The organism is Jhaorihella thermophila (assembly GCF_900108275.1).
In the GTDB taxonomy this organism is placed as follows: Bacteria; Pseudomonadota; Alphaproteobacteria; order Rhodobacterales; family Rhodobacteraceae; genus Jhaorihella; species Jhaorihella thermophila.
In genome coordinates, this window is the sequence record NZ_FNVD01000007.1 from 168,544 (window position 1) to 211,993 (window position 43,450).

General features: G+C 66.7%; 42 protein-coding genes and 2 tRNA genes (1 of these 44 cut by a window edge). 20 read left to right on the top strand and 24 right to left on the bottom strand.

All coding sequences use genetic code 11. The annotated features are described in order from the left end of the window. The 4 genes in view from C4S70_RS10385 to C4S70_RS10400 are tightly spaced (at most 8 nt apart) and all read left to right on the top strand, a layout consistent with a single transcriptional unit that may run on beyond the window. On the top strand, positions 1-733 hold the 3' portion of the coding sequence (locus C4S70_RS10385) for a competence/damage-inducible protein A (RefSeq protein WP_104008029.1). 5 nt of this gene lie to the left of the window's left edge; only the last 733 of its 738 coding nucleotides appear in the window; its start codon lies beyond the left edge, outside the window; it ends in the stop codon at positions 731-733. After that, positions 730-1,458, top strand: a complete 729-nt coding sequence (locus C4S70_RS10390) for a GNAT family N-acetyltransferase (RefSeq protein ID WP_235003791.1) — start codon at positions 730-732, stop codon at positions 1,456-1,458. The genes C4S70_RS10385 and C4S70_RS10390 overlap by 4 nt, the downstream gene beginning before the upstream one ends. Positions 1,459-1,461: 3 nt before the next feature. Next, the gene (locus C4S70_RS10395; protein ID WP_104008030.1) at positions 1,462-2,034 is read left to right on the top strand and encodes a peroxidase-related enzyme; all 573 of its coding nucleotides are present in this window, start codon (positions 1,462-1,464) and stop codon (positions 2,032-2,034) included. Positions 2,035-2,042: 8 nt separating this feature from the next. After that, complete coding sequence (locus C4S70_RS10400) at positions 2,043-2,552, top strand: hypothetical protein (protein ID WP_146064196.1); 510 nt, start codon at positions 2,043-2,045, stop codon at positions 2,550-2,552. A gap of 271 nt (positions 2,553-2,823) precedes the next feature. Here the strand turns inward: C4S70_RS10400 and C4S70_RS10405 are convergent, their stop codons facing one another. The 3 genes from C4S70_RS10405 to C4S70_RS10415 form a co-directional block, all read right to left on the bottom strand. Beyond that, on the bottom strand, positions 2,824-3,729 hold the full coding sequence (locus tag C4S70_RS10405; protein ID WP_104008032.1) for a LysR family transcriptional regulator: 906 nt from the start codon (positions 3,727-3,729) through the stop codon (positions 2,824-2,826). Between the two features lie 131 nt (positions 3,730-3,860). Continuing rightward, positions 3,861-4,772 carry an AEC family transporter gene (locus tag C4S70_RS10410; protein WP_200822750.1) on the bottom strand — a complete coding sequence of 304 codons (912 nt, stop codon included), beginning with the start codon at positions 4,770-4,772 and terminating at the stop codon, positions 3,861-3,863. Between the two features lie 80 nt (positions 4,773-4,852). Next, positions 4,853-6,880 (bottom strand): NADPH-dependent 2,4-dienoyl-CoA reductase, encoded by a 2,028-nt coding sequence (locus C4S70_RS10415; RefSeq protein ID WP_104008033.1) that lies wholly within the window; start codon positions 6,878-6,880, stop codon positions 4,853-4,855. Positions 6,881-7,205: 325 nt separating this feature from the next. Here C4S70_RS10415 and C4S70_RS10420 point away from each other — a divergent pair, with 325 nt between their 5' ends. The 4 genes from C4S70_RS10420 (at position 7,206) to C4S70_RS10435 (ending at position 9,865) form a co-directional block, all read left to right on the top strand. After that, positions 7,206-7,700 (top strand): RNA pyrophosphohydrolase, encoded by a 495-nt coding sequence (locus C4S70_RS10420; RefSeq protein ID WP_104008034.1) that lies wholly within the window; start codon positions 7,206-7,208, stop codon positions 7,698-7,700. A 79-nt stretch (positions 7,701-7,779) separates the two neighbouring features. Then, on the top strand, positions 7,780-8,457 hold the full coding sequence (locus tag C4S70_RS10425) for a phosphatidylserine decarboxylase (RefSeq protein ID WP_104008035.1): 678 nt from the start codon (positions 7,780-7,782) through the stop codon (positions 8,455-8,457). A 3-nt stretch (positions 8,458-8,460) separates the two neighbouring features. Further along, positions 8,461-9,216, top strand: a complete 756-nt coding sequence (gene pssA, locus C4S70_RS10430) for a CDP-diacylglycerol--serine O-phosphatidyltransferase (protein WP_104008036.1) — start codon at positions 8,461-8,463, stop codon at positions 9,214-9,216. 31 nt (positions 9,217-9,247) lie between these two features. After that, complete coding sequence (locus tag C4S70_RS10435) at positions 9,248-9,865, top strand: class I SAM-dependent methyltransferase (RefSeq protein WP_104008037.1); 618 nt, start codon at positions 9,248-9,250, stop codon at positions 9,863-9,865. Positions 9,866-10,038: 173 nt separating this feature from the next. Here C4S70_RS10435 and C4S70_RS10440 read toward each other — a convergent pair whose 3' ends face one another. The 3 genes from C4S70_RS10440 to nth are packed head-to-tail and all read right to left on the bottom strand — an operon-like array spanning position 10,039 to position 12,268. Further along, on the bottom strand, positions 10,039-10,638 hold the full coding sequence (locus C4S70_RS10440; RefSeq protein WP_104008038.1) for a GNAT family N-acetyltransferase: 600 nt from the start codon (positions 10,636-10,638) through the stop codon (positions 10,039-10,041). Beyond that, positions 10,638-11,627, bottom strand: a complete 990-nt coding sequence (locus C4S70_RS10445) for an adenosine kinase (protein ID WP_104008039.1) — start codon at positions 11,625-11,627, stop codon at positions 10,638-10,640. The genes C4S70_RS10440 and C4S70_RS10445 overlap by 1 nt, the downstream gene beginning before the upstream one ends. After that, on the bottom strand, positions 11,624-12,268 hold the full coding sequence (nth, locus tag C4S70_RS10450) for an endonuclease III (protein ID WP_104008040.1): 645 nt from the start codon (positions 12,266-12,268) through the stop codon (positions 11,624-11,626). Before nth ends, C4S70_RS10445 begins: the two co-directional genes overlap by 4 nt. Before the next feature lie 116 nt (positions 12,269-12,384). Between nth and C4S70_RS10455 the strand changes: the two genes are divergently transcribed. The 3 genes from C4S70_RS10455 (at position 12,385) to C4S70_RS10465 (ending at position 14,633) form a co-directional block, all read left to right on the top strand. Continuing rightward, positions 12,385-13,224, top strand: coding sequence for a methylated-DNA--[protein]-cysteine S-methyltransferase (locus C4S70_RS10455; RefSeq protein WP_104008090.1), 840 nt, complete (start codon positions 12,385-12,387; stop codon positions 13,222-13,224). Between the two features lie 130 nt (positions 13,225-13,354). Further along, positions 13,355-14,020: an OmpA family protein gene (locus C4S70_RS10460; RefSeq protein WP_104008041.1), complete on the top strand. Its 666-nt coding sequence runs from the start codon at positions 13,355-13,357 to the stop codon at positions 14,018-14,020. A gap of 34 nt (positions 14,021-14,054) precedes the next feature. After that, a complete protein-coding gene (locus C4S70_RS10465; protein ID WP_104008042.1) occupies positions 14,055-14,633 on the top strand; it encodes an NADPH-dependent FMN reductase in 579 nt (192 codons plus the stop codon). Between the two features lie 140 nt (positions 14,634-14,773). Here C4S70_RS10465 and smpB read toward each other — a convergent pair whose 3' ends face one another. Continuing rightward, positions 14,774-15,250 (bottom strand): SsrA-binding protein SmpB, encoded by a 477-nt coding sequence (gene smpB / locus C4S70_RS10470; protein WP_104008043.1) that lies wholly within the window; start codon positions 15,248-15,250, stop codon positions 14,774-14,776. Positions 15,251-15,328: 78 nt separating this feature from the next. Next, entirely contained in the window at positions 15,329-16,147 is an 819-nt protein-coding gene (locus tag C4S70_RS10475) for a sulfotransferase family protein (RefSeq protein ID WP_104008044.1), read from the bottom strand. A 146-nt stretch (positions 16,148-16,293) separates the two neighbouring features. On the opposite strand from C4S70_RS10475, the gene C4S70_RS10480 reads away from it, so the two are divergent. After that, positions 16,294-17,871, top strand: a complete 1,578-nt coding sequence (locus C4S70_RS10480; RefSeq protein ID WP_104008045.1) for a DUF5928 domain-containing protein — start codon at positions 16,294-16,296, stop codon at positions 17,869-17,871. A gap of 13 nt (positions 17,872-17,884) precedes the next feature. On the opposite strand, the gene C4S70_RS10485 is transcribed toward C4S70_RS10480, so the two are convergent. The 5 genes from C4S70_RS10485 to C4S70_RS10505 form a co-directional block, all read right to left on the bottom strand. Further along, positions 17,885-18,532, bottom strand: coding sequence for a DUF1523 family protein (locus tag C4S70_RS10485; RefSeq protein WP_104008046.1), 648 nt, complete (start codon positions 18,530-18,532; stop codon positions 17,885-17,887). 9 nt (positions 18,533-18,541) lie between these two features. Further along, positions 18,542-18,805, bottom strand: coding sequence for a hypothetical protein (locus C4S70_RS10490; protein ID WP_104008047.1), 264 nt, complete (start codon positions 18,803-18,805; stop codon positions 18,542-18,544). Between the two features lie 63 nt (positions 18,806-18,868). Next, the gene (locus C4S70_RS10495; RefSeq protein ID WP_104008048.1) at positions 18,869-19,693 is read right to left on the bottom strand and encodes a 4-(cytidine 5'-diphospho)-2-C-methyl-D-erythritol kinase; all 825 of its coding nucleotides are present in this window, start codon (positions 19,691-19,693) and stop codon (positions 18,869-18,871) included. Then, entirely contained in the window at positions 19,680-21,503 is a 1,824-nt protein-coding gene (locus tag C4S70_RS10500) for a tetratricopeptide repeat protein (RefSeq protein WP_104008049.1), read from the bottom strand. The genes C4S70_RS10495 and C4S70_RS10500 overlap by 14 nt, the downstream gene beginning before the upstream one ends. 15 nt (positions 21,504-21,518) lie before the next feature. After that, a complete protein-coding gene (locus tag C4S70_RS10505; protein WP_104008050.1) occupies positions 21,519-23,171 on the bottom strand; it encodes an electron transfer flavoprotein-ubiquinone oxidoreductase in 1,653 nt (550 codons plus the stop codon). A gap of 265 nt (positions 23,172-23,436) precedes the next feature. Between C4S70_RS10505 and C4S70_RS10510 the strand changes: the two genes are divergently transcribed. Then, complete coding sequence (locus C4S70_RS10510; RefSeq protein ID WP_104008051.1) at positions 23,437-24,345, top strand: pirin family protein; 909 nt, start codon at positions 23,437-23,439, stop codon at positions 24,343-24,345. 196 nt (positions 24,346-24,541) lie between these two features. Here C4S70_RS10510 and C4S70_RS10515 read toward each other — a convergent pair whose 3' ends face one another. Both C4S70_RS10515 and C4S70_RS10520 read right to left on the bottom strand, forming a co-directional pair. Next, complete coding sequence (locus C4S70_RS10515; protein WP_104008052.1) at positions 24,542-25,828, bottom strand: homoserine dehydrogenase; 1,287 nt, start codon at positions 25,826-25,828, stop codon at positions 24,542-24,544. A gap of 78 nt (positions 25,829-25,906) precedes the next feature. Further along, positions 25,907-26,206: a hypothetical protein gene (locus tag C4S70_RS10520; RefSeq protein WP_235003792.1), complete on the bottom strand. Its 300-nt coding sequence runs from the start codon at positions 26,204-26,206 to the stop codon at positions 25,907-25,909. Between the two features lie 77 nt (positions 26,207-26,283). Here C4S70_RS10520 and C4S70_RS10525 point away from each other — a divergent pair, with 77 nt between their 5' ends. Further along, complete coding sequence (locus C4S70_RS10525) at positions 26,284-26,871, top strand: TetR/AcrR family transcriptional regulator (RefSeq protein ID WP_104008053.1); 588 nt, start codon at positions 26,284-26,286, stop codon at positions 26,869-26,871. A 63-nt stretch (positions 26,872-26,934) separates the two neighbouring features. On the opposite strand, the gene C4S70_RS10530 is transcribed toward C4S70_RS10525, so the two are convergent. From C4S70_RS10530 to C4S70_RS10570, 9 genes are all read right to left on the bottom strand, one after another. Then, entirely contained in the window at positions 26,935-28,245 is a 1,311-nt protein-coding gene (locus tag C4S70_RS10530; RefSeq protein ID WP_104008054.1) for a peptidoglycan-binding domain-containing protein, read from the bottom strand. Between the two features lie 3 nt (positions 28,246-28,248). Then, on the bottom strand, positions 28,249-29,949 hold the full coding sequence (locus tag C4S70_RS10535; protein ID WP_104008055.1) for a formylglycine-generating enzyme family protein: 1,701 nt from the start codon (positions 29,947-29,949) through the stop codon (positions 28,249-28,251). Beyond that, positions 29,946-30,854 (bottom strand): ABC transporter permease family protein, encoded by a 909-nt coding sequence (locus tag C4S70_RS10540; protein ID WP_235003793.1) that lies wholly within the window; start codon positions 30,852-30,854, stop codon positions 29,946-29,948. Before C4S70_RS10540 ends, C4S70_RS10535 begins: the two co-directional genes overlap by 4 nt. Positions 30,855-30,856: 2 nt before the next feature. Beyond that, a complete protein-coding gene (locus tag C4S70_RS19110) occupies positions 30,857-31,873 on the bottom strand; it encodes an ABC transporter ATP-binding protein (protein ID WP_235003794.1) in 1,017 nt (338 codons plus the stop codon). A gap of 6 nt (positions 31,874-31,879) precedes the next feature. Continuing rightward, a complete protein-coding gene (locus C4S70_RS10550) occupies positions 31,880-33,721 on the bottom strand; it encodes a vWA domain-containing protein (RefSeq protein WP_235003795.1) in 1,842 nt (613 codons plus the stop codon). A 1,092-nt stretch (positions 33,722-34,813) separates the two neighbouring features. Then, on the bottom strand, positions 34,814-36,121 hold the full coding sequence (locus C4S70_RS10555) for a virulence factor SrfC family protein (RefSeq protein ID WP_235003796.1): 1,308 nt from the start codon (positions 36,119-36,121) through the stop codon (positions 34,814-34,816). Beyond that, positions 36,070-36,306 carry a hypothetical protein gene (locus C4S70_RS10560; RefSeq protein WP_104008057.1) on the bottom strand — a complete coding sequence of 79 codons (237 nt, stop codon included), beginning with the start codon at positions 36,304-36,306 and terminating at the stop codon, positions 36,070-36,072. Before C4S70_RS10560 ends, C4S70_RS10555 begins: the two co-directional genes overlap by 52 nt. Positions 36,307-36,310: 4 nt before the next feature. Then, positions 36,311-36,733, bottom strand: a complete 423-nt coding sequence (locus C4S70_RS10565; RefSeq protein ID WP_146064197.1) for a hypothetical protein — start codon at positions 36,731-36,733, stop codon at positions 36,311-36,313. Continuing rightward, entirely contained in the window at positions 36,681-36,977 is a 297-nt protein-coding gene (locus C4S70_RS10570) for a hypothetical protein (protein WP_104008059.1), read from the bottom strand. Before C4S70_RS10570 ends, C4S70_RS10565 begins: the two co-directional genes overlap by 53 nt. A gap of 258 nt (positions 36,978-37,235) precedes the next feature. On the opposite strand from C4S70_RS10570, the gene glpX reads away from it, so the two are divergent. The 6 genes from glpX to C4S70_RS10600 all read left to right on the top strand — a co-directional run bounded on the left by glpX (position 37,236) and on the right by C4S70_RS10600 (position 42,913). Further along, positions 37,236-38,207: a class II fructose-bisphosphatase gene (gene glpX, locus C4S70_RS10575; protein ID WP_104008060.1), complete on the top strand. Its 972-nt coding sequence runs from the start codon at positions 37,236-37,238 to the stop codon at positions 38,205-38,207. A 4-nt stretch (positions 38,208-38,211) separates the two neighbouring features. Further along, positions 38,212-39,984 (top strand): single-stranded-DNA-specific exonuclease RecJ, encoded by a 1,773-nt coding sequence (gene recJ / locus C4S70_RS10580; protein WP_104008061.1) that lies wholly within the window; start codon positions 38,212-38,214, stop codon positions 39,982-39,984. A gap of 102 nt (positions 39,985-40,086) precedes the next feature. After that, positions 40,087-40,161, top strand: a tRNA-Glu gene (locus C4S70_RS10585). Between the two features lie 308 nt (positions 40,162-40,469). Then, the gene (locus C4S70_RS10590; RefSeq protein WP_235003797.1) at positions 40,470-41,315 is read left to right on the top strand and encodes an LOG family protein; all 846 of its coding nucleotides are present in this window, start codon (positions 40,470-40,472) and stop codon (positions 41,313-41,315) included. After that, a complete protein-coding gene (locus C4S70_RS10595; protein WP_104008063.1) occupies positions 41,312-42,682 on the top strand; it encodes an MBL fold metallo-hydrolase RNA specificity domain-containing protein in 1,371 nt (456 codons plus the stop codon). The genes C4S70_RS10590 and C4S70_RS10595 overlap by 4 nt, the downstream gene beginning before the upstream one ends. 141 nt (positions 42,683-42,823) lie before the next feature. Next, a tRNA-Ser gene (locus tag C4S70_RS10600) sits at positions 42,824-42,913 on the top strand. Positions 42,914-43,450: the final 537 nt, after the last annotated feature.

Consider the following 43,450-nt stretch of genomic DNA (forward strand, 5'->3'; position numbering starts at 1 on the left):
CAGTTCGACGGCGGCCAATCCAACTGCGGCAATGCTGGTGATCGGGGACGAAATCCTGTCGGGCCGCACCCGCGACGCCAACATGCACCACCTCGCGGGCGAGCTGACCCGGCATGGGATCGACCTGAAAGAGGCGCGCTTCGTGGCCGATGACCACGACGCGATCATTGCCGCAGTGCGTGCCCTTTCAAAGGCTTACGACCATGTCTTCACCAGCGGCGGGATCGGCCCCACCCATGACGACATCACCGCCGAGGCGGTCGCCGCCGCCTTTGATACCCCGATCGGCGTGCGCGACGACGCCCGCGCGATTCTCGAGGCGCATTACCGGCAGACAGGGATGGAGCTGAACGAGGCCCGCCTGCGCATGGCACGGATCCCCGAAGGGGCAGAGTTGATCGAGAACCCCGTTTCCGCCGCGCCGGGCTTTACCTTGGGCAATGTTCATGTGATGGCCGGGGTGCCGGCGATTTTCATCAGCATGCTCGCCGGGCTGCTGCCGCGAATTTCGGGAGGCGCGCCGCTTGTCTCGCAGAGCCTGCGGGTAATGCGCGGCGAAGGCGAGATCGCCGGGCCGCTCGCACGGCTGGCGGCGGATTTTCCGGATCTTTCGATCGGCAGCTACCCGTTCCAGAAGGATGGCGCATTCGGCACCAATATCGTGATCCGCGGGCAGGACGGCGCGCGGGTGGACGCCGCCATGCTGCGGCTGGCAGAAGAGATGAAGGCGTGACATTCGACGACCGGACCCTGACCGCGCTGATCGACGGAACCTGGCCCGCGGCCGGCTATCGCGATCTTGGCCCCTTCACCCTGCGCGAGGGGCGCGGCGGCGGCAGCCGGGTGTCGGCGGCCACAGCCAATGGCCCGGCGACCGAGGCCGAGATCGGCGCAGCCGAGGCCGCCATGCGGGACTGGGGGCAGACCCCGATCTTCATGATCCGGCCCGGCGACGCGGCGCTTGACGCGCAGCTTGCGGCGCGCGGATACGAGGTTTTCGATCCGGTGAACGCCTGGGCCTGCCCGGTGGAACGGCTCATGGACCGGCAGATCCCCCGCGTGATGATCTTTTCCGTCTGGGAGCCGCTGGCGATCCAGCGCGAGATCTGGGCCCAGGGCGGGATCGGCCCGGCCCGGCTGGCCGTGATGCACCGGGCGCGGGGGCCGAAGACCGCGCTTCTGGCCCGGTTCCGCGACAAGCCCGGCGGCGCGGCCTTCGTTGCCGTCCATGACGGCGTGGTGATGTTGCACGCGCTGGAAATCCTGCCGCACCAGCGCAAACAGGGGCTGGGGCAGTGGATGATGCGCGGCGCCGCCTTCTGGGCCGCCGAACAGGGGGCGCACACGCTGGCGGTGGTCTGCACCAAGGCCAATACCGGCGCCAATGCGCTCTATCGCTCGCTCGGGATGGATACCGTGGGGGCCTATCACTATCGCCGTCCGAGACAGGAGACCTGACCCATGACCGACCACCGACCGCCAACCGCGCTGAACCTGCCGATGGTGGACCCGCTGCCCGAGGCCACGCGGAAATATTTCGACATCTGCCAGGACAAGCTCGGCATGGTGCCGAACGTGCTGAAGGCCTATGCCTTTGATATCGACAAGCTGAATGCCTTCACGGCGATGTACAACGACCTGATGCTGGGCGACAGCGGGCTGTCCAAGCTGGAACGCGAGATGATCGCGGTGGTGGTGTCGTCGATCAACAAGTGTTTTTACTGCCTTGTCGCCCATGGCGCGGCGGTGCGGCAGCTGTCGGGCGATCCGATGCTGGGCGAGATGATGGTGATGAACTGGCGCGTGGCGGATCTGGATCCCCGACAGCGGGCGATGCTCGAATTCACCGAGAAGCTGACCAAGGCCAGCGCCACCATCGAGGAAGCCGACCGTCAGGCGCTGCGCGACGTGGGCTTTTCCGACCGCGACATCTGGGACATCGCAAGCGTGGCGGGGTTCTTCAACATGACCAACCGCGTGGCCAGCGCCACGGCCATGTGGCCCAACGAAGAGTATCACGCACAGGCCAGATGACGGGTCGGATGACAGGTGGGACGACGCAGGCAGTTGCCCTTTGCGCCCTGCTAGCCGCCGCGCCTCTGGGTGCGGTGGAACTGCCTCTGCCGGAGGGCGCTGCGCCCGTCTTTTCGGAAAACCGCGCGCTCGACAGCTATGGCCTGCCCGTGGCCCCGTTCGATGGCGGAGCCGTTCCCGTGCTGACGTTCGAGGGGCGCGTGACGCGCCGGGCCTGGCGTCTTGATGCCGGCGCGGGCAGTCTCGAGGTTCTGGCACCCATTCGGGCGGCTCTGATGGCGGACGGCTATGACATCGTTCTGGACTGCGCCGACCGCGACTGCGGCGGGTTCCAGTTCCGGTTCGGCATCGAGGTGCTGCCCGCCCCGGACATGTACGTGAACCTGCGAGATTTCAGGTTCCTGTCCGCCATCCGCGGTGACGGCGAAGCGACGGGCGTGCTGGTCAGCGCCAGCCCGACGGCGATCTACGTTCAGCAGGTGGACGTGACGGCCGAGGCGGCGTCCGGGCACCCGTGATGCAGGGCGTCGCAGCCGGTGCGGGGTTGGATGGTTCGGCAGCTCGGAACCGATGGTTTCGGATCGGCTGTGCCGATCCGACTGATGCGGGGGGCTCTGCCCCCCGCACCCCCCGGAGTATTTGGGGGCAAGATGAAGATTGAAGGGCGCGGTGTCCGGGTCAGCCATCCGGGGCGATGCTCTGCCAAAAAAAGCCCCGCGTGGGCGGCGCGGGGCAGTCGGGTTGCCAAGGGAAGCAACGAGTCGATCATTCAACCGGCAAACGGGCGTGCTACCAGTCCTTCGGCCCCTTGTCAGCGAAGGTCTGGGCAAGAAAGTCGATGAAAGCGCGCACCTTGGGCTGGGTGAACCGCCCCGGCGGATAGACCGCGTAGATGCCCTGCGTTTCCACCGGCAGCGAGGGCATTGCGTCCTCGACGAGGCCTTCGGCCATCGCCTTGTGGTAGATGTAGCTGGGCAGATAGGCGATCCCCAGCCCCGAGATGGCCGCGTTCAGCAACGACTGGCCATCGTTCACCGTGAGCCAGCCGGTGGTGCGCACCTGGCGCTTTTCGCCCGACGGCGCCGTGAGTTTCCAGACCGCGCTGCTGGACTGGTTGGCATAGTGCAGCAGCTTGTGCTCGTTCAGATCGTCGATCCTTTGCGGGCGGCCGTATTTCTGGAGATAGCCGGGGCTGGCCACCAGGCGTTTTTCGGTTTCGGTCAGCTTGCGGGCGCGCAGCGAGCTGTCCTCGAGTTCGCCGATCCGCAGGGCCATGTCGAAGCCTTCGGAGATGAGTTCGACATAGCGGTTGTTCAGAACCATGTTGATCGTGATGTCGGGAAATTCCGAGAGGAACTCCCCCAGCACCGGCGACAGGTGCATGACCCCGAAATCGGTCGCCACGCTGATGCGCAAGAGCCCCGAGGGCGCCGACTGCATCGCCGTGACCAGCGCGTCGGCCTCGCCCGCGTCGTTCAGCACCCGGCGGGCGCGATCGTAATAGGCCAGCCCGATCTCGGTCGGGCTGACGCGGCGCGTGGTGCGGTTCAGAAGCCGCGCGCCCAGCCGCGCCTCGAGGTTAGAGACGTGTTTGGAGACGGCCGATTTGGAGATGCCCATCTTCTTGGCCGCGTCCGTGAAGCCACCCTGATCCACCACATTGGCGAAGGCTTCCATTTCGGTCAGACGGTCCATGCTCGTAACCCCAGTTGCGATTGCTCTGTCGGCGTTTATCCGCCGCAAAAGGGGCAGGATCGGGGCACCCTTGGGATAATATCGCGGATTTGTCGGGGATCGTTTATGGCAGAGAAACGAACCATCGGCGGTCAGAATCCCAGTTCGGTTGCGAGAATCCACAATGGCAGCGTTGCGGCGCTGAGCAGCGTGGATTGTGCGATCAGGGTCGCCACCAGTTCCCGATCCGCGCCGAAGGCCGAGGCCAGCACATGGGCGGCCGAGGCCGTGGGCAGAGCGGCGAACAGAACCAGCACCGAAGCCAGCGCCGGATCCACCCCAAAGCCAAGGCTTGCGGCGAAGGTCAGCGCGGGCAGGGCCACCAGCTTGGTCGCGCAGATATAGGCGTCGAAGCGGGTGAGCCGCGCCAGCGCCCCCCAGTTCATCGTCGCCCCGATCGAGATCAGCGCCACCGGGATCGCTGCCTGAGCCAGCATCTTCAGCGGCGCCATCACCGGATCGGGCAGGTGAAGGCCGGACAACCCTACGGCGACGCCCGCGAGGCTGGCCAGCAGAAAGGGGTTCAGAACCACCTTGAGAACGGTCTGGCGCAGGCCGAGACTGCCACCCCGCGACAGCGCCGTGATGGCAAAGAGGTTTGCCACCGGAACCGCCATGCCGACCGCCACCGACAGGATGCCCGGATTGCCCCGGCTGAGCGTGCCCAGCGCGACGAAGCCCACCGCCGTGTTGAACCGCCACGCGGTCTGCCACGCGCCGGCAAAGTCCAGAAACCGGGCAGGCCCAAATCGCCGCGCGCCCCAGCCGATCGCCAGCCCCGCCAGCAGGATCGTCCAGACCGCCGGGCCGATCCGCGCGATGTCCGCCACCGCGATCGGGCGGGACGAGGCGGCGACGAACAACAGCGCCGGGAACAGGATCTCGAAGTTGAGCCGATCCAGACCCTGCCAGGCGTTCCCCGACAACCGATTCCGCACTGCCCCGCCCAGGGCGACCATCAGAAAGCTGGGCAGAAGCCCCAGAAGAATCGTGATAAATACCATTTTCGTCCCCCGGGCATGAGGCTAAGCATGGCCGGGGAACGTGGCAAGACCCCAGCGGCGGCCTTGCCCCCAATGGTTGATTACAGGGCGGCGGCCAGCCGCGTGCCCTGATTGATCGCGCGCTTGGCGTCCAGTTCCGCGGCCACGTCCGCGCCGCCGATCACGTGCGGTTTGATCCCGCGCGATTCCAGCTCATCGGCCAGCGAGCGTTCCGATTCCTGTCCCGCGCACAGCACGATTGTATCGGCCCCGATGACGGTGGGGTTCTCGCGCGTCTCGCCGAACGAGATGTGCAGTCCGTCGTCGTCGATGCGTTCGTAATTGACCCCGCCCAACATCTTGACGCCTTTCATCCGCAGTTCGGTCCGGTGGATCCAGCCGGTGGTCTTGCCCAGCCGCTTGCCCAGCGCCTCGGCCTTGCGCTGCAAGAGCGTGACCTCATGCGCGGGCTGGCCCGGCTGCGGTCCCTCCGGCGCCAGGCCGCCCCGGTTTTCGGCCGGGTCGGTAACGCCCCATTCGCGCATCCATTCCGGCAGGTCCAGCGTGGGCGAGTGGCCCTCGTTCACCAGATATTCGGAGACGTCGAAGCCGATGCCGCCCGCCCCGATCACCGCCACCCGGCGGCCGACCGGCTTTTTCTCGCGCAGAACGTCGATATAGGTCAGGACATTGGGCCGGTCCTCGCCCGGGATCTTCGGGTCGCGCGGGTTGACGCCGGTGGCAATCACCACCTCGTCGAACCCGGTCAGGTCGTCGGCGCCGACCTCGCGGCCCAGTTCGAGCTGGACGCCCAGATCGTCCAGCATGGTGCGATACCAATCCACCAGGCCCCAGAACTCTTCCTTGCCGGGCACCTGCTTGGCCATGTTCAGCTGGCCGCCGATCTCATGGGCCTTGTCGAACAGCGTGACCTTGTGCCCCCGCTCGGCCGCGGTCAGCGCCGCCGAGAGCCCTGCCGGGCCCGCGCCGACCACGGCGACGGTCTTGGGCTGCGTTGCCTTTTCGATCACCAGTTCGGTCTCGTTGCAGGCGCGCGGGTTCACCAGACAGGTGGTCAGCTTGCCGCTGAAGGTATGATCCAGACAGGCCTGGTTGCAGGCGATGCAGGGGGCGATCCGGTCGGCCTGCCCCGCCGCGGCCTTGGCCACGAAATGCGCGTCCGCCAGCATCGGCCGGGCCATCGACACCATGTCGGCGCAGCCTTCGGCCAGCACCTGTTCGGCAACTTCCGGCGTGTTGATCCGGTTCGAGGTGACGAGCGGGATGCCCACCTTGCCCATCAGCTTTTTCGTCACCCAGGCAAAGGCCCGGCGCGGCACGCTTGTGGCGATGGTGGGAATGCGCGCCTCGTGCCAGCCGATGCCGGTGTTGATGATGGTGGCGCCGGCCGTTTCGATCGCCTGCGCCAGCTGCACCACCTCATCGAATGTGGACCCGTTCGGCACGAGGTCGATCATCGAAAGGCGGTAGATGATGATGAAATCCTCGCCCACGGCCTCGCGCACCCGCCGGACGATCTCGATCGGCAGGCGCATCCGGTTTTCGTAGGGCCCGCCCCAGCGGTCCGTTCGCTTGTTGGTGTGGGTCACCAGGAACTGGTTGATGAAGTAGCCCTCGGAGCCCATGATCTCGACCCCGTCATAGCCGGCCTGCTGCGCCAGAACGGCGGCATTGACGATGTCGCTGATCTGTTTCTCGATCCCTTCTTCGTCCAATTCCTTAGGGGTAAAGGGCGAAATGGGCGACTTGATCGCCGAGGGCGCGACGCATTCGGGCGAATAGGCATATCGCCCGGCATGCAGGATCTGCATGGCGATCTTGCCGCCCGCGTCATGCACCCGCTGCGTGATCACCGAATGGTTGGCCACGTCTTGGTCGTTCATCATCCCCGCCGCCCCGGGCAGAACGCCGCCTTCGCGGTTGGGGGCGATGCCGCCGGTGACCATCAGCGCCACCCCGCCGCGGGCGCGTTCGGCGTAGAATTCGGCCACGCGGTTCCAGTCGCCGGTTTCCTCGAGCCCGGTATGCATCGACCCCATCAGCACGCGGTTCTTCAGCGTGGTAAAGCCCAGATCCAGCGGGGCCAGAAGATGCGGATAGTCGGTCATGAGAAAACTCCCCTCTCTTTCGCCGCAGAGGATTGCCGCGCGGCGCGGGCATTGTCACGTCAAACGCCGCGTCATGGCGAATGGACGGGACCGGTCGCCAGGGAGGCTGTTTCCTTGGAGCGTGGAAGGGGTGGGTTCGGATCGCTTTCGCGATCCGACGGTGGCGAGGGGGCGCTGCCCCCTCGCGCTCCCCCGGAGTATTTTCGGCAAGATGAAGACAAGGAGTCGATCCGACCGGGCCTTTTCCGCCGGCCTCGGCCGCGCGGGCAGTTCCCTTGGGGGGCGTCATCCTCTAGACAGGCGTCGCAACTGCAAGGAGGCTGCCATGACACCCGAGGAAATCGCCGCCCTGCCCTATCGACGCAATGTCGGCATCATGCTCGTCAATCGCGACGGGAATGTTTTCGTCGGCCAGCGCCGCGACAGGTTCGAGGAGGCCTGGCAGATGCCCCAAGGCGGGATCGATGACGGCGAAAACCCCCGCACCGCCGCCCTGCGGGAGTTGGAGGAGGAGATCGGGGTCCGCCCGGATCTGGTGGAGGTCGTCGCCGAAACTTCCGACTGGCTGCCCTACGACCTGCCCCATGACATCGTGCCGCAGATCTGGAAGGGGCGCTATCGCGGACAGGAGCAGAAATGGTTCCTGATGCGATTTCTCGGCTCTGACGATCAGATCGACATCGAGACGGAACATCCGGAGTTCAGCCGCTGGCGCTGGTCGGCCCCGGACCAGTTGCTTGACCGGATCGTGGCGTTCAAGCGTGAAGTCTATGCCCGGGTGCTGAAAGAATTCGCGCCCTATCTGCATGAGCGAGGATGAGTGGCGCCCCGGGCGGGTTGGATTCCCCCCCGGTTCGGCGTAAAGCCCTGTTTCATCCAAGATCGGAGATCCGTTCGCCATGAACATGCTGTCCACCTTCATCAAGCCGATGCATCCCGAGGGCCGCAAATTCGTTGCGATCTTTGCCGCCGTCACGCTGGTTCTGTTTCTGATCTGGGACGTGCTGGGCTGGATCGGCGTGGGGCTGACGATCTGGTGCTACTACTTCTTTCGCGACCCCGAGCGGGTCACGCCCTCGCGCGAAGGCGTCATGGTCAGCCCCGCCGACGGGATCGTGTCGCTGATCGAACCCGCCGTGCCCCCCGCCGAACTGGGGATGGAGGACGAGCCGCTCACCCGCGTCAGCGTGTTCATGTCGGTCTTCAACTGCCATGTGAACCGCGTGCCTATCTCGGGCGAGATCACTGCCGTCGCCTATCGGCCGGGCAAGTTCCTGAACGCCTCGCTCGACAAGGCCAGCGAGGACAACGAGCGCAACTCGCTGCGGATCCGGATGAAGGACGGGCGCGAGATCGCCGTGGTGCAGATCGCGGGGCTCGTGGCGCGGCGGATCGTCTGTTTCGTGACGCCGGGGCTGTGGATGCAGACGGGCGAGCGGTTCGGCCTGATCCGTTTCGGCTCTCGTGTCGATGTTTACCTGCCCGATGGGGTCGAGCCGCTGGTAGAGGTGGGCCAGACCATGATCGCGGGCGAAACCGTCATCGCGCGGCTTGACAACCCCGAACAGAAGGGCTGAGCCATGGCGCGGCGTCCGGAACGCACCCGGTCGGAATTCTCGCTGGTGCACCTGCTGCCCAACATGATGACGATCGCGGCGATCTGCGCCGGCCTGACCGCAATCCGCGCGGGCGTCAACGGCGGCTTCGGTTCGGCGGTGCTGTTCATTCTCGCCGCCGGCGTTCTGGACGGTCTGGACGGGCGCGTCGCCCGTCTGCTGCGCAGCGATTCCAAGATGGGCGCGGAACTTGATTCGCTCGGGGACTTTCTGAACTTCGGGGTGGCGCCGGCGCTGATCATCTATTTCTGGGCGCTTCAGGACATGAGCCGCTTCGGCTGGATTTCGGTGCTGGTCTTTGCGGTTTGCTGCGTGCTGCGTCTGGCGCGGTTCAACGTGGCCGCAAAATCAGAAACCCCGGACGAAAACCCCGGCTATTTCGTGGGCGTCCCCGCACCCGCCGGCGCGATGCTGGTGTTGCTGCCGATCTATCTGTTCTTCGCCTCGGACCGGGCGATCATGATGCCGGACCTCATGATCGCGCTCTACATGGTTCTGGTCGGCCTTCTGATGATCAGCCGTATCCCGACCTGGTCGTTCAAGACGGTCCGGATTTCACGCGAGAACGTCAAGTTCCTGCTGGTCGGTTTCGCCTTTGTGGGTGCGGCGATCCTGACTTACGCCTGGGTCACCATGGTCGTGATCTGCGTCGTCTACGCCCTTTTGATCCTGTGGTCGGCGCTGACCCTGCGCCGACGACGGCACGATTCCTCTCCTTGACCTTTTCCTCATTCCCACACGGCCTGAATTAATGGAACTCAAAAACGTTCAAAGCAGTTACGCCCGCTGGGCGCCAATCTACGACAAGACTTTCGGCGCGGCGACCAATGCCGGGCGGCGGCGGGCCACCCGGTTCGTTAACGACCACGGCGGCGACGTGCTGGAGGTGGGCGTCGGCACCGGCCTGTCGCTTCCGCTCTACGGCCCGAACGTGAAAGTGACGGGCATCGATTTCAGCCAGGAGATGCTGCAGAAGGCCAAGCGCCGCGTGGCCGAGATGAACCTGCAGAACGTCACCGCCCTGCGCCGGATGGACGCGCGAGAGATGGACTTTCCTGATGAAAGCTTCGACATCGTGGTGGCGATGCATGTCCTGTCGGTCGTGCCCGAACCGGAACGCGTCATGTCCCGGATCGCGCGGGTCTGCCGCCCAGGCGGGCGCGTTGTCGTCACCAACCATTTCGCCCGCGACAAGGGCGTGATGGCGATGCTGGAACGCGCCCTGGCCCCGCTGGAGAGCCTGATCGGCTGGCACTCGGATTTCGAGATCGACACCGTCCTGCAAGAACCCTCGCTCAAAGTCGAGACGCGCGAACAGCTGCCCCCGCTGGGGATGATGACCTTCCTCGTCCTGCGCAAGGACCGCTGATCCGCGCCGCCCGCCAAACTGCACGCGGCGCACCCCAGCTTCATCTTGCCTCAAATACTCCGGGGGAGCGCGAGGGGGCAGCGCCCCCTCGCCCCGGTCGGATCGCGCAGGCGATCCGAAACCTTCGGTCACGCCCAAGACAGCACATGACACGGCAAGTGTCGCCGGCGGCCTCAGGGCCGGAAGATCGGCACATGCGGGCCGGCCGTTTCGGGGAAACCGTCGGTCAGCCGCGGATCGTCCGCGATCTCCACCTGCTGGCGCACCGGCATGAACCCGCTGCGGCGGTAAAAGGACAGCGCGCCGGGATGGTCAAGCGTGCAGGTATGCACATGAAACCGCCCGATCGGCCGCGCCCAGGCCCGCGTGATCGCCTCGTTCATCAGAAACCGCCCCGCCCCGGTGCCTATCAGCGCCGGAGTCACGCCCAGAAAGGCCAGCTCGCACTCGCCGGGCTCGCGAAAGTCCAGTTCCAGCAGACCCTCGGCCCGGTCGCCGCGAAACAGGCCATATACCTCCACATCCGGGTCGCGGATGATCTCGGCAAGCGCCTCCTGCGGCATCCGCAGGCGCGAAAACCACAGCCAGTCCAGCGCGCCGACCCGGGTAAAGAGATCGCGATACCAGTCAGGTTCGGGATCGCGCACGCGGCGCAACTCCAGCCCGTCGGGCGCGGGCACCGGGCGCAGGGGGGCGGGTTCGCGCATCTCCAGATGCGTGACGATCGCGGCCACCTTTCCGGGGGGGATATCGTGGAACCCGTCGCCCAGCATCACACCAGCCCCTCGGCACGCAACAATTCCAGCACGTTCGCGTCGGGGCGCGGGCCGACATGGCCGATCACCTCGTGCGCGCAGACGACACCCATGCGCGCGCAGGTCTCCACGTCGCGCCCGGTGGCCATGCCAAACAGGAACCCCGCGGCGAACTGGTCGCCCGCCCCGGTCGTGTCCACCGGGTCGATCCGCTGCACCGGCACGTCGGTGCGCACCGTGCCCTCCATCACGCTGACCCCTTCGCCCGAGCGCGTGCAGACCACCAGCGGGCACAGCGCCGCCGTCAGCACCAGCGCGTCGTCGATGTGGTCGCTCTGAAACAGCGACTGGATCTCTTCCTCGTTGCCGATCACGAAATCCATCTCGTGTTCGATCAGCGACAGGAAATCGGTCCGATGCCGGTCCACGCAGAACGGATCGCTGAGCGAGATCCCCACGCGCCCCCCGCCCTTGCGGCAGTCGCGCGCGGCCTCCAGAAACGCCGCCTTGCCCTTGTCCTTGTCGAACAGATAGCCTTCGAGAAACATGATCCCGGCCCGGCCCGCCACGTCCGACGGCACGTCCTGTGAACTCAGCTCGGCCGAGATGCCCAGATAGGTGTTCATCGACCGCTCGCCATCGGGCGATACGAAGATCATCGAGCGCGAGGTCGGCAGCTCTCCGTTCGGCACCGGGGGATTGACGAAATCCACCCCGTCCTCGTTCATCGCGTCGGCGTAGAAATGACCCAGCTCGTCATCGGCCACCCGCCCGATGAAGGCGGTCTGAAGCCCCAACGCGCCGGCCCCGGCAATGGTGTTGGCGACCGACCCGCCCGGCGCCTGCACCCGGTCGCGCATGGCCGCAAACAGAGCCTCCGACCGGTCGCGGTCCACCAGCTGCATGATGCCCTTCTCGATCCCGTTCTCGGCCAGAAAGGCATCGTCGCCATGGGAAATCACATCGACCACGGCGTTGCCGATGCCGACGAGCTGATAGGTCTTCATAGGTTCTTGTCCTCGTATGGGCAGAGATCGCGGATCAGGCAGTTGGCGCAGGCCGGCTTGCGCGCGCGGCAGACATAGCGGCCGTGCAGGATCAGCCAGTGATGGGCGTGCAACAGGAAGTCCACCGGCACATTGTCCTCGATGGCGCGTTCGACGGCATTGACGTCCTTTCCCACCGCGATGCCGGTGCGGTTGCCGACGCGAAAGATATGCGTGTCCACCGCCTGCGCCGGAAAGTGCCACCACATATTCAGCACCACATTCGCCGTCTTGCGCCCCACGCCTGGCAGCGCCTGCAGGGCGGCGCGGGAATTGGGCACCTCGCCGCCATAGTCATCGACGAGGATGCGGGCCATCCTGATGATGTTCTTCGCCTTGTTGCGGTAAAGGCCGATCGTCTTGATGTGCTCGATCAGCCCCTCTTCGCCCAGATCCAGCATCTGCTGCGGGGTACGGACGCGGGCAAACAGCGGCCGCGTGGCTTTGTTCACCCCCGCATCCGTGGCCTGTGCGCTGAGCGTCACCGCCACCAGAAGGGTGTAGGCATTGACATGCTCCAGCTCGCCCTTGGGTTCGGGGTCGGCCGCGTGGAACCGGGTAAAGATCTTGCGGATCGTGTGGTAATCGAGTTGCTGTGCCATCGCCCGCCTTGATGCCGCAGCCCAGTCGCCGCCGCAACCGCCAAAAGCGCAGCTTTCGGGTCGCGGAGGCGGAGGCGGGTCGCTAGATTCGCGGTATGGATACACCGGAGAACGCGATGACCATGGCCGAGACCGAAGAGGGCTATCACTACAACGTGGTGCGGCGCGCCATCGACCTGATCGACGCGGGCGGCGAAACCCTGTCGCTCGAAGATCTGGCGGCGCGGATGAACATGAGCCCGGCGCATTTCCAGCGGGTTTTTTCGCGCTGGGTGGGCGTCAGCCCGAAACGCTATCAGCAATATCTGACCCTGGGCCATGCCAAGCGGCTGCTGCATGAGCGGTTCACGACGCTGGAGGCCGCGCACAACCTCGGGCTGTCTGGCACGGGCAGGCTGCACGACCTGTTCCTGCGCTGGGAGGCGATGAGCCCCGGCGAATATGCCCGTCAGGGCGAGGGGCTGAAGATCCGCTGGGGCTGGTTCGACAGCCCGTTCGGGCCCGCGCTGGCCATGGGCACGGCACGGGGTTTGTGCGGGCTGGCCTTTGCCGCCGAAACCGGGGCCGAGGCTGCGATGCAGGACATGATGGCGCGCTGGCCCAGGGCGCGGTTCGTGGAAGACCCCGAGGCGCTCCATGGCTGGGTCACGGCGGCCTTCGAACGAAAGGGCGAGACTGCGCTGCACATGATCGGCGCGCCCTTCCAAATCAAGGTATGGGAGGCGCTTTTGCAGATCCCATCGGGTCATGTGACCACCTATTCGGAAATCGCCCAGGCCGTGGGCAACCCTCGCGCGGTGCGGGCGGTGGGCACGGCGGTCGGGCGCAATCCGGTCAGCTGGCTGATCCCCTGCCACCGGGCGCTGCGCAAATCCGGGGCCTTGGGCGGCTATCACTGGGGGCTGCCGGTCAAGCGGGCGATGCTGGCCTGGGAGGCGGCACGCGCCGAAGGCTGACCGCCATCGGCGGCGAATTGCCGGCTGATGCCTGTTCCGCCTTGCCCGGCGCGGCGGCAGGGGCGATATAATCGCGTGCAATCAATCCGGTGACCGGACAAGAACGGGCAGAGCAGAAAGGTTCCCCGACATGAAGACGATCAAGATTTCGGCCGCACTGGCGCTGAGCGCCGCGCTGGGGCTGAGTGCCTGCAACGATCCCGCGCAGCTGGCGGTGAACACCGATCCGCAGAAGAACACCAAACAGGGCGCCATCGCCGGCGGCATCATCGGCGCGGGGCTGGGCGCGATCTCGGGCGCATCGAACAAGACCACTGCGGTTCTGGGCGGCGCGGCGGCGGGCGCGATCCTGGGCGGCGCGATCGGGGCGTCGCTGGACCAGCAGGCGGCCGAACTGCGCCAGCAGCTGGCCAGCGAGGGCATCACCGTCACCAATACGGGCGACCGGTTGGTCGTGTCGCTGCCGCAGGACATCACCTTTGCCACCGACAGTTTCACGGTGCGCGACAACCTGCGCCCCGACCTTGCGCGCCTGTCGCAGCATCTGAACAAATACCCCAAGTCCACCGTGCAGGTGATCGGCCACACCGACAGCGACGGCGATGCGGCCTACAACCAGCAACTGTCCGAGCGCCGGGCCGCGGCGGTTGCGGCGGAACTGGAGCAGAACGGCGTTTCGGTCTATCGGATCGTCACCATCGGCCGGGGCGAAGAGCAGCCGATTGCATCGAACCTGACCGAGGAAGGCAAGGCGCGAAACCGGCGGGTTGAGATCGTCATCATACCGCAGAAGTGACGGCCGGGGCATAATACGGCGAAAGGGGGAAGGCATGAGCGATCCGGTTCTTCTGGGCATCTGCGGCGCGCTGCGGCGGGAATCGACCAACCGAAAGCTGTTGCGCGAGGCGGCGCGGCTGTTCGGCCCCTGCGACTATGTCGAGGCCGATCTGCGCCTGCCGCTGTTCGATGCCGACCTTCAGGAGGCCGAGGGCATACCGGTCGAGGTTCAGCGGCTGGCCGATCAGGTGGCGGCGGCGGACGCGGTGGTGATTTCGACGCCGGAATACAACAAGGCGCCGCCCGGCGTGCTGAAGAATGCGCTGGACTGGATCAGCCGAACCGAGGGCAAGCCCTGGCAGAACAAGCCGGTGGCGGTAATGTCGGCGGCAGCCGGGCGCGCAGGCGGCGAGCGGGCGCAGTCGCTCCTGCGGCTTTACATGGTGCCGTTCCAGACCCGAATCCTGCAGGGGCCGGAGTTGCATGTGGCCGACAGCGCGGCGCAGTTCGATGCGGCGGGGCGGCTCGTCAGCGAGCGTTATGCGCGGGTGCTGGGGCAGCTGATGGCGAAACTGCGCGCCGAGATTGAGTGCTGCGGCCGAGGACGGGGCGAGACAGGTTCGGATCGCTGACGCGATCCGACCGACGCGGGGGCTCCGCCCCCGCACCCCTGGGGTATTTGCAACCAGAAAGAAGCAGGAGCCGGAAAAGCGCCGAAGCCAGCGAGTCCGGATGCGGTTGCGGCGGGCTGTGGCAGCGGGGCTTGCGCCGGTCAGCCGTGGTCCTTGAGCAGGCGCTGTTTCTGACGCGTCCAGTCGCGTTTGGCCTGTGTTTCGCGCTTGTCGTGAATCTTCTTGCCGCGGGCGATGCCGAGCTTGAGCTTGGCCAGGCCCTTGTGGTTGAAGTAGAGCACGAGCGGCACCAGCGTCATGCCCTTGCGCCGGGTCGCGTTCCAGAGATCGGCCAGTTCCTTGCGGCTGACCAGAAGTTTGCGCCGGCGGCGTTCCGCGTGGCCGAAGGTTTTCGCCTGTTCGTAGGGGGGGATGTAGCTGTTGACCAGCCACAGTTCCCCGTCTTCGACCGCCGCGTAGCTTTCGGCGATGTTGGCGCCGTTTTCGCGCAGGGATTTCACCTCGGACCCTTCAAGCACGATGCCGCATTCGATATCGTCTTCGATCGCGTAATCGAAGCGGGCGCGCCGGTTCTCGGCGATCACCTTGTAGTTGGGGTCGGGTTTCTTCCTGGCCATGGCGCAGAGGTTTAGGCGCAGCCCGCGGGCGGTGCAAGCGGGATCGGCGCGGCAAGGTCCGGGGCGGACCGGGGTGCATCAGTCGCCCAGCTTGGCATGCACCTCGTCCAGATCGATTTCGCCCACCGGCATCTTGTTGGCGGGGTTTTCGAAGTCGTATTTGAACAGTTCGAAATCGCGCTTGTAGATTTCGTAGACGAGATGCATCGACAGATCGTCGAAATAATCCTCCACCGGGTGGGCGCGTTTCGGTCCATGCCCTTCGGATTCGTTGAAACGCGGAATCTCGTCCAGGTTTACCGGGTGCGGCGTTTCTGTATTGTCCAGAACCTTTTGCATGCCCTCGTTGAATTTTTCGGTCCAGAAGATGTGGTCATAGCGCCCGCCGTTCACGATGAAGGTCGAGATGTGACCCGACATGGCCGACCAGTGAATGTCAGGATCCATCGGCCGACGCCAGCGGATCGTGTCTCGCGCAAAGAGCAGAAACCGGCGGAAGCTGCGGATCTGGTCGAATTCCTGCTTGCCGTCGTCGCCGCCGACCTCGATCCCGTATTCGTAGATCAGCTTGGGCACCAGATTGCCGCGATAGCGTTTGCCGTTGCGCTGGATGCCGCAGATCTTGTCGAAGAAGGACGACAGGACCCGGGTGTAGGGGTTGCGCACGCAGGTGAAGGCATAGGATTTGTGCGCCCGGACATTTTCCGTGATCGGACCCTGGCTGGATTCGAACGCCCATTTGTGCAGGCCGTCCTGCGCGTCATGAATGTCGCCGTCGAAGAACCGGCCGTGATCGGAGTAATACATGATCTGGCCGATGGTCGAGCAGGCGCATTTCGGCACCACGCGATAGACCATGCTTTCGCTTTCCGTCATCCAGGTGCCGGGGAAACCCATGTCGCTCGCCTCCTGTTCCCGCTTCTTGTCTGTCTGGTCTCACAACGGGCTCTGTTTCAGAAAACCAGACAATAGCTGTTTATTCAATCACCGTTCATCAGTATCAAGGCAGACAAGGGGCAGGAAGAAGAGAACATCGTTCCACAATGGCAAGAATTGCGTATATCCTGCTGTGCCACAAGGACCCGGATGCGATCGTCAAGCAGGCCCAGCGGCTGACTGTGGCGGGTGATTATATTGCGATCCATTTCGACGGCCGCGCGCCGCAGGAGGCCTATGACCGGATCCGCTCGGCGCTTGCCGACAACCCCAACGTCACCTTCGCCCGCAAACGGGTGAAATGCGGCTGGGGGGAATGGTCGCTGGTGGCCGCCACGCTGAGGGCGGTCGAGGCGGCGGTCGAAGAATTTCCGCGCGCCACGCATTTCTACATGCTGTCGGGCGACTGCATGGCGATCAAGACCGCCGAATACGCGCACAGGTTTCTTGACGAGCATGACAAGGACTTCATCGAAAGCTTCGATTTTTTCGAAAGCGACTGGATCAAGACCGGGATCAAGGAAGAGCGGCTGATCTACCGGCATTTCTTCAACGAACGGAAGAACAAGACGCTGTTCTACTGGTCGCTGGATATGCAGCGGCGGCTGGGGCTGAGCCGCGAGATCCCCGCCGACATCCAGGTCCAGATCGGCAGCCAGTGGTGGTGCCTGCGGCGGCCGACGGTCGAGAGGATCCTCGACTTCATCCGGCAGCGGCGCGACGTGGTGCGGTTCTTTCGCACGACGTGGATCCCCGACGAAACCTTCTTTCAGACGCTGGTGCGCCACCTTGTGCCGGAGCACGAGATCGAGACGCGCACGCTGACCTTTCTGATGTTCACCGACTACGGGATGCCGGTGACCTTCTACAACGACCACTACGACCTGCTGCTGAACCAGGACTATCTGTTCGCGCGAAAGATCAGCCCCGAGGCCACGCAGCTCAAGGCGCGGCTGGGGCGGCTTTACGCGGCGCGGGGGATCGAGTTCCAGATCTCGAACGAAGGCCGCAGCCTCTACAAGTTCCTCGCCGGGCGCGGGCGAATCGGCCGGCGCTTTGGCATGCGGTTCTGGGAGGTGGAAAGCTCGCTGGGCCGCGACCGCGAATTGCTGATCCTGGTGTGCAAGAAGTGGCACGTCGCCAAGCGGCTGCTGGAACAGATCCGGCGCGTGACCAACATCCCCGGCATCGAATACCTGTTCAACGAGGAAAGCACCCCCCTGCCCGATCTGGGCGGCATCCAGAGCACGCTGGAAAAGCGCACCCGCCACCGCCGGGCGCTGATGCAGATGCTGTTTGAGTATTTCGACACCGACCGGCTGATTTTCTGCATGGATCCGTCCAACATGGATCTGCTGCAGGATTTCTATTCGGACCGCTCGGTGACCCGGATGCTGGAGATCGAGTGCCAGTTCTCCGACGAATACCTGATCGGCCATGCCCGCCGGGTCGGGCTTGCCGGTGAACGCACCAGCAAGGAGACGCTGGACCGGCTGCTGCCCACGATCCGCAACGATCTCGCCTACGAGGCCGACCGGATCCGCGACGCGAATTTCCCGCGCTATCACCGCATCCACGAAACCGCCGCGCCCGAGGAAAACGCCCCCAAGATCGCCGAGTTCCTGTCGATCGGGCGGGATCAGGCGCTGGAGCTGGCGCGCACCGAATACCTGTTCGCGGACTGATCCGGCAGCGCACTCAGCGCCGCCCGCCGCCGGTCAGCCAGCGGCGGACCCGGCCGCCCTTTTCCTCGATCGCATCGCCGGCGGCATAAAGGCTGTCCTCCATCTCTTCCAGAACGGGGTCGATTTTCGCTGCGCGTAACCTCCGCCACCGCACCCGGATGGCCCAGAGAGCCGCGAACAAGAGCGTCAGGAAGATGATGTTGAACCACGGGATGATCCGCACGTCGGGGCTGTCAACCTCGCGGATCGAGATGGCGTTGGGGTAGATGGAAAAAAGGTTGGACCGCCAGCCGTAATGGGTGATGACCACCCAGCGCGGATTGTCGGCTGTGGATTTCAGATCGGCGGCGCGGGTCTGGAGGTTCGAGGTGTTGAACTTGAAATAGGGCGGCCAGCCCCAGCCGGTATCCTCGTTGCGGTACTCCATCGGCTTGCCGTTCTTCAGGATCGCCGCGATGAAGAACACGTCGCGGCTTCCGACCTTTTCGGCGTCCCCCGCCCCGGCATGGGAATAAAACCACCAGTTTTCGCCGAAATCGACGCGTTTGGTATAGGTATCGGTGATCCGCCCCACGTCATGTTGCGGCAGCGTATAGTGCAAAAAGGCCGCGACGATCGCGATGACCAGCACCCGGAATGTCCATTTCACGTAAACCCACATCGCCCTGCCTCACCTGTTGACCCATTGCACGATGGCGACCAGCGCCACCCACGGCACCACGTATATGGCCAGCAACAGCTTGTGCCGCAAGGATTTCTCGTAACCTTCGAGCCCGGCCTCGACAAAGGCCTCCAGATTGCCGGGTTGTCCCTCTTCGCGCCATTTCGCCTCCAGCCGATCGCGTTCGCGCGCCCGCGCGCGCAGCGAAAACACCACATAGGCGATCGTCTGCACGATCAGCAGCGGGATGAAGAAACGCAGAAACGCGATCATGTCGCCCTCACCGGTCTGGATACACCGTGATACCCGGCGCCGGCCCAGACGGCAACGCGCGGATCAGGCAGAGTTGAGCACGGTCGGCGCAACCCACCAGCCCGGCCGGGCGGCAGAAAGGCGTCCGGCCGCCGCGCGCGCGGCCTCGGGGGTGTCGAACAGCCCGAAACAGGTCGCGCCAGAGCCGCTCATCCGCGCAAGCAGGGCGCCTTCGGCCTCGAGCCCCCTGAGCACCCCGCCGATCACCGGCGCGACGGATTCGGCCGCCGGTTGCAGGTCGTTGCGCTGCGCCGCCAGCCAGTCGATGAACGCCGTCCGATCGCCATTCTGCGGGATTGGACCCATCGGCGCGTTGTCGCGACGCTCCAGCCGGCGGAATACATCGGGCGTGGACACCGCCACGCGCGGGTTGACCAGAACGGCAGGCAGCGCGGGCAGGCCCTCGACCGGCTCCACCACCTCTCCGATGCCGGACATGCGCGCAGCCCGCGCCAGCAGGCACACGGGCACATCCGCGCCCAGATCTTCGAGCCGGTCCGGCAGGGCATGACCCATCTGCCGCAAGGCACGCAGCACCGCCGCCGCATCGGACGAGCCGCCCCCGATCCCCGCAGCCGCGGGCAGCGTCTTTTCCAGCCGGATGTCCACCGCCGCGCCGATCAGTCGCGCGGCCCGGAGCGCCAGGTTGCGCGCATCCGCGGGCACGCCCGCCGCCATCGGCCCGGTCACGCTCAGGCCGGCCTGCCGCGCCGGCCGCAGCCACAGCCGGTCCCCCAGATCGGCGAAAACCACCAGCGAATCAAGCAGGTGGAAACCGTCCTCACGCCGCCCGGTCACATGCAGGGTCAGGTTGATCTTGGCCGGCGCAAAGGCCTCAATTGTCGCCATCTGCAACCTTCATCAGGGGCGGAGAGCCTTCCTCGGCCAGAACCCGGTCCAGCCCGACCTCGAGCTTGCGTCTGATGCGGTCGGGGTCCACGTCCTGGTTTTCCTCATCCGGAGAGATGAAGGACAGCGCCCGCCGCCACTGGAACCGCGCTTCGCGATAGCGGCCCACCGCCCAGTAGACGTCGCCCAGATGGTCGGTCACCACCGGGTCCACCGGCATCAGTTCCACTGCCTTTTCCATGTGCCCCACGGCTTCGTCATAGCGGCCCAGCCGGAACAGAACCCAGCCCAGACTGTCCACGATATAGCCGCTGTCGGGCCGCGCCTCGACCGCCTTCTCGATCAGCGCCAGCGCCTCGTCGAGCTTGACCTTCTTCTCCACCAGCGAATAGCCGAGATAGTTCAGCACCTGCGGCTGACCGGGGTTCAGCTCCAGCGCCTTGCGGAAATCGGCCTCGGCCTCGGGCCACTTGTCCTGCCGTTCGCGGCTGATGCCGCGGGCATAATGCAGAAACCAGCGGTCTGGCGAATCCTCGTCCGTCAACTCCAGCGCGCGTGTATAGGCCTTTTCGGCGCCGGCATAGTCGTTTTGCTGACGCAGCAGATCCCCCAGGGACGATGCCACCTGCGGCTGTTGCGGCGCGCTGCGGGAAAGCTGTTCCAGAACCTCGATCGCAGCGTCGATCTTGCCCGCCTGCCGCAGCACCTCGGCCCGGCCCAGTTCCGCCGCGAAATGTTCCGGTCTGTCGGCAGGGATCTGCTTGTAGGCCTCGACCGCCAGATCGTATTGGCCGAGACGCTCCAGTATCCGCGCGGCCATGATCTGAGCATCCAGGTTCATCGGGTCCAGAAAGGCCGCCATGCGCGCATAAAGCAGAACATATTCGTCGGCCGCATCCCCATCCAGCGCCGCGCCGATGGAATAGAACACCTCGGCAATGCCTTCGCGGGGCGAGCGCACCATGTCAAAGGGCAGCCGCGCACCGCTGGCAAGCTGGTCGGCCACGGCGGTCAGCGCCGGATCGGTTCCGCCGGCAAAGGCGTCGGCCAGCATCTGCAGCGCATCGTCATTGCGTCCCAGCTGTGACAGGATCCGGGCCCGCGCCAGCACCGCCCGCCGCGAGATCAGGGATTGCGATCCGCCGTCGCCCGAGAATACCGCCTCGGCCCCTTCGAAATCCCCGACCGAGGCCAGCGCCAGCGCCTTGTGATACATCGCAAAGCCCCGCACGCCGCTTTCTTCGGCCACGCGGTCGAATTGGGCCAGTCCCTTCTTGACCGACCCCGCGCCAAGCCGCGCCCAGGCCTGCACCAGCCCGTCCACCAGCGGCCCCACGCCGCCCTGATCGGGCCCACGCTGCAGGACCGTCGCAAAGTCGCCCTTGGCCACCAGATCGGCCAGCACGACCATATGCGCCGCCTGGCTGCGCAGGCCCTGCTCCTCGATCCGGCGGGCGATCGGCACCGCCTCGTCGAACCGGCCCAGCGCCATCAGCGACTGCACCGCCTTTTCCATCAGGGCGGCATTGTCCGGGGCAAAGCCCAGCGCCCGGCGGTAATACTCGGCCGCGGCGTTGAAATCGTCGTCGAACATCGCCTGCCGCCCGGCGAGGTAGGCACCCGAAAAGGACGTCGCATGAACCGGCGACGGCCCCGCGACGGAAACCGTCAGCGAAGCGGCTAGAGCGGCCACTGCCGCGCGGAGATTGAGAAAAGACACTGATCCGGACCTGCCTGTGATCTTGGGTTGGTCCCAAGCTAGGCCCTTGCATGGCGGCAGGCAATGGCGCGAATGCGATATCGGCGCCATTGCCCGAATTTTCGCCTACATGTTGGGGTAATTCGGCCCGTCGCCGCCCTGCGGGCAGGTCCAGTTGATGTTCTGGCTAGGATCCTTGATGTCGCAGGTCTTGCAGTGCACGCAGTTCTGGAAGTTGATGACGAAGCGCGGCGCCTGTCCCTCTTCCTCGATCACCTCATAGACCCCGGCCGGACAATAGCGCTGTGCCGGCTCGGCGTATTTCGGCAGGTTCACCTTGATCGGCACCTCGGGATCCTTCAACCGCAGATGGCAGGGCTGGCTTTCGTCGTGGTTGGTGAAGGAAAACGCCACGTTGGTGAGCCGGTCAAAGCTGATCTTGCCGTCGGGCTTGGGATAGTCGATGGGCCTGTGCTTCGCCGCCTCTTCGGTCGAGGCCGCGTCGGTCTTGCCATGTTTCAGCGTGCCGAACAGCGAGAACCCGAACAGGTCGTTGGTCCACATGTCGAACCCGCCTAGGGCGAGGCTGGCCATCATGCCCCACTTGGACCACATCGGCTTGACGTTGCGGACCTTCCTCAGATCCTTGCCGATCGGGCCGGTCCGCACCTCGGTTTCGTATTCGGTCAGCTCGTCCGAGGCCCGGCCCGCCTTGATCGCGGCATGCGCCGCCTCGGCCGCAGCGATGCCCGACAGCATCGCGTTGTGGTTGCCCTTGATCCGCGGCACGTTGACCATGCCCACCGAACAGCCCAAGAGCGCCGCGCCGGGCACCACCATCTTGGGCATCGACTGGTATCCGCCCTCGCTGATCGCCCGCGCACCATAGGCCACGCGCTTGCCGCCCTTAAGCAGCTCGGCCACCATCGGGTGATGCTTGAACCGCTGGAACTCCATGTAGGGATAGAGATAGGGGTTCTTGTAGTTCAGGTGGACGACAAAGCCCACATAGACCTGGTTGTTGTCCAGATGATAGATGAACGACCCGCCCCCGGCATTGCCCCCCAGCGGCCAGCCCATCGTGTGGATGACGGTGCCTTCGCGGTGCTTGGCCGGGTCGATCTCCCAGATCTCCTTCATGCCGATGCCGAATTTCTGCGGCTCCTTGCCGGCACTCAGGTCGTATTTCTGGATCAGCTCCTTGGCCAAAGAGCCGCGCACGCCTTCGCAGATGAAGACATATTTGCCATGCAGCTCCATGCCCGGCTCATAGTTCGGCCCCGGCGTGCCGTCAGAGTTCTTGCCGAACTCGCCGGCGACCACGCCCTTGACTTCGCCATTGTCGCCATAGACCAGCTCCGAACAGGCCATTCCGGGGAAGATCTCGACGCCCAGTTCCTCGGCCTGCTCGGCCATCCAACGGCAGACATTGGCCATCGACACGATGTATTTGCCGTGATTCGACATCAGCGGCGGCATCGGCCAGTTGGGGATGCGGACACCGCCCGCCTCGCCCAGCATGTAGAACCTGTCGTTCTTGACCGGAACGGTGATCGGCGCGCCCCTGTCCTTCCAGTCGGGGATCAGCCGGTCCAGCCCGCTGGTGTCCAGCACCGCGCCCGACAGGATATGCGCGCCCACTTCGGACCCCTTTTCCAGCACGACCACGTTCAGGTCGGCATCAAGCTGTTTCAGACGGATGGCCGCCGACAGGCCCGCGGGGCCCGCTCCGACGATCACAACGTCATATTCCATCGCTTCGCGTTCAATCTCGGCCATCGCGTCGCTCCTTGATTGTTTGTCCCCCACGCGCCCCGGTCCCTCTGCGGCGCAACAATATTTCGCGGTTGCTTAGCGCCTGCAGCATGAATTGGTCAATCAAAACCCTGCGACACAACCGCCAGGCCGACAATTTGTCGTTCTCAAACGTCAACGCGGCAGGCAATCGCGGCTGTGCGCGGACGCACAAGCGCCGTGACGGGGCGGAAATTGCCACTTGCACGCCCGCACCCTACATCCTTGGCCAACCAAAGGAGGCTTTGCCATGTCGCTGCGTTGCGTTCTCGAAACCCGCCTCGCCGCGCCGACGATCGAAGGCGCAGGCGTGCATCTGCACCGCGCCTTCGGTTTTCAGGATCCTACCGAACTGGACCCGTTCCTACTGTTCGACGATTTCCGCAATGACGACCCGGCGGCCTATGCGCGCGGCTTCCCTTGGCACCCGCACCGGGGAATCGAAACCATCACCTACGTCCTGGCCGGCACGGTCGAGCACCGCGATTCGCTCGGCAACAGGGGCACGCTGGGCCCCGGCGACATCCAGTGGATGACGGCGGGTTCGGGCATTCTCCACCAGGAAATGCCGGCCGGAAACCGGCGGGGCCAGATGCACGGATTTCAGCTCTGGGGCAACCTGCCGGCGCGCGACAAGATGACGGCGCCGCGTTATCAGGACATTCCCGCAGTGGAAATCCCCGAGGTGACTGACGATGACGGCACTCGCGTGCGGGTGATCGCAGGAAACTTCTGGGGCAGGAGGGGCCCCGTGGACGGCATCGCCGCCGATCCGCAATACTTGGACGTGTTCGTGCCCGCGGGCATCCGCAAGACGCTGAAGATCGACACCCGCCACCGCGCCTTTGCCTATGTGTTCGAGGGCGAAGCCGCCTTTGCCGACGCGGCAACCCCCACGGGCGTGCTGATCGAAAAGGCCTTGGGCGAACAGGAGGTCGTCTTTCGCGACCCCTCCGGCGACCGCACCCTTGTCCGGTTCGGCGCCGGCGACGAGATCACGCTGCAGGCCGGCCCTGAAGGCGTGCGTTTCCTGCTGATCTCGGGGGCGCCGATCAACGAACCCGTCGCCTGGCACGGCCCCATCGTCATGAACACGCGGGAAGAGCTGCTGCAGGCCTTTCGCGAACTGCGCGAAGGCACCTTCATCCGCAAGGGCTGACCCGCAGGCCGCACGCGTTCCGGAAGGGCTGGATTTGGGTATTTGAAACCAGAAAGAAGCAGAAGCGGGCGCGCGATCCAGCTTCTTTCTGGTCGGAAATACCCCGGGGAGCGTGAGGGGCAGCGCCCCTCACATTGGTCGGATCGGCCAAAGCCGATCCGAAACAACACTTGAACTCAAACCGCCGAATGACGTCTCAGACGTGCTCGATCCGCAGCGCCACCGGTGCGCTGGCCACCACATCCAGCTTGCGCATCAGCTTGAGCGCCTCGTCGATCGCCGTTCTCGTCGTCTTGTGGGTCACGATCAGAACCGGCGCCGACGGCTCGGAATGGCCGTATTGCCGCATCCGGTCGATCGACACGCCCGCATCCCCCAAAATCGTGGCAACCTTCGCCAAGGCGCCCGGGCGATCCACCAGCTTCATGCGCAAATAATACGGCGCCGGCAGGCCGGTGCGCGCGGGCGGCAGTTCCTTCAGCATCGCCGCCGGTTGCCCAAAGACCGGAAGGCGAATGCCGCGGGCCAGGTCGCAAATGTCGCCCATCACCGCGCTGGCGGTGGGGCCCTCGCCGGCACCGGGGCCGCGCAGAACGATCTGCTCCACCGAGTCGCCCTCGATGACCACCATGTTCGTGCCACCCTCAAGCTGCCCAAGCGGCGACTCCGCCGGCACCAGACAGGGCTGCATCCGCTGCTCGAGCCCCCGCGCCGTGCGCTGCGCCACGCCCAGAAGCTTGATGCGGAAGCCCATGTCGGCCGCCTGCCGGATGTCCTCGAGCTCGATATGCTCGATCCCCTCGATCTCGACACCATCGAAATTCGGCCTTGTGCCAAAGGCGATTGCGGCCAGGATCGCAAGCTTGTGCGCCGCGTCGATGCCGCCCACGTCCAGCGTCGGATCCGCCTCCAGATACCCCAGTCGCCCGGCCTCTTCGAACAGCGCGTTGTAGCCCAACCCTTCGGCCTCCATCCGGGTCAGGATGTAGTTGCAGGTGCCGTTCATCACCCCCATCACGCGGGTGATCTCGTTGCCGGCCAGCCCCTCTGTCAGCGCCTTGATGCAGGGAATGCCGCCGGCCACCGCGGCCTCGTAGCGGATCGAGCGACCCGAGGCCTCGGCCTGTTCGGCCAACGTCTGCCCATGCACCGCCAGCATCGCCTTGTTCGCGGTCACCACATCCTTGCCAGCCGCCAGGGCGGCCTCGGTCGCGGCCTTGGCCGGGCCGTCCGAACCGCCCATCAGTTCGACGAGCACGTCCACGTCCTCGCGCACCGCCAGCGCAACCGGGTTGTCCTCCCAGTCATAGCCCGACAGGCTCACGCCGCGGTCGCGGTTCCGGTCGCGCGCGCAGACGGCCGAAATCTCGATCCGCCGCCCGGTGCGCGTCTCCAGAAGATCGGCATGGCGACGGATGATCTTGACCACTCCCACTCCGACGGTCCCCAGACCGGCAATTCCAAGGCGCAGCGGTTGTGACATCAGGCGTCGTCCTTTCATGATGCGTAACAGGTGTTGCCTTAGCCGGTTCGCGCAGGTGGTGCAACGCGGGGCGGCGGCTCAGCCTCCCGCCCCTTCGTTCAGCATCGCCTCGGCGCGTCGCCTCAGCCTTGCCCGGCGGGCGTCCAGTTCGGACTGAAGCTCACTGGCCTCCTCCTCGGGCGCGGGCAGCGGCACCACCGCCCGATCGATCGGCACCAGAGCGGGATACCGCGAATCGCGCAGATCCTCGTTGATCGAAGCCGCCAATTCGGGAATTTGCGCACAGCCCGCCGCCAGACCGATCCACACCAAGGCCAGCCCCGCCCGGCCAAGCCGGGCGGCGTTCACGGGCTGCGTGAATTTTCCGCACATGCGCATGACGCAGTCATGCCCGCTCGTGCAGGAACGCGCAAGCGGGGGTTTTATCTGAACGTATGTTCAGTTACCGTTGCCGCATGGCACGAACCCAAGGATCCCATTCCGACATCACCGGCCCCCGCATTCGCGAGGCGGCGCTGCGGCTCTTTGCGCGGCAGGGCTATGCCGCCGTTTCCATGCGCCAGATCGCGGCCGAGGTGGGCGTTCAGGCCGGCGCGCTCTACAACTACATCCCCGACAAGCAGAGCCTCTTGTTCGGGCTGATGAAGGGGCATCTGGACGAGCTTCTGGCCGCGCGCGCCGCGGTCGTCCCTGCCGACAACGCCGTGGACCGGCTGGAGGAGTTCACCCGCTTCCACATCCGCTTTCACCACGACCGGCCCGACGCGGTGTTCATCGCCTACATGGAACTGCGCAACCTCACGCCCGAGAATTTCGCACGGATCGAATCCCTGCGCCGGCAATACGAAAACGAACTGGAAGACATCCTGCGTCAGGGGGTGACCGAAGGCGTGTTCGACGTGCCCGACACGAAGGTCGCGACCATGGCGCTGATCGCCATGCTGACCGGCGTGAACACCTGGTTCCGCGAAGGCGGCCGCCTGTCGCTGCCCGAAGTCGAGACGATCTACTGGACGATGGTGCGCAAGTCCGTCGCCCGCTGAACCGCAAGGCAAACAGGGGCGCCGCCCGGCAGTCCGGCCGATGCGGTGCCGGAATGAGGACGGTCAGTTGCCGGACGCGCTGGGGAAGACCGGCAAAGCGCCGCCGCCGGCTAGCCCCGCGCCGCTGGAAGCCGCCTCGAGCACGGCCAGCCGGTCGGCGGACTGGCCCAGAACCGGCGCTCCACCCTTCCTGGCCGCGTCCACCGACATCTGCATCCAGTCATGTGCCAGCTGCTTCTGGGCCTGCGAAACACCGAAACCTTCGCGCAGGTGATGGGCCACGACTTCGCCATAGCCCATCTGTCCGGCCGCGCTCAGCAACACCGCCGATGCCAGAGCCATCTGCGCGTCGTCGGTGCGATAGCCCACGCCCAAGCAGATCTTGCCACCGGCGATCAGCTGATCCATCGGCTGGCCGGAACTGCGCAGGAACTGCCCGGCGTCGGCGATCACGCGCTCGGGCCGGTCGGTGGCGACAGTCGCAGTATAGGGCTCCATCGCCTGCGCGAGCCCCGCGCATTGCTGTTCGATCTGGTCGGGCGTCATGTTCGGGATCGACGCCTCGAGCCGCGCGCTTTCAGCCATCGCCTGCGTACGCGCCAGGCAGAACTGTTCGTTGAGCGCGAATTGCGGATCGCTCACCCGCCCGGCCGTGGTCAAACCGCCATTGGCCGCCGTCAGAACGCTGACCTCGTTGCAGTGTTCGTTGATCGACCGGCTGGCCCCGCCCACCGGAAAGCTGGGCAAAGCGGTCGTGTTCGACCGCGCCGCGCTCTGCGGCGGCGCCGTCGGCACGGGGGCGGGAGCAGGAGCGGGAACGGGGGCGGGAACGGGGGCGGGAACGGGCGTCGCCGTGTTCGTCACCGGCGCCTGCTGCGGCGTCCGCGTGGAGATGCCGAGCTGTTCGTTGCGATAGGCGCGCAACAGCCCGCGCGGCCCCTGTGCGGCCAGGATCTGGTTGTAGGGCGGCACCTGCGCCGAGACCAGCGCCCGCTGATAGCTGTTCAGCAGAAAGTCGCGTTCGTAGGCATCAAGATAGCCGTCCGCCGTATAGCCCATTTCGGCCTGGAACTGCGCGATCGCCGCGCGCGAACGCCGCCCCAGCACGCCGTCCGCCGCACCCGCGGGATACCCGAAATAATTCAGCGCCGTCTGGATGTCGCGATTCTGCGCCCGCTGATAGGAGCTGGACCTCTGCCGGGCCGCCGTGGCCTGTTTGCGCTGCTTGTTCTTGTTGACCTCGTTGACGATGATGCCGCCCAGGATCGCACCGCCCAGAAGCGCCGCGGCATTGTTGTCAGCCATCGCCCGCGTGACCGGCGTCACGATCATCGTGGTCGCCAACAGGGAAGCAAAGACCTTTCGTCTGAACATCTTTCAATTCCTCATCGAAATCCGCGACCACGCATGGCACAACGCCGGCCAGACCGCGGGGAACAAATGTGAACACCCTTCGGACCCCAGCCCACCAGACAAACCCGAGAGTGTCAAGAAACAAAGGCTTGATCCTCTTCGCGCGCGGGCCGCTCCGACCTGTTCCAGAGCCAGTTCCAACAGCGCCCGCGCCCCCATATCGGGCTTTTGCGCAAAACGCGACAAACCCTCCCAGAACCGGCGGAAATTCGCGCGCAATTCGACCTGGCGGGACAGCTCCAGCTCTTCGTCCAGCACGTCATGGGTGGTGTCGCGTTCATAGTCGTCGGCCTGCCCCGCCAGAGCCTCCAGCGCGGCGCGATAGGACAACAGGTAGGTGGTTCTCTGCGCCCTGAGCTCCCCGATTTCGCGCAGATGCGCCTGCACCTGCCGGTCCAGCATCTCCGACCGGCCCCCGGCGCGCTGCAACTCGACCAGCATGCGGATATTGGCGGCCTTCGCCTCGATCGCGCGGGCATTCGCGCGCAGGGCGCCGACGAACATCGCGCCCGACAGAAGCGTGGAGCGCGCCGACTGCAGCCGCGCGGTCTGGGCCCGGTCGCGGGCGCGGCGCAGCTCGACCAGAACCGCGCTCAGCCCCAACTTGCGCCGGGGATCGGTTTCGGCCGCGATCAGGTCGGTCAACAGCTGATCGGGATCTGCCGCCGCGCCGGGGATGCCGCCCCGGTTGCGCGCCTGCCACGCCGCACGGATCCGGGTCAGCGCCGCGTCCGAAGTCACGACGGGGGCGGCGATCACCAGCCGCACGCCGAACGTGTCCAGCCGCATCGGCACGCCGTCCCGGTCATTGGCGGGATATTCGGTGCGCCGCGCGCTGTAGAGATCTTCGGCTGTGGACAGGACCGAACCGCCCCGCGTCACCACCCCGCCCGCCTGCCCGTGCAGCCGCCCGCCCGCGTTCAGCCGAAAGGGGCCGAGCACCAGTTCCTCGGCATTGCCGTAGATGTCATAGAGCCCCAACGGATTGGGCCGGCGCAAGCCCACCGCCCCCAGCCGCCCGCGCCCGGACCCCGGCGCCTGATAGAGCGCGTGGTCGCGCATTTCGCCTTCGTCGAAATACACCTTTTCCGCGAACCGCGCCGCATCCACCCGCGCGCCGCCCCGCGCGGCGAATTCCCATTCCTCTTCGGTCGGCAGCCGCACGAATCCCGGCTGTCCGTCCGACGAAGGCAGCCGGTCGCGGGCATGATTCAGCAGCCATTCGGAATAGCGCCGGGCCGCATCCACCGCGTCGAACCAGCTCAACCCGCCCTTCGCGACCCGGTCGCGACGGTTCGGGTCCAGGCAGTCGCCGTGCAGCGCGCGCCATTGCCCCACGATCATCTCGTAGCGGGCGATGTAGTAATGGCTTTCCCCTTTGTTGCCGGCAAAAGCGCCCCGCAGAAACGCCGTGCGCAACCCGTCCGAGTAACTGGCCAGATCCGACGCCTGCCCCAACAGCAGCCGCCGGTCGGCCAGTGGATCGGCGGCATCGACCGGCACGGTCACTTTCTGGAACGCCATCGCGCCGCCGCAGGGCATGGGCAGCACCAGGTCGGCCCGCGCGCCCCGTTCTGCGGCCTGGTCGGTCAGGGTTACCGGCCAGGGATCGGCCCGTGCTACCCCCGTCACCGCAAGCAGCAGGATCGCGGCCAGTCGCCTCATGCCCCCTCCCTGAGTACGCGGGCCGGATCCACACGCTGCACCGACCAGGCCGCGGCTCCGGCCGCCCCCAGCACCAGCGCCAGCACGGCGGCGCAGATCGCCGCGCCCTGCCCCGGACCGATCACCGCCAGCGCCGCGCCTTCGGGCATGCCCTGGCCGAACATCGCCTGAGCCACCTGCCCCGCGATGGCATACAGCACGAAAGACAGCGCCAGCCCCAGCGCCGCCGTCACCAGGCCCTGCACCATCGGAAACAGCGCCAGATCGCGGGCCGGAACCCCCAGCAGCGCAATCCCCGCCAGCACTTGCCGTTTGCGCGCCGCATCCGACCAGAAGCCGAAGACCAGCGCCTCCCCCATGCCCCCCGCCGCCAGCGCCGCCGTCAGTGCCAGCGCCAGATCCAGCCGCCGCCCCAGCCCCAGAAGCGACTCGACATCCCGCGTCCGCGCCGTGGTGGCCGCGCCCAGCGCGGATTCGATCCGCGCCTGAAGCGGGGCAAGCGAGGCCAGGTCGCGGGCATAGACCCGCAGCCCCGCATAGGCCGGGGCGCGCTCGTCCAGATCGCGCGTGCCCTCGATTCCATATTCGGGCAAGCTGTAGGAATCATAGAACGCTTCGATCACCTCCAGCATCTCCAGCGGCGCCAGCACCGCCCGCCCGGCCACGGCCCTTTCGGGCAGGACTGCCGCCACCGTCACCGGCAGCACCAGTTGCCGGGGCCGCCCCTCAGCCTGGCTGACAAGCTGCAGCGCCGCCCCCTCGCGCACCATGAGCTGCGCGGCAAGCTGGGCGCTGATCGCCACCCGGTCGCGGCCCAGCGTCACCCCCGCCGGCAGCGTCGGATCCCCCGCCCCCGACGGCACCACCAGCGCCGGACGCATCCGCCGCGTGTCCGGCGCGCGCACGTTCATATAGTCATATAGTCGAACTGACTGCGCACCTTGGGCGTGAGAAAGGCGATCTCGGGCCAGTCGCGCAGGGGCGCGATGTCGGCCTCGGTCAGGGTGGCATTGCCGGCGGTGTCGATCTGCAGGTTCGCCGGATCGGCCAGCATTTCGCCGATCAGCGCCGAATAGACCCCATTCTTGACCCCGAACAGGACCAGGAGCGGCACCAGCACCCCCACCATCACCGCCACGTTGCAGATCAGAAAGAACCGGTCGCGGACCAGATCCCGCAGGGCCAGCCGGGCGATCAGCATGGGCGCGCCTCCAGGCGGCTTATGACCTCGCCGGCGCCCCCCGGGCGCGACCGCCAGCGACAGGCGCGCGATGCCGAAACGCCCGATCCGGTCCAGATCGTGGCTGGACAGGATCACGCCGCTGCCCTGCGCCGCCGCGGTTTCCAGCAACAGCGCCATCACGCGGTCCGCGCTTTCGGGATCGAGCGCGCCGGTCGGTTCGTCCGCGATCACGAAGGGCGGGCGATGCGCCAACGCGCGGGCCACCGCCACCCGCTGCCGCTGCCCGATCGACAGCGCGCCGGGCTGCAGCCCCGCCACCGGCTCCAGCCCGAGCCGCGCGAGCAGCTCGGCGCACCAGGCCGGGTCACCGCGCCCGGTGATGCGCTGCGGCAGAGCCACGTTCTCGGCCACGGTCAGAAAGGGCATGAGTCCGCCGGTCTGCGGCACGAAACCGAACAGCCGCCCTCGCATCTGCGCCAGCGCCCGCCCGCGCGCGCCCTGCCGCCAGAGCGCGGCCAGATCGTGGCGCTCGCCATTGACGACCTCGTAGGCCACCCCGGCCGCGGGCGCGCGCATCAACCCCAGCAGTTCCAGCAGAAGCGTCTTGCCTGACCCGCTGGGTCCCGTGAGCGCCACCGCCTGCCCGCCGGTAGGGGTGATCTCGTCCCAGACCAGCCGGAACAGCCGGTTGCCGTCGCGCAGGGCATGGCCGCCCGCCCCCATCCGCAGCGCCGCGGTCATGGCGCGTCAGGGCAACACGTCGAACGGCATGGCAAAGACATGCTCGCCATCGGGCGCCCCCTCGTAAAGTGCGGTCCAGACATCCGGATAGTGCAGCCACTTGCGGTATTGCGCCAGCTTCTGGCGCATTCCGTCCAGGATCCGCCGCCGGTTCATCGCGCTTTGCCGCCAGCGCCGTTCGGTGGTCAGCATCAGCTGGCTTTCATAGGGCAGATCCTGAAGAAACTCGAGCGCCCCGCCCAGCGTCTCGGTTTCGGGATTGACCAGCCGGTCGGGGTTCTGCGCCATCCGCGCCACCACGTCGCGCACCTGGGCAAAGAAGGCGTCGCTGTCGGCATCGCCGCGCGCGCGTTCGCCCAGCGTCAGCAGATTGTCCAGCAGTTCGGCCATGGTCGCCATCTCGTTCTTGGTCACCAGAAGCCGCGGTTCGACCGCCAGGCGGGCGGGGTTATCGACCGCCTTCTCCGACAGCCAGCCCTCGATCACGTCCGGCGCCTGGGTGCCCTTTTCCCGCCCCAGCCAGGCCAACCGCATGGCCAGCCCCAGATCGACCAGTTCCTGGCCGCGTTCCTCGGGGCTCAGCACCGGGCGCTGGTCGCGGGCCTCGCGGATCATGTCGGTCAGCGCCGTGACCAGCCGCGTCACGGTGTCCTCGAACGCCTGTTCCGACCCGTCGGGGATGCCATAGTAGTAGCTGTTGCCGTTGAACCGGCTGAGCGCGCGATACTGCCGTTCGGCCCAAGCGTTTTCCTCGGCCCCCGCGGCCGGCGTCTCAAGGTGCAGCGTCATCACCGCCACACCCTTGTCCTGCGCCGCCCGCTGCAACTCGGCCGGGCCGATATCCGTTCGCGCGTTGGGGTCACCGGGGGCCTTGGGGCCGGCATCGGTAATCAGGAACACGATCCGCGCGTCAAAGGGCTCGGCCCCCGCCGGCTCCCAGTCGGTCAGCGACACGGCATCTTCGACACCGGCAAGGCTGTCCTCGCGGAAACCGGGCGAGTTGGCGCGGGCCACACGGGTGGCGGCGCGGATCGTGGCGATCACCGGCGTCTGGTCGCTGCGGCGTTCCAGCGGCAAGAGCGTGCGCGTGCGGTATTCCAGCCCCGGCGCGGCCTGCGGGTTGTCGCGAAACCCGACCACGCCGAACTGCACGCGATCACCGATCTCGGTCCCCTCGATCCCGCGCACGATCCGTTCCACCGCCTTTTGCGTGCGCGCGATATAGGGCCCCATCGACCGCATGGTGTCGAACACGAACACGATCCCCGCGTCGAAGCTGTCGGAAACCGCCGAGACATTGGCCGGGTCTTCCCGCAGGGGCACCGAGGCCACCTTCATCAGCAGGTTGTCCTCGTTGCTGACCGGGTGCAGATCCTGCTCGAAGTCGAGGATCGGCATCAGATAGAGCTGTTTGACGATGTCCACGTATTCGGCGGGTTCCACGGCGACGATACCGGCCTCGGGGTCGGGCTGGCCGCGCGCGATCCCGTCCAGCAGCCGCGCCTGCGTTTTCGGCAGCGCCGGATCCGCCATCAGCCGCCGCAGCGCGTCGGCATCGCGGAACAGGATCTGGCGTAGCCGGCCCGCCGGGTTGGTGAAGGCCGCGACGATGTTGTGCTTCCATGGCACGACCTCTTCGGCCCTGACCCAGCCCTCCGGCCCCTTTGCTACCGACCGGCCGATGCGGAACCAGCCTGGTTGACGGTCATAGACATAAAGCGGTTGAAAGGCGGGAAACTGGCGTCCGGCCGACGCGTCGGGCGCGGGGTGAAGATGCGCACCCGGCCGGGTCAGAACCCGCTGGTAAACCGTCTTGCGCCCCCTCGACCAGCAGGGGGCGCGCGGCATCCCGAGCCGACGCCGGCCCCGGCGCCGCCAGCATCAGGGCAACCAGCAGACCGACCGACATGCGCCTAGCGGCAGAAATCATCGAACGCTCCCTTTTCCAATGTGCCGGTGGCCTCAGCCAGACGGCGGCAGACCTGTTCGAGCCGCGCCTGCGCCCCTCTGCTCCTGCGCCCACCGCGCGGGCATAATATTCGGCGGCCTTGGCCGGATCGTCGCCAAAGCTCAGCCCGATCCCGGTTTCGATCGGCTCGTCCAGGGCCTTGCCGTCATAGAGCATGCCGAAAAGTTGCAACGCCGCTCCGTCGCCCCGCGCCGCGGCGTCCTCTACCAGCCGCAGGGCAACGTCGGGATCGACCTTGCCCGCACAGGCCCGCAACGCGCGCCCCGTCGCGTCGAACCCGCCGCCCGCGGTTGCCAGCGCATCTGTCGCGCAGGGATCCGCCACCGCACGGGTTTCGGAAATCTCGCTGGCCGGAGCGGTCGAGCGCGGTGCATCGTCGGGCCAGTACCGGAGCGTGGCGAACACGGCCACGAGCAGGATCAGCGCCAGCGCGGACGGCACCGCGAAACGCCGCAGCGGGGAAGTGTTTGCCTGATCCGGCTCTTCTGCAGCCTCTGGCGCATCCTCCCAATCCGGTTGCGATACCGCGACCTCCGGGTCGGGCTCCGGCTTTTCGGCCACGGGCTCTTCCACTGCTTCCATCACCGGAGCAGCCGGTTCGGCGACATCCTCCCGGTGCGGCGCATGAATCGCCCCGAGCGCCGCCGCTGGCGGCCCGGGCGGCACGTCGTCGGGCCAGATGAGTTCGGCCGCGACCGGCCCGAGGGAAATCTTCAGAGTCGCGTATTCCTCGACGTGATCAACGATGTCCGGCCCGATGCGGACGCGAATCACATCGCCGTCACGCTCCACGGGACAGGGGCCAAAGGCATGGGGCTCGCCCTGCCACGCCCCATCCGGCCCCAGCCATTTGCCAGCAAAGGCATCCTGCACCGTCACCGAAACGCTGTCGGCCGACAGCGCACCCGCGGGCAGCTCCAGAATGGCATACCCGCCGGCCGGTTCCCTGGGATCTGGGCGAACGGTCAGGGTCATGCGGTCCGGCGCGCCTCCAACCCCGCGAGAATCTCGCCCAGCGCGAGGTTCTGATCGATGTCGATCTCGCCGCCGACGCCGTCCTTGGCATTGGCCTCGAACAGCGCATCCAGCGCGAACACCCAGTCGGACCAGTAGTCCTCGGCCACCGGGCGGGGGCGCGACGGCAGGTCGTCGGCACTGTCAGACTCCGGACGGTCGGCAAAAACCGGGCGCCGGCCACCGTCCGGCTGGTCCACATGGGGCCGCTCGGACTCCGGCAGATCCCGCATCCCCAGCGTGGCGACGAAATCGTTGATCACCTCCGCGCTCAGGATCGCGGCGGGCGCGGCCAGCCGCGCGTCGATCGGCGCGGACAGCGCGGCCGAGGCCACCATCACCCGCTCGCCCCCCCCCACGACATGGTGGTTGGTCAGAACCCGGCCCGGCGCCACGACAAAGCCCGATCCGACCGCCAGCCCCTGTGCCCCGCGCGCCAGCACCAGCACCGAACGCGTCTCGATCCAGTCCAGCAGCGTCTGCCCCGCCTCGTCCGGGCCGACCTGCACGCGCCCGGCCGGGCTGGGCAGGATCGCGTCGGGGCGCGCGGCGGCCCGTTCGGGCGGCGCGGTGCCCATCGGCGGCGGCACCAGCCCGTCCGGCGTGACCCCGTCGGGCAGCAGCAGCACGCCATCGGGGCGGCACATCGCGCCGTCCAGCACCGCCTGAAGCTGATCGCGCCGCGCGCGCAACTCCGCGTTCAGGGCCTGCTGCGCAGCCAGCCGGGCATGGTCGTCGATCGCCGCCGGCGCGGGCTTGGGGAAAATCCGCGTGCCCGGCATCACGAGCCAGGCCAGCACCAGCCCGGCCAGAACCAGCAGCACCAAGAGCGGCGCCCAGGCCCAGGCAGAGATCGTCATGGCATGCCCGGACACGCCCGTCGCCGCCGCGGCGGGCCGCGCATCGGTCGCGGCGTGGGCCGCGGACCCGGTGGGCGCGGCCCCGGTCAGCCGGTCGAGGTTCAGCGGCAGATACCGCCCCAGCGTCGCGGCGTAATGCGCCGGCCGGGCCGAGACATTCGCGCCGCCGCCGCCGGGCAGCAGCCCCCAGTTCACGATCACCGGGCGGCCATCCACCACCATCACGTCATCCCCGCCCGGCACGCTGAGCGCGCCCAGCACCAGATCTGCGCAGGACCGATCCCCAGCCAACGCCCGCAACGGCCGCAGATGTTCGGCCAGATAGGCCTCGGCCCGATCGCGTTCTTCCCCCGTCAAGGCCGAAAGCGGCCGCGCCTCGCCCGTGCCGCGCGCATACCACGACACGGTGGGGGCGCCGCATCGTTGCCGCGGCTGACCAGCGGCTCGGCAAACAGCGCCGCCGTGGCCGGGCCAGCCCGGTCGGACAAGAGCGCGTGCAGCTCGGCATGGCGCTCCAGCACCGGACGTCCGCCGGCCTCGACCAGGTCCGAAGGCGAGATGCGGGTCTTGGTCAGAAAGAGATCGGCCATGTCGTCACCTCCTGGCACGGCGCAGCGTGGCCGAGCCCCGCCCATTGGTTTCCGGTTGATAGGTATCGCATTGCGCCAGCCCCTTGGCATCCAGCGAACAGGTGATGTCGCGCCGGAACACGTACATCCCGTTGCCGCAGCGCAGATTGCCCGGCTCGCGCATGGTCAGCCGACCGTTTCCGGGCATCCGGCCGCTGATCCGGCCCTTCCAGCTGATGCCGTTGGTGGCGCGCATCTCTTCGGTGCCCCGGCCGTTCCTGTCGAAACAGATACGCCAGTAGTTGAACCGGGTGATCGCCCCGGTGTCGATGTCGCGCGCAGCGTAATCCGAGGACAACAACCAGCAGCCCTCCATCACCGAAATGTCTTCCTTGTCAAAGGCTTCGGGGTCCAGCCCGCTGGGCGTGGGCGGGCGGCTCTGGCGCAACGGCCAGGCACTGCGTCAAGGCCAGCGCCTTCTCCAGCGCCGCGATCCGCGCCCGCAGCGCCTGCGTCTGAGTCTCTTCCCGCGCAAGCTGCCCCAGAACCGCCCGGTCCGGGGCGGCTTCGCACCATTCCAGCACCGCGGTTGAAAACGGCACGCGCAGGCCGCAGGCCTGCAGCGCCAGCCAGGCCGAGGCCCCGACCGTCGGCACCAGAAGAAGCCCGAACGGAATTACCGCAAACCGCATTGCATCCTTCATCCCGCCGCCGACCACTGGGGGACGCAGGGTGCCTTGGCCTACCCTACGCCGCGCGGCGTTCGTGTCGAAAGGGCGACAGCCGCCCGCAAGCACCCGTGACAGCACGAAAAAAGCCGATTCCGGCAAAGTTCCGCCCGTCCGGCCGGGCATGGTGAGACGATTGCGCGCCCGCGACTGCGCCCTTGCGGCGGCAATGGCGGGCGGGCTATTGGCAGAGACAGGCGAACCAGAGCACGAGACGGATTCATGACCACATGCACCCAACCGGCCCCTTTCGACGACCAGATGCTGTCGCTGGCGATCGCCCGCGTCTCCGAGGCCGCGGCGATTGCCGCCGCCGGGCTGATCGGGCGCGGCGATGAAAAGGCCGCCGATCAGGCCGCCGTGAATGCGATGCGCGAACAGCTCAACGGGCTCGACATCGCCGGCACGGTTGTCATCGGCGAAGGCGAGCGCGACGAGGCGCCGATGCTGTTCATCGGCGAAGAGGTCGGCACCGGGGCCGGCCCCGCGGTGGATATCGCGCTGGATCCGCTGGAAGGCACCACGCTGACCGCCAAGGACATGCCCGGCGCGCTGACCGTGATCGCCATGGGACCGCGCGGGTCGCTTCTGCATGCGCCCGACGTCTACATGGACAAGCTGGCCGTGGGACCGGGCTACGCCCCCGAGGTGGTGACGCTCGACATGTCGCCGGCCGAGCGGGTCGAGGCACTGGCCCGTGCCAAGGGCTGCGCACCTGCCGACATCACCGTCTGCATCCTGGACCGGCCGCGCCACGCGCAGATGATCGCCGAGATACGCGGCACCGGCGCGGCGATCCGGCTCATCACCGATGGCGACATCGCCGGTGTCATGCACTGCGCCGAACCGGAAAAGACCGGCATCGACATGTATATGGGATCGGGCGGCGCGCCCGAAGGTGTTCTGGCGGCGGCGGCGCTCAAGACCATGGGCGGGCAGATCCAGGGGCGGCTGCTGTTTCGCAACGACGACGAACGCGACCGCGCGGCAAGGGCCGGGATCACCGATCTGGATCGGGTCTATGCCCGCGACGACATGGCGACGGCGGATGTCGTGTTCGCGGCGACCGGCGTGACCGGCGGCAATCTGCTGCCGCGCGTACGGCGCAACGGCGGCTGGGTGGAAACCAGCACGCTGCTGATGCGGTCGGCCACCGGATCGGTGCGGCGGATCGACTATCGCGGCCGGCCGTGACCGCATGGCCGACGGGGACGGAGGACACGCGCCCTTGGCCTATCTGGGGGTCGAGCGATCGCTGACCTGCCGCCGCTGGGTCGGGCCATCGGTCGAGACCGAGCGCGCCGCCGAGGCGATCGCCCAGCAGACCGGCCTGCCCCGACCGCTGGCGCAGGTGCTGGCGCGCAGCGGCGTGCCCCCGCACGAGGCCGAATCCTATCTCTCGCCCAGGCTGCGCGACCTGCTGCCCGACCCCCGCCGTCTGAAGGACATGGAAAAGGCCGCGGCCCGGTTCCTGTCAGCCGTCCGGCGCAACGAGAGGATCGCCGTCTTCGCCGACTATGACGTGGACGGCGGCGCCTCTGCCGCGCTGCTGATCGACTGGCTGCGGCAGATGGGGCGGGCGGCGACGCTATACGTCCCCGACCGGATCGACGAAGGCTATGGCCCCAACGCGCCCGCCATGCGCGACCTGGCCGCCCGCCACGACCTGATCGTCTGCGTGGATTGCGGCACGCTCAGCCACGATGCGATCGCGGCGGCGCGGGGCGCGGAGGTGATCGTGCTGGACCACCATCTGGGCGGCGAAACCCTGCCGCCCGCGCATGCGGTGGTGAACCCCAACCGGCAGGACGAGGATGGCGATCTGGGCCAGCTCTGCGCCGCTGGCGTGGTATTCCTGTTCCTGGTCGAGACACGCCGCCAGATGCGCGCCGCGGAGCTGGGCGAAGGGCCGGACCTGATGGCGATGCTGGATCTGGTGGCGCTGGCGACCGTGGCCGATGTCGCGCCGCTGACCGGCGTCAACCGCGCGCTGGTGCGGCAGGGACTGGAGGTCATGCGCCGCCGGGCGCGGCCCGGTCTTGCCGCGCTGGCCGACGTGGCGAGGATGGATACCGCGCCCAATACCTATCACCTGGGTTTCCTGCTGGGGCCGCGCGTGAATGCGGGCGGGCGGATCGGCAAGGCCGACTTGGGCGCGCGGCTGCTGTCCACGACCTCGACCGCCGAGGCCGCCGCGCTGGCGCAACGGCTGAACCAGCTGAACGAGGAACGCCGCGCCATCGAGGACGCGGTGCGCGCCGCCGCGCTGGAACAGGCCGAATCGCGCGGGCTGGACGCACCGCTGGTCTGGGCGGCGGGCGAAGGCTGGCATCCCGGCGTGGTCGGCATCGTCGCCTCGCGGCTCAAGGAGGCCACCAACCGCCCCGCCGTGGTGATCGGGCTGGACGGGGACGAAGGCAAGGGCTCGGGCCGGTCGATCGCGGGCGTGGATCTTGGCGCGTCGGTCCAGCGGCTCGCAGCCGAGGGGTTGTTGCTCAAGGGCGGCGGGCACCGCATGGCCGCCGGTCTGACCGTGGCGCGCGACCGGCTGGAGGCGGCGATGACGCGGCTGGCCGAACTGCTGGCCCGGCAGGGCGCGGGGCGGGCCGGGCCGGCGGATCTGCGGCTGGACGGGCTGATGATGCCGCGCGCCGCGACGCATGAGCTGATTGCCGATCTCGACCGCGCGGGGCCCTTTGGCCAAGGGGCCCCGTCGCCGCGATTCGCCCTGCCCTCGCTGGTGGTGCGTCACGCCCGCCAGGTGGGGGACTCGCATCTGAAGCTGACCTTGGCCGACGATTCGGGCGCGGCGCTGGACGCGATTGCCTTTCGCGCCTTCGACAGCGATCTGGGCCCGGCACTGGCAAACCACGGCGGCGCCCGGTTCCATGTCGCCGGACGCCTTGAGATCAACCATTTCCGCGGTCAGCAGCGGGTTCAGCTGCGGCTGGAAGACGCCGCGCGGGCGTGACCACCCGTCACCCGGTCGAGGGGCAAAAAATTTTCACCCCATCCCCAATTTTTTCCCTTGCGCCCCCGGGCGGTATTCCTTAAAGACGCGCTCACACCGGATGGCCCGTTCGTCTATCGGTTAGGACGCCAGGTTTTCAACCTGGAAAGAGGGGTTCGATTCCCCTACGGGCTGCCACTTCATCTCGCTTCCACAGGCTTCAAGATCGCACTGCCAAGCGGTTGCTGTGACATTGTTTTTCCGGTGTTCGCCGGGTGCACCGGGCATGTTGCGCCGGCAAGAACCTTGTTGTGTGCCCTGCCCCGCGCCTAAGCTGCCTTCGCACCGCCCATGCGCATTGAAAGGCGGGACAGGAGGGAATCCCGGTGACGGACAGAGCAACGAAACCACAAGCGAAACCGGCCCCCGCGCCCCCGGAGAGACGGCAAACCGACCTACCGTGGAAATCCCCCAAACCGGGGCGCGAAGACCCCGAGGCCCCCGCGTTGATCCGCGCCCTGATGGAAAGCCCCGAATACCGTCAGGCCGATCGCGACGTCGCCTTTCTTCAGCAGGATGCGACGCGCGGCGTGCGACTGCAGCTTGACTACCAGAAGGCGGAAACACTGCTGGAGAGGGCCGGAATCGAACATTCCATCGTGGTCTTTGGCAGCACCCGCATCCCCGAACCCAGAGCCGCAAGAGAAAGGGCGGAAGAGGCCCGCGCGCGGCTGGAGCTGACCCCCCATGATTCGCAGGCCGCCCGCTGCCTGCGCGTGGCCGAACGCATCCTCGACAAGAGCCGCTACTACGATGAAGCCCGCGCCTTTGGCCGGATCGTGGGACAGGTCAGCCACGAAACCGGCGGCCGGCTGGTGCTGGTCACCGGCGGCGGCCCGGGCATGATGGAGGCGGCCAATCGCGGCGCGCATGACGCGGGCGCCCCGACCGTGGGGCTGAACATCACGCTGCCGCATGAACAATATCCCAACCCCTATCTGACGCCGGGGCTGTGTTTCAGTTTCCACTATTTCGCCATTCGCAAGCTGCATTTCCTGCTGCGCGCACGGGCTCTGGTGATGTTCCCCGGCGGCTATGGCACGATGGACGAGATGTTCGAGGCGCTGACCCTGATCCAGACCCGCAAGATCGCGCCGGTTCCGGTGGTTCTGGTCGGGCGCGAGTTCTGGTGCCGCGCCTTCGATCCCGATTTTCTGGTCGAGGAAGGCGTGATCGACCCCGAGGACCGCGACCTGTTCTGGTATGCCGAAACCGCACAAGAGGCCTGGGACGACATCTGCACCTGGTATCGGCGCAGCGGCCGGCCTCTCGTCGAGGACGCGGCCCGATGAGGATCTCCTTTCACGGGGCCGCGCGGGGCGTGACCGGATCCTGCCACCTGGTCGAGATCGGCCGCCGCCGAATTCTGATCGATTGCGGCATGTTCCAAGGCAACAAGGAGCTTGACGAGGAAAACGCCCGTCCCTTCGGCTTTGCCGCCGGGTCGGTGGACGTTCTGCTGCTGACGCACGCGCATCTCGACCATTGCGGGCGCATTCCCCTGCTGGTGCAACGCGGCTTTCGCGGCGAGATCATCTGCACCGCCGCCACCCGGGATCTGGCCCGGCTGGTGATGATGGATGCCGCCCACCTGCAGGAGGAAGACGCTCGCCATGCCCGCCGGCACGGCCAGCCCCGCGCGCCTCTCTACGACACGATGGACGTGTTCGACGCGCTCGACCGTTTTGGCAGGACGGCCGAGCTTGGCCGCGCGGTCGATCTGGGCCACGGGATCCGAGCCACCTTCTTCGAGGCGGGCCATATCCTGGGCTCGGCGAGCGTGCTGCTGGAAGCCGAAGAGGACGGCCGCACCCGCCGCATCCTGTTTTCGGGAGATATAGGCCCGCGCGGCCGGCCGCTGCTGAACGATCCCGCCCCGCCGCCGAATGCCGACGTGGTGGTCATGGAAACCACCTATGGCGACCGCGATCACCGCTCGCTTCAGGCTTCGGTCGATGAGTTGTTCGCAGCCATTCGCGGCGCTCAGCGGCGCGGCGGGAACGTCATCATCCCCACCTTCGCCTTGGAACGCGCGCAGGAGCTGCAGTTCTTTCTGCGTCAGGGCGTTGCCTCCGGCGCGATCGGACCGACGGTCGATATCTATCTTGATTCGCCGATGGCGATCTCGGCCACGCGCCTGTTTCGCCGCCACCCCGAGGCGCTGAAGCCCGACCTTGCCCGGATGCTGACCCGGGGCAAGGATCCGTTCTCTGTCAAGGGGCTGCACTATGTGACCGACCCGTCGGAGTCGCGCGATCTAAACCGCATTCGTTCAGGGGCGATCATCATGGCGGGATCGGGCATGTGCACCGGCGGACGGGTGCGCCATCACCTGAGCCACAACCTCGCCCGGCGCGAGAACGCGGTGATCTTCGTCGGATTCGCCGCCGAAGGCACGCTGGCGCGGCTCATCATCGACGGCGCACCCACGGTGCGCCTTTTTGGAAAGGAAGTCCACATTCGCGCCCATATCCACACGATCAACGGCTTTTCGGCCCATGCCGGCCAATCGGACCTTCTGGACTGGCATCGCCGCGCCGGAAGCCCAAGACACAGCTTTCTGGTCCACGGCGAACCCGCGGCCATGCAGGCCTTTGCACGCAAACTCGGCCACCCCGAAGTCGAGATTCCGCTGTTGCACCAGACTTACGATCTGTAGTCCGGGTTCGGAAAGCGCCGTCTCGCCGGACATGTCCGCGCGCAACCGCTAGGCTGGCCCATTTGCCCCTTCGAAATACGCAACGCCCTGCCCCGAAATTCCTGCTTGTTTTTCACCGATCAACCGCATAGACACGGCCTCGGAGACGTGGCCGAGTGGTCGAAGGCGCTCCCCTGCTAAGGGAGTATACCGGAAACGGTATCGAGGGTTCGAATCCCTTCGTCTCCGCCACTTGCCATAGAGAGACTGTTCTCCCGATTTGGCTGCGGCCGGATTTTTCCGTTGTTTTCGAGAGTTATGCGGGAGGGGCTATTCACCGGCCTCAACGTTAGGAGGACCGGACGCGGTCTCTCAGGGCCGATATTCTCTGGACCTCTCGACTGCTCGCATTCGATGTAAAGCCCGCAACTGTTTGAAAATTCTCGGACATTTCCTTAGGCAACCTAAACACTTCGATGCCAGTGGCATTCGTGGAAATGGACTATAATCCAACCCGTTCTAGTTCCCGCCCGCCCTCGCATCTCCCTATCGTCATTAAGTGTTTTCGGCGACGGCGGCATCGTGTCGGAGGAGGATACCATGAATCCCCGAGCCGCCGCGACGCACGCTTCGCTCGCGAGAGTTGGTGGCTTCGCGCTTGTAGACTCGGCCGTCTGGGACCTGTCCGTCGTCAGAGTTTTTCGGACAGCGCAAGCAGTTTCGTAACGGAGGCTCTGGTTCGGTTTCTGTCTGAGTTTAGGCGGCAGCGGCTTGATGTTGCAACCGGCG

Coding starts and splice junctions, on each gene's coding strand:
- C4S70_RS10530 (WP_104008054.1), bottom strand. CDS start 28,245: ATGTTCAGACGAAAGGTCTTTGCTTCCCTGTTGGCGACCACGATGATC.
- C4S70_RS10525 (WP_104008053.1), top strand. CDS start 26,284: ATGGCACGAACCCAAGGATCCCATTCCGACATCACCGGCCCCCGCATT.
- C4S70_RS10515 (WP_104008052.1), bottom strand. CDS start 25,828: ATGTCACAACCGCTGCGCCTTGGAATTGCCGGTCTGGGGACCGTCGGA.
- C4S70_RS19110 (WP_235003794.1), bottom strand. CDS start 31,873: ATGACCGCGGCGCTGCGGATGGGGGCGGGCGGCCATGCCCTGCGCGAC.
- C4S70_RS10520 (WP_235003792.1), bottom strand. CDS start 26,206: ATGCGCATGTGCGGAAAATTCACGCAGCCCGTGAACGCCGCCCGGCTT.
- C4S70_RS10415 (WP_104008033.1), bottom strand. CDS start 6,880: ATGACCGACTATCCGCATCTTCTGGCCCCGCTGGATCTGGGCTTTACC.
- C4S70_RS10420 (WP_104008034.1), top strand. CDS start 7,206: ATGACACCCGAGGAAATCGCCGCCCTGCCCTATCGACGCAATGTCGGC.
- C4S70_RS10535 (WP_104008055.1), bottom strand. CDS start 29,949: ATGAGGCGACTGGCCGCGATCCTGCTGCTTGCGGTGACGGGGGTAGCA.
- C4S70_RS10500 (WP_104008049.1), bottom strand. CDS start 21,503: ATGGCGCCGATATCGCATTCGCGCCATTGCCTGCCGCCATGCAAGGGC.
- C4S70_RS10550 (WP_235003795.1), bottom strand. CDS start 33,721: ATGCCGCGCGCCCCCTGCTGGTCGAGGGGGCGCAAGACGGTTTACCAG.
- C4S70_RS10465 (WP_104008042.1), top strand. CDS start 14,055: ATGAGCGATCCGGTTCTTCTGGGCATCTGCGGCGCGCTGCGGCGGGAA.
- pssA (WP_104008036.1), top strand. CDS start 8,461: ATGGCGCGGCGTCCGGAACGCACCCGGTCGGAATTCTCGCTGGTGCAC.
- smpB (WP_104008043.1), bottom strand. CDS start 15,250: ATGGCCAGGAAGAAACCCGACCCCAACTACAAGGTGATCGCCGAGAAC.
- C4S70_RS10490 (WP_104008047.1), bottom strand. CDS start 18,805: ATGATCGCGTTTCTGCGTTTCTTCATCCCGCTGCTGATCGTGCAGACG.
- glpX (WP_104008060.1), top strand. CDS start 37,236: ATGACCACATGCACCCAACCGGCCCCTTTCGACGACCAGATGCTGTCG.
- C4S70_RS10440 (WP_104008038.1), bottom strand. CDS start 10,638: ATGCTGGGCGACGGGTTCCACGATATCCCCCCCGGAAAGGTGGCCGCG.
- C4S70_RS10475 (WP_104008044.1), bottom strand. CDS start 16,147: ATGGGTTTCCCCGGCACCTGGATGACGGAAAGCGAAAGCATGGTCTAT.
- nth (WP_104008040.1), bottom strand. CDS start 12,268: ATGGCACAGCAACTCGATTACCACACGATCCGCAAGATCTTTACCCGG.
- recJ (WP_104008061.1), top strand. CDS start 38,212: ATGGCCGACGGGGACGGAGGACACGCGCCCTTGGCCTATCTGGGGGTC.
- C4S70_RS10405 (WP_104008032.1), bottom strand. CDS start 3,729: ATGGACCGTCTGACCGAAATGGAAGCCTTCGCCAATGTGGTGGATCAG.
- C4S70_RS10460 (WP_104008041.1), top strand. CDS start 13,355: ATGAAGACGATCAAGATTTCGGCCGCACTGGCGCTGAGCGCCGCGCTG.
- C4S70_RS10570 (WP_104008059.1), bottom strand. CDS start 36,977: ATGCGGTTTGCGGTAATTCCGTTCGGGCTTCTTCTGGTGCCGACGGTC.
- C4S70_RS10400 (WP_146064196.1), top strand. CDS start 2,043: ATGACAGGTGGGACGACGCAGGCAGTTGCCCTTTGCGCCCTGCTAGCC.
- C4S70_RS10510 (WP_104008051.1), top strand. CDS start 23,437: ATGTCGCTGCGTTGCGTTCTCGAAACCCGCCTCGCCGCGCCGACGATC.
- C4S70_RS10445 (WP_104008039.1), bottom strand. CDS start 11,627: ATGAAGACCTATCAGCTCGTCGGCATCGGCAACGCCGTGGTCGATGTG.
- C4S70_RS10395 (WP_104008030.1), top strand. CDS start 1,462: ATGACCGACCACCGACCGCCAACCGCGCTGAACCTGCCGATGGTGGAC.
- C4S70_RS10410 (WP_200822750.1), bottom strand. CDS start 4,772: ATGGTATTTATCACGATTCTTCTGGGGCTTCTGCCCAGCTTTCTGATG.
- C4S70_RS10455 (WP_104008090.1), top strand. CDS start 12,385: ATGACCATGGCCGAGACCGAAGAGGGCTATCACTACAACGTGGTGCGG.
- C4S70_RS10505 (WP_104008050.1), bottom strand. CDS start 23,171: ATGGCCGAGATTGAACGCGAAGCGATGGAATATGACGTTGTGATCGTC.
- C4S70_RS10595 (WP_104008063.1), top strand. CDS start 41,312: ATGAGGATCTCCTTTCACGGGGCCGCGCGGGGCGTGACCGGATCCTGC.
- C4S70_RS10435 (WP_104008037.1), top strand. CDS start 9,248: ATGGAACTCAAAAACGTTCAAAGCAGTTACGCCCGCTGGGCGCCAATC.
- C4S70_RS10560 (WP_104008057.1), bottom strand. CDS start 36,306: ATGGCCGATCTCTTTCTGACCAAGACCCGCATCTCGCCTTCGGACCTG.
- C4S70_RS10495 (WP_104008048.1), bottom strand. CDS start 19,693: ATGGCGACAATTGAGGCCTTTGCGCCGGCCAAGATCAACCTGACCCTG.
- C4S70_RS10480 (WP_104008045.1), top strand. CDS start 16,294: ATGGCAAGAATTGCGTATATCCTGCTGTGCCACAAGGACCCGGATGCG.
- C4S70_RS10425 (WP_104008035.1), top strand. CDS start 7,780: ATGAACATGCTGTCCACCTTCATCAAGCCGATGCATCCCGAGGGCCGC.
- C4S70_RS10485 (WP_104008046.1), bottom strand. CDS start 18,532: ATGTGGGTTTACGTGAAATGGACATTCCGGGTGCTGGTCATCGCGATC.